The 54,326-nt window shown below is 61.9% G+C and carries 61 protein-coding genes and 2 pseudogenes (2 of these 63 cut by a window edge); 30 read left to right on the top strand and 33 right to left on the bottom strand.

The window, feature by feature from the left end:
* Positions 1-446 carry the 3' portion of a glutathione S-transferase family protein gene (locus XI09_RS34720; RefSeq protein WP_271570890.1) on the top strand. Its footprint begins 232 nt before the window's first position, so the window shows 446 of its 678 coding nt (coding positions 233-678); its start codon lies beyond the left edge, outside the window; the stop codon is at positions 444-446.
* Positions 447-478: 32 nt separating this feature from the next.
* Here XI09_RS34720 and XI09_RS34725 read toward each other — a convergent pair whose 3' ends face one another.
* Together XI09_RS34725 and XI09_RS34730 are read right to left on the bottom strand one after the other, a co-directional pair.
* Positions 479-1,678 carry a CaiB/BaiF CoA transferase family protein gene (locus tag XI09_RS34725; protein ID WP_271571000.1) on the bottom strand — a complete coding sequence of 400 codons (1,200 nt, stop codon included), beginning with the start codon at positions 1,676-1,678 and terminating at the stop codon, positions 479-481.
* 98 nt (positions 1,679-1,776) lie between these two features.
* Positions 1,777-2,409 carry a 2-hydroxychromene-2-carboxylate isomerase gene (locus XI09_RS34730; protein WP_271570891.1) on the bottom strand — a complete coding sequence of 211 codons (633 nt, stop codon included), beginning with the start codon at positions 2,407-2,409 and terminating at the stop codon, positions 1,777-1,779.
* A 241-nt stretch (positions 2,410-2,650) separates the two neighbouring features.
* On the opposite strand from XI09_RS34730, the gene XI09_RS34735 reads away from it, so the two are divergent.
* Positions 2,651-3,163 carry a winged helix-turn-helix transcriptional regulator gene (locus XI09_RS34735; RefSeq protein WP_271570892.1) on the top strand — a complete coding sequence of 171 codons (513 nt, stop codon included), beginning with the start codon at positions 2,651-2,653 and terminating at the stop codon, positions 3,161-3,163.
* Positions 3,164-3,297: 134 nt separating this feature from the next.
* On the opposite strand, the gene leuB is transcribed toward XI09_RS34735, so the two are convergent.
* From leuB to XI09_RS34750, 3 genes are all read right to left on the bottom strand, one after another.
* Entirely contained in the window at positions 3,298-4,383 is a 1,086-nt protein-coding gene (leuB, locus tag XI09_RS34740) for a 3-isopropylmalate dehydrogenase (RefSeq protein ID WP_271570893.1), read from the bottom strand.
* A 166-nt stretch (positions 4,384-4,549) separates the two neighbouring features.
* Complete coding sequence (locus XI09_RS34745) at positions 4,550-6,508, bottom strand: aconitase family protein (RefSeq protein WP_271570894.1); 1,959 nt, start codon at positions 6,506-6,508, stop codon at positions 4,550-4,552.
* Positions 6,509-6,751: 243 nt separating this feature from the next.
* The gene (locus XI09_RS34750; protein WP_271570895.1) at positions 6,752-7,639 is read right to left on the bottom strand and encodes a LysR family transcriptional regulator; all 888 of its coding nucleotides are present in this window, start codon (positions 7,637-7,639) and stop codon (positions 6,752-6,754) included.
* A 293-nt stretch (positions 7,640-7,932) separates the two neighbouring features.
* Between XI09_RS34750 and XI09_RS34755 the strand changes: the two genes are divergently transcribed.
* The 3 genes and pseudogenes from XI09_RS34755 to XI09_RS34770 all read left to right on the top strand — a co-directional run bounded on the left by XI09_RS34755 (position 7,933) and on the right by XI09_RS34770 (position 11,666).
* Entirely contained in the window at positions 7,933-8,910 is a 978-nt protein-coding gene (locus XI09_RS34755) for a hydroxymethylglutaryl-CoA lyase (RefSeq protein WP_271570896.1), read from the top strand.
* Between the two features lie 79 nt (positions 8,911-8,989).
* Positions 8,990-10,158, top strand: a pseudogene (locus XI09_RS34765) (CaiB/BaiF CoA transferase family protein).
* Positions 10,159-10,235: 77 nt separating this feature from the next.
* The gene (locus XI09_RS34770) at positions 10,236-11,666 is read left to right on the top strand and encodes an MFS transporter (protein ID WP_271570898.1); all 1,431 of its coding nucleotides are present in this window, start codon (positions 10,236-10,238) and stop codon (positions 11,664-11,666) included.
* Between the two features lie 341 nt (positions 11,667-12,007).
* On the opposite strand, the gene XI09_RS34775 is transcribed toward XI09_RS34770, so the two are convergent.
* Positions 12,008-12,436 (bottom strand): muconolactone Delta-isomerase, encoded by a 429-nt coding sequence (locus XI09_RS34775; RefSeq protein WP_442869640.1) that lies wholly within the window; start codon positions 12,434-12,436, stop codon positions 12,008-12,010.
* A 332-nt stretch (positions 12,437-12,768) separates the two neighbouring features.
* Between XI09_RS34775 and XI09_RS34780 the strand changes: the two genes are divergently transcribed.
* Entirely contained in the window at positions 12,769-13,926 is a 1,158-nt protein-coding gene (locus XI09_RS34780) for a lipase family protein (protein WP_271570899.1), read from the top strand.
* Between the two features lie 306 nt (positions 13,927-14,232).
* Complete coding sequence (locus XI09_RS34785; protein WP_271570900.1) at positions 14,233-15,873, top strand: AMP-binding protein; 1,641 nt, start codon at positions 14,233-14,235, stop codon at positions 15,871-15,873.
* A 256-nt stretch (positions 15,874-16,129) separates the two neighbouring features.
* Here XI09_RS34785 and XI09_RS34790 read toward each other — a convergent pair.
* Positions 16,130-16,504: pseudogene (locus XI09_RS34790) on the bottom strand (alpha/beta hydrolase family esterase); the annotation flags it as partial.
* Between the two features lie 82 nt (positions 16,505-16,586).
* Here XI09_RS34790 and XI09_RS34795 point away from each other — a divergent pair.
* Complete coding sequence (locus tag XI09_RS34795) at positions 16,587-17,333, top strand: ABC transporter ATP-binding protein (RefSeq protein WP_271570901.1); 747 nt, start codon at positions 16,587-16,589, stop codon at positions 17,331-17,333.
* Between the two features lie 34 nt (positions 17,334-17,367).
* On the top strand, positions 17,368-17,964 hold the full coding sequence (locus tag XI09_RS34800; RefSeq protein ID WP_271570902.1) for an SMP-30/gluconolactonase/LRE family protein: 597 nt from the start codon (positions 17,368-17,370) through the stop codon (positions 17,962-17,964).
* A 347-nt stretch (positions 17,965-18,311) separates the two neighbouring features.
* Here XI09_RS34800 and XI09_RS46250 read toward each other — a convergent pair whose 3' ends face one another.
* A complete protein-coding gene (locus XI09_RS46250) occupies positions 18,312-18,548 on the bottom strand; it encodes a helix-turn-helix domain-containing protein (protein ID WP_442869641.1) in 237 nt (78 codons plus the stop codon).
* Between the two features lie 373 nt (positions 18,549-18,921).
* Here XI09_RS46250 and XI09_RS46255 point away from each other — a divergent pair, with 373 nt between their 5' ends.
* From XI09_RS46255 to XI09_RS34845, 10 genes are all read left to right on the top strand, one after another.
* A complete protein-coding gene (locus XI09_RS46255) occupies positions 18,922-19,233 on the top strand; it encodes a DUF6634 family protein (protein WP_442869642.1) in 312 nt (103 codons plus the stop codon).
* Positions 19,234-19,321: 88 nt separating this feature from the next.
* Positions 19,322-19,762 carry a hypothetical protein gene (locus XI09_RS34805; RefSeq protein WP_271570903.1) on the top strand — a complete coding sequence of 147 codons (441 nt, stop codon included), beginning with the start codon at positions 19,322-19,324 and terminating at the stop codon, positions 19,760-19,762.
* Between the two features lie 74 nt (positions 19,763-19,836).
* Positions 19,837-20,700, top strand: a complete 864-nt coding sequence (locus tag XI09_RS34810; RefSeq protein WP_271570904.1) for a metallophosphoesterase — start codon at positions 19,837-19,839, stop codon at positions 20,698-20,700.
* A gap of 954 nt (positions 20,701-21,654) precedes the next feature.
* Positions 21,655-22,269, top strand: a complete 615-nt coding sequence (locus XI09_RS34815; RefSeq protein ID WP_271570905.1) for a TnsA endonuclease N-terminal domain-containing protein — start codon at positions 21,655-21,657, stop codon at positions 22,267-22,269.
* 14 nt (positions 22,270-22,283) lie between these two features.
* Positions 22,284-22,574 carry a hypothetical protein gene (locus XI09_RS34820; protein WP_271570906.1) on the top strand — a complete coding sequence of 97 codons (291 nt, stop codon included), beginning with the start codon at positions 22,284-22,286 and terminating at the stop codon, positions 22,572-22,574.
* A gap of 61 nt (positions 22,575-22,635) precedes the next feature.
* The gene (locus tag XI09_RS34825; RefSeq protein WP_271570907.1) at positions 22,636-22,905 is read left to right on the top strand and encodes a hypothetical protein; all 270 of its coding nucleotides are present in this window, start codon (positions 22,636-22,638) and stop codon (positions 22,903-22,905) included.
* 167 nt (positions 22,906-23,072) lie between these two features.
* On the top strand, positions 23,073-25,175 hold the full coding sequence (locus XI09_RS34830) for a Mu transposase C-terminal domain-containing protein (RefSeq protein ID WP_271570908.1): 2,103 nt from the start codon (positions 23,073-23,075) through the stop codon (positions 25,173-25,175).
* 591 nt (positions 25,176-25,766) lie between these two features.
* On the top strand, positions 25,767-26,807 hold the full coding sequence (locus XI09_RS34835) for a TniB family NTP-binding protein (protein ID WP_271570909.1): 1,041 nt from the start codon (positions 25,767-25,769) through the stop codon (positions 26,805-26,807).
* Positions 26,807-28,681 carry a TniQ family protein gene (locus XI09_RS34840; RefSeq protein ID WP_271570910.1) on the top strand — a complete coding sequence of 625 codons (1,875 nt, stop codon included), beginning with the start codon at positions 26,807-26,809 and terminating at the stop codon, positions 28,679-28,681. The genes XI09_RS34835 and XI09_RS34840 overlap by 1 nt, the downstream gene beginning before the upstream one ends.
* 342 nt (positions 28,682-29,023) lie before the next feature.
* The gene (locus tag XI09_RS34845) at positions 29,024-30,040 is read left to right on the top strand and encodes a hypothetical protein (RefSeq protein ID WP_271570911.1); all 1,017 of its coding nucleotides are present in this window, start codon (positions 29,024-29,026) and stop codon (positions 30,038-30,040) included.
* 31 nt (positions 30,041-30,071) lie between these two features.
* Here the strand turns inward: XI09_RS34845 and XI09_RS34850 are convergent, their stop codons facing one another.
* Positions 30,072-31,235: an RES family NAD+ phosphorylase gene (locus tag XI09_RS34850; RefSeq protein WP_271570912.1), complete on the bottom strand. Its 1,164-nt coding sequence runs from the start codon at positions 31,233-31,235 to the stop codon at positions 30,072-30,074.
* A 170-nt stretch (positions 31,236-31,405) separates the two neighbouring features.
* On the opposite strand from XI09_RS34850, the gene XI09_RS34855 reads away from it, so the two are divergent.
* Positions 31,406-32,050 (top strand): phasin family protein, encoded by a 645-nt coding sequence (locus XI09_RS34855; protein WP_271570913.1) that lies wholly within the window; start codon positions 31,406-31,408, stop codon positions 32,048-32,050.
* Positions 32,051-32,178: 128 nt separating this feature from the next.
* Here XI09_RS34855 and XI09_RS34860 read toward each other — a convergent pair whose 3' ends face one another.
* On the bottom strand, positions 32,179-32,598 hold the full coding sequence (locus XI09_RS34860) for a hypothetical protein (protein WP_271570914.1): 420 nt from the start codon (positions 32,596-32,598) through the stop codon (positions 32,179-32,181).
* A 104-nt stretch (positions 32,599-32,702) separates the two neighbouring features.
* On the opposite strand from XI09_RS34860, the gene XI09_RS34865 reads away from it, so the two are divergent.
* Complete coding sequence (locus XI09_RS34865; protein ID WP_271570915.1) at positions 32,703-33,500, top strand: transglycosylase SLT domain-containing protein; 798 nt, start codon at positions 32,703-32,705, stop codon at positions 33,498-33,500.
* 170 nt (positions 33,501-33,670) lie between these two features.
* On the opposite strand, the gene XI09_RS34870 is transcribed toward XI09_RS34865, so the two are convergent.
* The 4 genes from XI09_RS34870 to XI09_RS34885 form a co-directional block, all read right to left on the bottom strand.
* Positions 33,671-33,952 carry a hypothetical protein gene (locus XI09_RS34870; RefSeq protein ID WP_271570916.1) on the bottom strand — a complete coding sequence of 94 codons (282 nt, stop codon included), beginning with the start codon at positions 33,950-33,952 and terminating at the stop codon, positions 33,671-33,673.
* Positions 33,953-34,340: 388 nt separating this feature from the next.
* Entirely contained in the window at positions 34,341-34,652 is a 312-nt protein-coding gene (locus XI09_RS34875; protein WP_271570917.1) for a hypothetical protein, read from the bottom strand.
* 166 nt (positions 34,653-34,818) lie between these two features.
* Positions 34,819-35,115, bottom strand: coding sequence for a cytosolic protein (locus XI09_RS34880; RefSeq protein WP_271570918.1), 297 nt, complete (start codon positions 35,113-35,115; stop codon positions 34,819-34,821).
* A 23-nt stretch (positions 35,116-35,138) separates the two neighbouring features.
* On the bottom strand, positions 35,139-35,426 hold the full coding sequence (locus XI09_RS34885; protein WP_271570919.1) for a hypothetical protein: 288 nt from the start codon (positions 35,424-35,426) through the stop codon (positions 35,139-35,141).
* Between the two features lie 178 nt (positions 35,427-35,604).
* Here XI09_RS34885 and XI09_RS34890 point away from each other — a divergent pair, with 178 nt between their 5' ends.
* A complete protein-coding gene (locus XI09_RS34890; protein WP_271570920.1) occupies positions 35,605-36,624 on the top strand; it encodes a hypothetical protein in 1,020 nt (339 codons plus the stop codon).
* 91 nt (positions 36,625-36,715) lie between these two features.
* On the opposite strand, the gene XI09_RS34895 is transcribed toward XI09_RS34890, so the two are convergent.
* From XI09_RS34895 to XI09_RS34905, 3 genes are all read right to left on the bottom strand, one after another.
* Entirely contained in the window at positions 36,716-37,375 is a 660-nt protein-coding gene (locus XI09_RS34895) for a hypothetical protein (protein WP_271570921.1), read from the bottom strand.
* A 272-nt stretch (positions 37,376-37,647) separates the two neighbouring features.
* Positions 37,648-38,007, bottom strand: a complete 360-nt coding sequence (locus XI09_RS34900) for a c-type cytochrome (protein ID WP_271570922.1) — start codon at positions 38,005-38,007, stop codon at positions 37,648-37,650.
* Between the two features lie 69 nt (positions 38,008-38,076).
* Positions 38,077-38,562 carry a pyridoxamine 5'-phosphate oxidase family protein gene (locus XI09_RS34905; RefSeq protein ID WP_271570923.1) on the bottom strand — a complete coding sequence of 162 codons (486 nt, stop codon included), beginning with the start codon at positions 38,560-38,562 and terminating at the stop codon, positions 38,077-38,079.
* Between the two features lie 177 nt (positions 38,563-38,739).
* On the opposite strand from XI09_RS34905, the gene XI09_RS34910 reads away from it, so the two are divergent.
* Both XI09_RS34910 and XI09_RS34915 read left to right on the top strand, forming a co-directional pair.
* The gene (locus XI09_RS34910; protein WP_018644642.1) at positions 38,740-38,913 is read left to right on the top strand and encodes a hypothetical protein; all 174 of its coding nucleotides are present in this window, start codon (positions 38,740-38,742) and stop codon (positions 38,911-38,913) included.
* A 110-nt stretch (positions 38,914-39,023) separates the two neighbouring features.
* Positions 39,024-39,374 carry a zinc ribbon domain-containing protein YjdM gene (locus XI09_RS34915; protein WP_271570924.1) on the top strand — a complete coding sequence of 117 codons (351 nt, stop codon included), beginning with the start codon at positions 39,024-39,026 and terminating at the stop codon, positions 39,372-39,374.
* 2 nt (positions 39,375-39,376) lie between these two features.
* Here XI09_RS34915 and XI09_RS34920 read toward each other — a convergent pair whose 3' ends face one another.
* The 6 genes from XI09_RS34920 to XI09_RS34945 form a co-directional block, all read right to left on the bottom strand.
* A complete protein-coding gene (locus tag XI09_RS34920) occupies positions 39,377-39,778 on the bottom strand; it encodes a VOC family protein (RefSeq protein ID WP_271570925.1) in 402 nt (133 codons plus the stop codon).
* A gap of 127 nt (positions 39,779-39,905) precedes the next feature.
* The gene (locus XI09_RS34925) at positions 39,906-40,826 is read right to left on the bottom strand and encodes a DMT family transporter (protein WP_271570926.1); all 921 of its coding nucleotides are present in this window, start codon (positions 40,824-40,826) and stop codon (positions 39,906-39,908) included.
* Between the two features lie 93 nt (positions 40,827-40,919).
* Positions 40,920-41,144, bottom strand: a complete 225-nt coding sequence (locus XI09_RS34930; RefSeq protein ID WP_271570927.1) for a nuclear transport factor 2 family protein — start codon at positions 41,142-41,144, stop codon at positions 40,920-40,922.
* Positions 41,145-41,242: 98 nt separating this feature from the next.
* Complete coding sequence (locus XI09_RS34935; RefSeq protein WP_271570928.1) at positions 41,243-41,389, bottom strand: hypothetical protein; 147 nt, start codon at positions 41,387-41,389, stop codon at positions 41,243-41,245.
* 294 nt (positions 41,390-41,683) lie between these two features.
* Complete coding sequence (locus XI09_RS34940; protein ID WP_271570929.1) at positions 41,684-41,938, bottom strand: hypothetical protein; 255 nt, start codon at positions 41,936-41,938, stop codon at positions 41,684-41,686.
* A gap of 171 nt (positions 41,939-42,109) precedes the next feature.
* Positions 42,110-42,313 carry a hypothetical protein gene (locus tag XI09_RS34945; RefSeq protein ID WP_271570930.1) on the bottom strand — a complete coding sequence of 68 codons (204 nt, stop codon included), beginning with the start codon at positions 42,311-42,313 and terminating at the stop codon, positions 42,110-42,112.
* Positions 42,314-42,842: 529 nt separating this feature from the next.
* Here XI09_RS34945 and XI09_RS34950 point away from each other — a divergent pair.
* Positions 42,843-44,132 (top strand): hypothetical protein, encoded by a 1,290-nt coding sequence (locus XI09_RS34950; protein WP_271570931.1) that lies wholly within the window; start codon positions 42,843-42,845, stop codon positions 44,130-44,132.
* A 4-nt stretch (positions 44,133-44,136) separates the two neighbouring features.
* Here XI09_RS34950 and pdxY read toward each other — a convergent pair whose 3' ends face one another.
* From pdxY to XI09_RS34965, 3 genes are all read right to left on the bottom strand, one after another.
* Positions 44,137-44,949 carry a pyridoxal kinase gene (pdxY, locus tag XI09_RS34955; RefSeq protein ID WP_271570932.1) on the bottom strand — a complete coding sequence of 271 codons (813 nt, stop codon included), beginning with the start codon at positions 44,947-44,949 and terminating at the stop codon, positions 44,137-44,139.
* A gap of 77 nt (positions 44,950-45,026) precedes the next feature.
* Positions 45,027-45,668, bottom strand: coding sequence for an FMN-binding negative transcriptional regulator (locus tag XI09_RS34960; protein ID WP_271570933.1), 642 nt, complete (start codon positions 45,666-45,668; stop codon positions 45,027-45,029).
* Between the two features lie 91 nt (positions 45,669-45,759).
* Positions 45,760-46,404 carry a TetR family transcriptional regulator gene (locus XI09_RS34965; RefSeq protein WP_271570934.1) on the bottom strand — a complete coding sequence of 215 codons (645 nt, stop codon included), beginning with the start codon at positions 46,402-46,404 and terminating at the stop codon, positions 45,760-45,762.
* 97 nt (positions 46,405-46,501) lie between these two features.
* On the opposite strand from XI09_RS34965, the gene XI09_RS34970 reads away from it, so the two are divergent.
* The 3 genes from XI09_RS34970 to XI09_RS34980 all read left to right on the top strand — a co-directional run bounded on the left by XI09_RS34970 (position 46,502) and on the right by XI09_RS34980 (position 48,296).
* On the top strand, positions 46,502-47,167 hold the full coding sequence (locus XI09_RS34970) for an O-methyltransferase (RefSeq protein ID WP_271570935.1): 666 nt from the start codon (positions 46,502-46,504) through the stop codon (positions 47,165-47,167).
* A 215-nt stretch (positions 47,168-47,382) separates the two neighbouring features.
* Entirely contained in the window at positions 47,383-47,727 is a 345-nt protein-coding gene (locus XI09_RS34975; RefSeq protein ID WP_092182610.1) for a DMT family transporter, read from the top strand.
* Entirely contained in the window at positions 47,727-48,296 is a 570-nt protein-coding gene (locus XI09_RS34980; protein ID WP_271571003.1) for a TetR/AcrR family transcriptional regulator, read from the top strand. The genes XI09_RS34975 and XI09_RS34980 overlap by 1 nt, the downstream gene beginning before the upstream one ends.
* Before the next feature lie 18 nt (positions 48,297-48,314).
* On the opposite strand, the gene XI09_RS34985 is transcribed toward XI09_RS34980, so the two are convergent.
* The 5 genes from XI09_RS34985 to XI09_RS35005 all read right to left on the bottom strand — a co-directional run bounded on the left by XI09_RS34985 (position 48,315) and on the right by XI09_RS35005 (position 52,628).
* Entirely contained in the window at positions 48,315-48,635 is a 321-nt protein-coding gene (locus XI09_RS34985; protein ID WP_271571004.1) for a hypothetical protein, read from the bottom strand.
* A gap of 72 nt (positions 48,636-48,707) precedes the next feature.
* Positions 48,708-48,887, bottom strand: a complete 180-nt coding sequence (locus tag XI09_RS34990; RefSeq protein ID WP_028171193.1) for a hypothetical protein — start codon at positions 48,885-48,887, stop codon at positions 48,708-48,710.
* A 213-nt stretch (positions 48,888-49,100) separates the two neighbouring features.
* Entirely contained in the window at positions 49,101-49,379 is a 279-nt protein-coding gene (locus XI09_RS34995) for a hypothetical protein (RefSeq protein ID WP_333939158.1), read from the bottom strand.
* Positions 49,380-49,549: 170 nt separating this feature from the next.
* Positions 49,550-50,560 (bottom strand): SH3 domain-containing protein, encoded by a 1,011-nt coding sequence (locus tag XI09_RS35000; protein WP_271570937.1) that lies wholly within the window; start codon positions 50,558-50,560, stop codon positions 49,550-49,552.
* A gap of 145 nt (positions 50,561-50,705) precedes the next feature.
* Complete coding sequence (locus XI09_RS35005; protein WP_271570938.1) at positions 50,706-52,628, bottom strand: FAD-binding monooxygenase; 1,923 nt, start codon at positions 52,626-52,628, stop codon at positions 50,706-50,708.
* 103 nt (positions 52,629-52,731) lie between these two features.
* On the opposite strand from XI09_RS35005, the gene XI09_RS35010 reads away from it, so the two are divergent.
* Both XI09_RS35010 and XI09_RS35015 read left to right on the top strand, forming a co-directional pair.
* A complete protein-coding gene (locus tag XI09_RS35010) occupies positions 52,732-53,196 on the top strand; it encodes a MarR family winged helix-turn-helix transcriptional regulator (RefSeq protein ID WP_271570939.1) in 465 nt (154 codons plus the stop codon).
* A gap of 119 nt (positions 53,197-53,315) precedes the next feature.
* The gene (locus XI09_RS35015; protein WP_271570940.1) at positions 53,316-53,750 is read left to right on the top strand and encodes a COG4315 family predicted lipoprotein; all 435 of its coding nucleotides are present in this window, start codon (positions 53,316-53,318) and stop codon (positions 53,748-53,750) included.
* Positions 53,751-53,769: 19 nt separating this feature from the next.
* On the opposite strand, the gene XI09_RS35020 is transcribed toward XI09_RS35015, so the two are convergent.
* Together XI09_RS35020 and XI09_RS35025 are read right to left on the bottom strand one after the other, a co-directional pair.
* Positions 53,770-53,967 (bottom strand): hypothetical protein, encoded by a 198-nt coding sequence (locus tag XI09_RS35020; protein WP_271570941.1) that lies wholly within the window; start codon positions 53,965-53,967, stop codon positions 53,770-53,772.
* Between the two features lie 122 nt (positions 53,968-54,089).
* Positions 54,090-54,326, bottom strand: partial view of a L,D-transpeptidase gene (locus tag XI09_RS35025; protein ID WP_271570942.1) — the final stretch only. It continues 417 nt past the right edge of the window; the window shows 237 of its 654 coding nt (coding positions 418-654); the start codon falls outside the window, past its right edge; the stop codon is at positions 54,090-54,092.

The following is a 54,326-nucleotide window of genomic DNA, read 5'->3' on the forward strand; positions in this document are numbered from 1 at the left end:
CGCGAATGTACTCCACGACGGAACGCTCGCTGATTCCTGAAACCACCCGTGAGTATGCCGCGTGGCTGGAATGGTGTTTCTTTATCGTCGCGGAACTGGATTCAACCAGCCTTTACGTGATGCGCCGCCATCGCGCCGACGCGCTCGGTCCGATCTACGGCATAGCGCCCGAGGTCGTTGCCCAGGCCGGCGAGTATTTCCGTCAGCAGTTGCGCCATGTCGAAGTCGCGCTCGCAGACGGCCGGAAATTCCTGATGGGCGACCGTTTTACCAGCGCCGACATCCTGCTCACGACCTGCCTTGAGTGGGCCGTCGCCTATGGCGTCAGCATTTGCGACAACGCGCAGCCCTATCTCGAACGTATCAAGAAACGGGAGGCCTTCCAGCGTGCCGTCGCGGCAAATGCCCCGTTAGTGCCGATCACGCCGGTGCCGGCCAAGGCTTAGAAACCGGCTACCGTTCGCGCAGCGGTTCGAGGTTAGATCGCCACGCGCACGCTACGCTCGGCGACCATCTTGTCGATGGCGCTATCGTCGTAACCCAGCTCCTGCAACACATCGCGCGAGTGCTCGCCGACCCGGGGAGCAGGCCCGCCGATCGCGGCCTCATTGATCTCAAAGCGGGCTGCCGGCTTCGGCTGCCGTACCCGACCGACCTTCGGCTGCTCGAACTCTGCGATGATGCCGCGCGCGATTACCTGTTCATTGTGAATGATCTCGCCTCGCCGCAGAATCGGAGCGCAAGGGACGTCGGCGGCGTCCAGGCGCTCCAGCCATTCGGCAGTGGTGTGCTGTCCGATGTACTCCGCCATCTTGTTGATGCGTGCCGTGGCGTTGACCGAACGCGCCGATGGCGTCGCAAATCGAGGATCCTTGGCAAGCTCGGGATCGCCGGAGGCCCGGCAGAACCCCTGCCATTCGGAATCCGAGATGGTACCGGCCGTGATGTAGCCGTCGCTGGTCTTGAATACGAGATCCGGTCGATCGTTAGGATCGGCAGCGGCGGTCTCGGCTCCCACTACCGTGTACTGCATCATGCCTTCCGGCCACAGGTACGAAATCATCGCATCCAGCATTGCGACCTGAATATGATCGCCCTGCCCGGTCTTCTCGCGGGCGTAGAGCGCCGCTGCCACCGCCTGCGCGGTGAACACGGCGGTCGTCTTGTCGCATACGATGGTGCGGATCATCTGCGGACGGTTTGTGACCGGCTGCGACTGGATATCGGCAAAGCCTGACAGCGCTTGAATGATCGGATCATAGACGCGCTTCTTCACATACGGCCCGGTCTCGCCGACGCCGCTGATCGAGACATAGATCAAGCGCGGATGGCGTTGGCGCAACTCATCGACGCCAAGGCCGATGCGTTCCATGGTACCGGGCCGGAAATTCTGCACCAGGACGTCCGCCTGCGCGACCAGCTTGGCGAGGACCTCTCGGCCGGCCGCGCTCTTGACGTCGATTGATAGTGAGCGCTTGCCGCGGTTCGAAGAGATAAAAAGCGCGGAAAACTCTCCGTCCTTGTCAATGGTGGCGCGGCTGCGCCGCGTAATATCGCCGCCAATCGGCTCGATCTTCAGAACGTCAGCGCCCTGATCCGCCAGAAACATGGTCGCGTAGGGACCGGACACCACGCCTGTCAAATCCAGGACTCGAACACCGCTAAGAGGGCCAGGCATGGGCATTCTCCCTGAGGTTACTTTTTTGCTGGGCTGACTGAGTCTTCCTCATGCAAGCCCGGAACATCGGCCTGGCTCTGCAGGCCTCAATTCCCGCCTTAGGCCGTTTTCGAAACCAGCTGACTGATCTGTTCGACGATCGACTCCTCGACGTCACGGAGCTGGTCCTTGCCGAAGAACATTTCCTTTCCAACGAAGAAAGTCGGTGAGCCGAACGCTCCACGGCTAACCGCGTCGGTGGTCCGATCGATCAACCCCTTCTTGACGTCATCCTGCTGCGCACGTGCAATCAACCGGTCGATATCGATGCCTGAGGACATGAATGCGCTCCGGAAGATTTCGAGATCATCCATCTTCTTCGGCTCTTCCCACATATGATGATAGGCGGCGCGGAAATAGGGCTCGAACACGCCTTCGAACTGAGCAGCGACGGCACCGCGCATCAACATCAGCGTGTTAACCGGAAAGAACGGATTCGGACGGAATTTCGTGATTCCGTGGCGACGGATAAACCGTTGGGTCTCGAGTGCCTGGTATTCCGGCTTGTTCTTGATTCCGCGAAGCGAATCGAAGGGAGACATGTTGCCCGTCGCCTTGTAGATGCCGCCGAGCAGAACCGGGACGTACTCGAATTTTACGCCGGTACGCCGCTCGATGCCCGGAATGGCTACTTCCGCCAGATATGCGTTCGGGCTGCCGAAATCGAACTGGAATTCAATCTTCAGGGGCATGTCAGCTTCTCCCGCGCGCGCACTGGATGTTCAGGCTAGGTATTCAGCAGCCGAAATACGACCATGACCGTCTTTACAGTTCTAAAAACGAACTGTCAATTATTTACGCTATTCTGCTGATTTTGCCATATCCGTAGGGGATTGTTTGGAGCTGAGTACCTATCTAGAATGGGAGGTGAGTTGAGGTTCCCTTGGACGATTCGAGCGAATGCAGGGTGCCGGATGGATTGGAGAGCAGGAAATGCGATGGGATGCCCTTGAAGAAGAGCCGTGCTCGATGGCCCGCACGATCGGCGTGATCGGCGACCGCTGGACCCTACTTATCCTGCGCGAATGCTTTCTGCGCACGCGCCGCTTCGAAGGATTTCAGTCCGCGCTTGGGATCACTCGCCATTTGCTCGCGGAGCGGCTGAAGAAACTGGTCCGGCAAGGCGTGCTGCGCCGCATTCCCTATCAGGAGGCGCCCAAACGGCATGAATACATCCTCACCCAAAAAGGGCTCGATCTCTATCCAATCATGATGGCAATCGTACACTGGGGTGACACGCACATGGTCGACACTCGCGGGCGGCCGTTGCTGCATGAGCACCGCAAATGTGGCAAGAACTTCGATCCGGTCATGGTGTGCTCCGAATGCGGTGAGCCGCTTTCGGCCAAGGAGGTTCATACTCACCCTGGCCCCGGCGCGCGAAGCACCCCGGCGATACCGGCACCGGCGAAACCCAAGGCAAAGGCGCGCCGCAGCGCTGCTTGACGTGGCCGCTCACGCGGGGATGCATCGAACTCATGCGGGGCGCAGGGTCTCGCTTGGCTGCGGACAACAGCTAAGTCGTTACGGACCTAATAAACAAGCAAGGCCGTTGCTTTCCTGAGCTCGGGTCGGCAAGTTCAGCTCAGTGCAACGGCTTTCGCGATGGCATCACCCATTTCTTCAGTGCCGACGAGGCGCGTGCCGGGAGAATGTATTTCAGCCGTTCGCAAGCCATTTCCGAGCACCTGCAGGATCGCCCCTTCGACTCTATCCGCCAGATCGGGGCGCTCTAGTGACATGCGCAGCATGAGAACTGCCGCACGGATGCAAGCAATCGGATTGGCGACATTTCGGCCCGCGATGTCGGGCGCACTGCCATGCCCGGCTTCATAATAGCCGGGGCCGGGATCTCCGAGCATCGCTGAGGCCGTCAATCCGATCGATCCGGTCAATACGGACGCGACGTCGGACAATATGTCGCCAAACATGTTAGCCGCGAGGAGCACGTCGACGTCCGCGGGCTGCGTTACAAGCTGCATTGCGGCGTTGTCGGCGAAGGCGTGCGTCAAGTCGATGTCGGGGTAGTCCTTCGAGACTTCGATCACCGCCTTGCGCCACAGCCGCGACGTTTCGAGTACGTTGGCCTTGTCAACATTCAGTAGCCGCTTGCGGCGTCCGCGGGCCGCATTGAAGGCGATCCGAGCGATGCGAACGACCTCGCCGTACGAATAGGACATCATGTCGTATCCTTCGGAGTCGCCGGGGAAGGGCCCGTCCGTGGCCACCCGCTGCCCCCGTTGTCGCGACATGTACACGTCGCCGCCGAGCTCCCGCACGATCAACATGTCGACGCCACGCACCCGTTCGGTTCGCAACGGCGATAGCCCAGTCAAGGTTTCCGACACCGATACCTGGCGCAAGCTGGCGTAGAGGCCGAGTTTGGTGCGAAGCTCGGCGATCGCGTGGGTCGCGCGTTGGGGCGCCGGCCGATCATCGAACCGCGCGTCGCCGACGGCACCGAGCAGTACCGCGTCGGACTCAAGGGCCAGCTTCATGCTCGATGCGGGCATCGGCTCGCCGGTCGCGTCGATGGCAGAACCGCCAACGGGCGCCTCGACGGCTTCGAAGGTAAAGTCGGCGCCGCGAAGCGCTTGAAGGACTTTTCGAGCCTGTCTGATCACGTCCGGACCGATGCCGTCGCCGGGAAGCATTGCTATCTTCATGCTGGGCATCCACCGCCATCACAAGATGCCGAAGGCCTTCTTCGGTGGCTCGCGAAAGATGCTGTCGTCGAGACAATCATCTTAATTCCTCCGTCGACGCGGCTGACGGAGCGACCGTGTTTCCAGTCCATCAACGGGCTCCGGCCGGCTTTTAGGTAAGAGACTTTCACGACGGTCTAGAAGCCGGATGACGAGTCTGAAGCTCATCGAACGAAACGATCTCACCGGCGATCGCGCTCGCTGCTACGGTCGGCGGACTGGCGAGCCATACCCCGCCCGGCCCGGAACGCCCGGGAAAGTTGCGGTTGATCGCGCTGACGGTCACTTGTCCGCCGTCGGTGGACGCGCCGGGCCCGCAGTTGACGCAGGCACCGCAGGAGGGCTGCAGGATCGCCGCACCGATTCTTTCGAAGGTTTCGATATAACCCCGCTGAATGCAGTAGTCGCGCACCGCCGTGGTACCGAACTGCAGATATAACTTTACGCCGGGTTTGACATACAGACCGCGCTCCAGAGCCCAAGCGAGAACCTCATGGTACCGGTCGAAGTCCTCGCGCTTGCCTCCTGTGCACGAGCCACCATATGCGATGTCGATCTGGGGACGCTCGGACAGCGAAGCCAGCGGAACGCCGTTGCCCGGATCGCCCGGTGCGGCGACGACGGAGCCGAGGCTCGAACAGTCGATGGTGATGGTCTCGACGTATTTCGCGCCCGGATCACTGCACATCCATGTTTCGAGGGCAACGTCGATGCCTCGCCGCTCGCGAAGGAAGCGCACTGTCTCCGCGTCCGGAGCAACGATCCCCGTGAAGCCACCGAGCTCGGCTGTCATGTTAGTAAGCGTTGCGCGCTCGTCGGTGGACATCAGCTTCACCACCTCGCCAGCAAACTCGAAAACCTTGCCTACGCCTGCACCAGCCTTGATGCGGGGGGTTGCCAGCAGATGCAGGACCATATCCTTGGCGGTGACGCCTGCGGGCAAGCGACCTGCAAACTCGATACGCAGCGTCTGCGGAACGGTGATCCGCACCGCGCCGGTGACGAGCGCATTGGCCAGCTCCGTGCTGCCTACCCCGAAGGCGATACAGCCCAGCGCGCCGCTATGAGTCGTGTGAGAATCGGTGCCTACGACGATCTGGCCGGGAAGTGCGTACAGCTCCGTCAATAACGGGTGTGCAATACCCTCGCTGCCCTGACCACCTGGCAGAGCGCCATGGGTGCGCAGACCGTAGTCGGTCGCGAAGCGACGGTGCTCGGCAACCATGTGGTCCATCGCCGGAACGAGACCTCGGCCGATATGCGCCGGACTCTGGTGTATATACGACATATGGTCCTCGATCGCGAGAACACTGCACGGTTCGTACAGCTTCAAGGGAGTTCCGAAGGCTTTGTGAAGGACGTGGGCGCACATGCCTGTATAGGCCTCGTGCATGAAGCGCCAATCCGCACGGATGAAAGCACCGGTTCCGGGCTCCAGACTCGAGTTGGAATCTTCGGTTACGACCAGGTGCCGCGCGAGGATCTTCTCCGTCAAGGTGCGAGGGGTGGCGTCCGACAGCACGCTGGGGACGCTGACGTGCTGCATGCGCTCGCGGCCATAGTGAAGCAACCCGCCGTGGCGCAGGATCCCAGCGGCCATCGCGTCTCGCGAGGCCACCAGCTCTTCCAGATCGATTGGGTCGCCCTCCAGCAGGCGCTCGATCAGGCTGAAGTCGGTGGAGGTGAACAGGCCGAGATTGTCCGCATTCTGGCGGTAGATGCGCTCGAAGCTCTCGGCAATGACGAGCCGGATGCCGGCCGACCGCTCCGCGAGGGGACTGTGCTCCCGTGACGAGCCCTTTCCGTAGCGCTTGCCCGCTACCGTGACCGCGAAGCCTCCGTTCTTAACGTCGTCAATGCCGATCGGATTACGACCGCCCGCGGCGAAGCCCACGTATGGCACCCGCCCCAGACGCTCGTCCCAGACCGTCAGAGAGTGTGCGGGTGTGATCTCATCGGTCGAGACGTCGTCCCGAAGCGACCCTGCATCCACCAACGCGATGTTCTCGCCCTTGAGCTGTCGATCGATGATCTCAGGATCGTCGCTCAGGAAGAGGATACGGCCTGCGAAGTCGATGATTGCCATGAACTGATTCCTTGCGGAACAAGATCTAGTTTCGCACGGGCTGCCACGCGAGTGCTGATGCGGCACATGGCCTATCGCGATCGGAGATATCCGACGGCGCCCTCAGGCCGCTCATGCCAATTTCGCGAGGCGATGCCTCCATCTCCGCCGCTGGCCCCCTCTTGTGCCAGTTTGCGAGCAGACCAGCGAGCGCTGCGGACAGGTAGTTTCGACCACGCGGATCATCGCGGATCGGTATCCAATTCAGGCGCGCAGGGTCGCTATTAGCGCCTCCACCGCACGCAGGCGCGTCGACTTGCGCAGTGCGTAGACCCGCAGCGACCACCCCCGCCATGGCTCGTCCAGCGGGCGTCGGACGAAGCGGTTCGTGCCGGCGTACGCAGAAACCGCGCTCGACGGCATGATCGCGATGCCCAATCCGACCTCGATCATGCGGCAGCCGGCGTCGTAGCTCGTGACGCCCACGGGCTGACGGATAACGGCATGGATGCTTTCAGCCTTTTCCCGCAGCAAGTTGTCGAGTGCGCCGCCCACCGACATGCCAATCAGCGGGAATTTCAGCACGTCGGCAAAAGAGATTTTGCGCAACTTCGTCAACGGATGCTTGCGCGGCAGCACGACTATCAAAGGGTCGTCGGCCAGGTGCCAGGCCTCGACTCCGCGCGGGACATCCTTCAAGGCCGCGCCTACGCCGACATCTGCGCGGTCGTCCAGGCAAGCGCGCAGGATTTCCGCGGTGGTGCGTTCCTGCAGTGCAATCTCCACTTCGGGATATGCGGCGCGGAAGGCTTGCAGCTTTTCTGGCAGAAATCCGACGACCGAAGACGGGCTTGCGAACAGCCTGACGATGCCGGCGACATTGCCGCTCAGCGATCGCACTTCGCGCACGAAGGCTTCGAGATCTTCGTTCAGGCGTTTGCCGAGGGCGTGGGCTCTTTCGCCGGCTTCGGTCAGTTGCACGCCCTTTGACGAGCGCATCAAAAGGGGTACGCCGAGCGCGTGTTCGAGATCTGCCATGCGACGGCTCAGCGCTGACTGCGCAATGTGCTCGGATTCGGCAGCCCGCTTGATGGAACCTTCACGCACCACCGTGAGAAAGAGCTGCAGGCTAATGGGATCGACGTGATGCACGGTTCGTCTCCTTAAACGGACTTGCGCTCAACCGTTTGGGCGGCACCCGCCGGTTATTCGAAGGAAAGGGTAGTCTCTGCACGCGCTACGACGCTCTCGGGACGACCGCGGTTGGGCGGCGCGTAGCGCGTTATCCAGCATATCTCTAAACGCGATAGCCCATCCTCCCATTTAGCGCTTCTGACAGAAGCTCGCGTGGCACATAAGTCCGCAGGGACCAAAGAAACACAGGCATCGCGCGCCCTCAAGGGGTGCTTCCGTCATCGGACGCCTGCTGGCGGGAGGACGCCGAGATGACCGATCTTAAAGGGCAGCCGAGGGTCCGGGTGCGCGAGGTCGGGCCGCGCGACGGATTACAGATGGCAAAGTCGGTCATGCCGACGTGTGCCAAGCTTCGCTGGATAGCGGCCATGGTCAGCGCCGGCCTCTGGGAAATGGAAGTCGCAAGCTTCGTACCACCTGCTGCGATGCCGCAGATGGCTGATGCCGCCGAGGTCACCGAAACAGTCCGCAGGGCTCATCCTCGCCTGTTCGTGGTGGCCCTCGCACCAAACCTGCGGGGCGCCCAAAACGCTGCGGCGGCTGGTGCGCATTCGATCGTCATGCCGGTTTCGGCCAGCGAGGCTCACAGCCAGGCAAACGTCCGACGCAGCCGGGCCGAACAGGTCGCAGAGTTGGGACGTGTGGTGAATTGGGCGAGATCATTGGGACCGAGTGCGCCCCGTATCGAAGGCGGGATAGCGACGGCTTTCGGATGCTCATTGCAGGGTCTGGTGCCGGAACGCGACGTGATCTCCCTCGCGGTCGCGATGTCCGAAGCAGGCGCCGATGTCGTCGGCCTCGCTGACACGCTGGGATATGCGGGTCCGCGCCAGGTGCGCCGCCTCGTGCGCGCAGTGCGACAGGAAGTCGGAGCGGAGCGATTCGGCAACCTTCATCTTCACGATACTATGGGCACGGCGCTTGCCAATGCACTCGAGGGACTTGATCAGGGCGTGCGTGGGTTCGACGCCGCGCTAGGTGGCTTGGGGGGATGTCCGTTTGCGCCCGGCTCGGTCGGCAACGCCACGACTGAAGATCTTGTCTATTTGCTGGAGACCGAGGGGTTCAGCACGGGAATCGACCTCGCCCGGTTGATCGAAGCGCGTGCCGAACTGCGTTCAGGCCTGCCGGACGAAAAACTTCACGGTCGGGTCGCGCTGGCCGGGATTCCGCGAACTTTCAAGAAAGCCATCGTCAATGACGGAGCTTCATATGGCAGCCGCCACTGATCGCGCCCGAATGCCTAGTCCGCTTTCGGGGATTCGAGTCCTCGAATTCAGTCACATGGTCATGGGACCAGCCTGCGGGATGGTGCTTGCTGATCTTGGCGCGGACGTCATCAAGATTGAACCATCCTCGCTCGGCGACAATACGCGTCGCCTGACGGGATCGGCGAAAGGCTTTTTTCCGACCTTCAATCGAAACAAGCGAAGTCTGTGCATCGACATCAAGCGTCCGTCAGGCCTAGCGCTAGTACGGCGGCTGGCGACCGGATCGGACGTGCTGCTCGAAAATTTCCGTCCCGGCGCGATGGATAAACTCGGTCTGGGCCGCCCAGCGCTGTCTGCCATCAACCCGCGCCTCGTTTATTGTTCGTGTAAGGGCTGCCGGGCCCGTATGAGCACCGCGCGGCGCTGGACGAAGTCGTGCAGATGATGGGTGGCTTGGCATATATGACCGGTATGCCCGGCAAGCCTATGCGAGCGGGTTCGTCCGTAAACGACATCATGGGCGGCCTGTTTGCGGTAATCGCGGTGATGGCTGCTCTTCGAGAGCGGAACGTCACCGGCAAGGGCGGCCTGGTACAATCAGGCTTGTTCGAGACCAACATGGTACTGGTCGCACAGCACATGGCTCAAGCTGCGATCGATGGAAAAGATCCTCCTCCGTTTGGCGAGCCCGGCTTACCAAAGCCTTGGCCAATCTATGACGTATTCGATACGGCCACCGCGGGTGCACAAGTATTCGTGGCAGTCGTGACGGAGACCCAGTGGCGCGCGTTCTGCGATGCATTCGAGCTTTCGGAACTTCTGAATGATCCTGGTCTGGCGACCATGGTCCAGCTTGCAGGAGCCCGGTCAAGATTGGTCCCTCGAATAGCGAAGCTGTTTGGCGCGTTGTCAAAGGCCGACCTCATGAACCGGTGCGAAGCGCTCGGCCTGCCATACGCGCCGATCTCACGCCCGGCCGAGCTGTTCGAAGATCCCCATTTATTGGCATCGGGCGGCCTGCTTCCGACCGAGCTGACCAGCGCCGAACATCCCATGGGCGGAAAGTTGACCAACTATACCGGGCTGCCGGGCTTGCCGATCTCATTGCCGGATGGCCGGCCGGGCCTGCATCGACAACCGCCCAGGGCTGGGGAGCATGGAGCTGAGATTCTCGCTGAAGCAGGACTAGCTGAAGCCGAAATCGCCGCGCTCGTTGCAGAAGGCACGTTGACGATCCGGCCAAGGATTGCAGAGGCGGCGGAATAGCCCGCCGCGGACGATAAGCGCCGAACAATAAGGGCGCACCGCCGAACGCAAAGAAAATCTAGAGGGAAGGAAATGAGATGAGTGTCGCCTATGACGCTGCTATACCGATCACGCAAAATCCTGCCGCTTCATCGGCGACGCCGGCCGATATAGCAGCTCGAATAGATCGACTGCCGGCGACCAAGTCGCTTTGGAAACTTGTCGCCCTAATCGCGCTGGGAGCGTGGTTCGAAGCTTATGACCTGTTCTTCACGGGCTACATCGCGCCGGGACTGGCGAAGAGCGGGATTCTCACCGAGACCACGCAGGCATTCTTCGGATTCGCGGGGATCGGCGCGTTTGTCGCGGTTACGTTCGCCGGCTTGTTCATCGGCACGTTTTTTCTGGGATTTCTTTCCGATCGTTACGGGCGCCGTTTCGTCTTCACATACGCCCTCTTATGGTATACGGCCGCAGCCGTCATAATGGCCTGCCAGACCTCTACGGAAGGCCTGCTCGTATGGCGGTTCATTGCCGGCATCGGGATCGGCGTCGAGCTTATCACGATCGACGCGTACATCAGCGAGATGGTGCCGCGGCACATGCGCGGTAGGGCATTCGCATTTTATTCGGCGATCGCATTTTCGTCCGTTCCGATCATAGCCCTGCTTTCATGGCAATTGGTTCCGATCGCGCCATTCGATATCGAAGGTTGGCGTTGGGTGGTCGTAATTGGCTCGGTCGGGGCAATCATCGTTTGGTACATTCGCCGAGTCGTGCCGGAAAGTCCGCTGTGGCTCGCTCAGAACGGCCGCGGCGAGGAAGCGGACCGTATCGTTGCACTGCTCGAGTCCGAGGCGATCCGGGAATTCGGTCGGCCGCTGCGGGACCCCACGCCTTCCGCCGCTACCGTCAGAAAAGTGAAAGCCGGCCTATCGGAGGTCTTTCGGCCGCCTTACCGGTCGCGCCTGATCATGCTCGTTGTGTTCAACCTTTGCCAGGTGATCGGTTACTACGGCTTTGCCAATTGGGTACCAAGTCTTCTTGTGGCAAAAGGTATTGGCGTGACCAAAGGATTGGCCTATGCCGCGATAATCGCGGTAGCCAATCCTTTGGGACCGCTCTTGGGAATGACGTTTGCTGACCGCGTCGACCGCAAATGGGTCATCGTTGGCTCGGCGCTTGTTGTTGCTATAGCGGGTGCGGGCTTCTCGCAATTCACGGAGCCGGGCCTCCTTATTCTTTGTGGGGTGCTTATAACCCTGGCCAACACGATCCTGTCATACGCCTACCACGCCTATCAGGTGGAAATATTCCCCACGGCCATTCGAGCCCGCGCCGGCGGAATCGCATATTCTTCAAGCCGCTTCGGAGCAATGTGGTCGGGCTTCCTGATCGCATTCTTTCTCCGGGATTTCGGAGCAACGGGCGCATTCGGACTAATAACAGCTTGCATGCTCGGCGTTGTCTTCGTGATCGGCGTATTTGGGCCCTCAAATAAAGAAATAGACTCGGATCAGGGACGCTAATTTCGCGAGAACGCTCGACCGATTGAAGTTGATCGTGCCGATATCGCAGGACGCTTACCCAGAAGTGCGAATGATAATCTGAGACAGGGGGCATGGGAACGAACACTTCATGTGTCCCAAAACGCGGGCGGCGCGCGCCGCACCGGCGCTCGATACGGATAGTTGTTACGCCACGGCGATCTACTCCGAAAGTCACCTCGCCCTGACACAATGAGTAGGTTGACCCGGCAGGCCACAGTGAGTGAGGATCGGCGTAATATCGCTCAACTAGCAACGCGAGCCCGGCAAGAGGTTATTCTGCCAATAGCCATAGGGCTACCCTGCACAGAGGCGAGTTCTGACTATCGATCGTCGTCTCGGATCGATGATGGATGGCGGCAGAGCGACGTGACTCGGATCGTCATGAACGGGTAGAGCGGCAGATCGCATAAAATCTCATGCAATTCTTGCGCGTCGGAGACGTCGAATATGCAGAGGTTAGAATATCGCCCCGCCACGCGCCACAGATGGCGCCAGACGCCTGTCTTTTGCAATTCCTTTGCACGTTCACGCTCTACTTGCTTTAGCTCGTCGACCTTGCCAGCCGGAAAGGCATACGGAAATTGCTGCCGGACGTGCCGAGTTCGGTCGAGGCAGACTTGCTCAACTATCAGGGTCGAGACTTGGTTCGCGCTCGACGGCCCGCCAGCCATGCCGGACGGCGTCGACGCCAAGATCAACGCTGCCCTCAATGCCGTGCTGCAGGAACCCGACGCGGTCGGCCAGTTCACCAAAGTCGGCCTCGAGCCGCGTCCGACGAGCCCGGCTCAAGCCGCTGCTGCTCAAGAGGGAATCGGACAGGTGGGGAGATGTCATCCGCCGAATGGGACTACAGGTGGAGTAGCCCCCAGTCGACGGCAGTGTTCGGCGCCACAGCGAGCAACGCGACGGCGCACAAAAGGAGTGCAGCCTCACGAGCTGCGCCAAAAGGAGTAAGCAGGCAATGAAAGCACTGGCAAGAATCGGCGTCATAGCACTCGCTCTCTGCGCCTCGCCTCATTCGGGGGCGTTGTCCGCCACAGCCGGTTCACTTCCCCAAGGGCCCATCGTTGGTGACCAGGACTTGTCGGCGTTCTACCGCTGGACCGGCACTTTACCTGAGAAGCCGGGTCTCTTGCTGCGCGAAGAGCCGATGCCCGATCAGCCTGAGATCGTCGCGGCCTCGACGGCTAGAAGGATCCTTTACACTTCGACGGATGCAAGATGGCGGTCCGGCATCATTCCGGTCAGCGGCACGCTCTATCTTCCGAAGCGAGCCGCGCCGCAAGCTGGATGGCCGCTCGTCGCCTGGGCGCACGGCACGCTCGGCGTCTCCGACAGGTGCGCCCCCTCCTGGAGCAGGCATCGACCCCGTGACGGCGCATACATCAACAACTGGCTGGAACAAGGTTTTGCTGTCGTTGCAACCGACTACCAGGGCCTCGGCGGCCCCGGCCCACACCCTTATCTCAACTGGGAAGCGGAGGGACGCTCGGTGCTCGATGCGGCAAGAGCAGCGCTCGACCATTCGAAGGGGCAGATCGACAACGCCATCATCATCACAGGTCAGTCGCAAGGCTCCGGCGCCTCGCTCGGCGCGACGCGTCTGGCGTCCTCTTACGCGCCCGACCTCAAGATCAAGGCATCGATCGCAACCGGCATCGTTTCCCGGTTTCCCGCGGCAGACAAGAAGTCTTCAGGCGAGCAGACTTTTGCACGTTCGCTTCCCCCGCAAATCACCATTCTCATGATGCTCGGCGGCGCTCTCGGGGACGACGCGATAAAGCCGGACGACCTCGTTACTGAGGTGGGGAAGCCACTGCTGCAGGCCGCCCGCGAGGGATGCAATGCGGAGCTTGCACAGGTCGTTCGCAGCAACGGCCTGACCATGGCGAACAGCCTGAAAGATCCAGAGATCGCGGATCGCCTGGACGCCGTCATAGAAATGAGTCCGGTTCGAATGCCGGTACCGGTCCTTCTCGCTACAGGTCTGGCCGACAAGCTGATACCGCCGCAACGCCAATATGCTGCTGTTGCAGCACTATGCGCCGCCAACAGCAATGTGGTTTGGAAGACTTATGCCGGCGTGACCCACAACGGAACGGTGCATGCAGCCTACTCCGACGAACTTGCATTCGTTCAGGCCTCCCTGGCCGGAAGCCCGATCCAGTCCAATTGCGATTCGATTTCCGATCCGGGATCGCCAGGAGAGCCCCTACCCGGTTTCAAGTTCAACGATTGATGGCCAGCCACGGAGAAGAACGATGCGCTCATTGACACGAAGAACCATCGCCGGCTCAGGACTGGCGGCTGCTCTCTCTGTCTCGCCGTTGCTGCGGCGAGCCGAAGCGCAGACTTGCCGCTGTCTCGCAGGCTTTCTCTTACCTCTTTGAGCTAAAGCCACAGTCCTGACGAAGGCGATCGGGCGCTGCAGCGACATGTTTCATCCCTTCATTTTGGCACGATTTGTGACCATATTGGCAACAAAGAAGGTTCGTCGCGCTGTAGCGCTACCGCCTCTTGCGAAAGCAGCCGGAGGGAGGAAGAAATGGCTCAAACCGACGCTAACTCGTATGTCCGTGGTGGGGCGGATGCGCCGCTCAGCCATCTCACGATCGCGGCGTTGCTCGCTGAGACCGCCGCTCGATTCCCCGACCGTCTGGCCGTAGTATTCCGCGAGCAGGGCGTCCGCTGGAGCTGGAAAGAGTTTGCGAACGAGATCGAGGCGTTTGCCGCCGGGCTGCAGGAGCTCGGCCTTCGCAAGGGTGATCGCGTCGGGATCTGGTCGCCCAACCGCGTCGAATGGCTGGTGACGCAATTCGCGACGGCACGGCTCGGCCTCATCCTCGTCAATATCAATCCTGCCTATCGCCTTTCCGAGCTGGGTTACGCGCTTGGCGTATCGGGATGCCGGGCTGTCGTCTCCGCCCAGGAGATGAAGACTTCGAAGTACCTCGAGATGCTCGAGACGGTTCGTCCCCAATTGCCCGGGCTGGAATGGATTATTCGGATGGGCGAAGGCCGCACGCCGAACATGTTGAACTATACCGACGTTCTGGCGAAAGGGCGCAACACCACAATTCGCGAGGACTCTCTAGACTGCCACGATCCGATCAACATCCAGTTCACCAGCGGAACCACCGGCAGCCCGAAGGGCGCCACGCTCACGCATCATAATGTGGTGAACAATGCGCGTTTTATCGCGCAAGCGCTGAATTTCAGCGAGGCGGATCGGCTCTGCATCCCGGTGCCGCTCTATCATTGCTTCGGAATGGTTCTGGCGGTTCTCGCATGCGTCAGCACGGGCGCGACCATGGTGTTTCCGGGCGAAGCGTTCGATCCAGCCGCGGTTCTGGCCGCAGTTGCGGAGGAGCGATGCACGGCGCTGCATGGGGTGCCAACGATGTTCATCGCCGAACTCGCGCATCCCGATTTCAAGACCTTCGACCTGTCTTCGCTGCGGACCGGAATCATGGCTGGCTCTCCATGCCCGATCGAAACCATGCGGCAGGTGGTCTCCGAGATGAACATGAGCGAGGTGACCATCGCTTACGGCATGACGGAGACGTCGCCGGTATCATTCCAGAGCTCGACATCCGACCCGCTGGAAAGGCGGGTGGCAACGGTCGGGCGTATTCAGCCGTGTCTCGAAGCCAAGGTGATCGACAAGAACGGCCAGATCGTCCCGCGCGGAGAGACAGGTGAGTTGTGCGTGCGCGGTTATTCCGTCATGCGCGGCTATTGGGACGACCCGGTGCGGACGGCGGAAGTCATCAAGGATGGATGGATGCACTCCGGCGACCTCGCGATTATCGACGACGAGGGCTACTGCAACATCGTAGGACGCGCCAAGGACATGCTGATCCGCGGCGGCGAGAACGTGTATCCGCGCGAGATCGAAGAATTCCTGTTTCGGCATCCCAAGGTGCAGTCTGCGCAGGTCTTCGGCGTTCCGGATCAGAAATACGGCGAAGAAATATGCGCCTGGATCGTACTCAAGCCGGGCCACGATTGCACTGAAGACGACATCCGCGAGTTCTGCCGCGGCCAAATCGCCCACTACAAGGTGCCCAGATACATTCGTTTTGTCGAAGAAATGCCGATGACGGTCACCGGCAAGGCCCAGAAGTTCGTGATGCGTGATTCGATGATCAGGGAACTTGGTTTGACCGTAAGCCAGACTGCTTAAACGGTGTGTCCGACTTTACCCCACCCGACCGACCAAGCAAGAGTCGAGCGAGGAAGAAAGACGGATCGCATCGACGTTCACAAGCTGGCCGACGAGGCCCGGTTCAACGGCTCCGATCGAGGGCAAGGCCACGCTTATGACGGCGAGGCGTACTAGGGCCTCCGTCCGCCATCGCCGCGCATTGAGGGACCGGATGGCCGAGAGTGCCCCAGATGCAGATGATTGGCGGCCTGCAAGCAATGAAGAACAAGCACTCGTGGAGTGCTGACGGTTGATGTCGATAGTCACGCATGACTTGGCGAGTGATGCCCGCGATCAGCGAGGGCTCGCCTTCGTCGCGGTGCTGGTCGGCCACGCGAAACCAATTCCAGCACTTGGAAGGATTGGCGCCGCCAGGCTGTGCCGGATAGACCACCAGGCATTTCTGTTCCTCCGCGATGAAGTTCATTCTGGTGCCGGCTGCGAAATCGTCCGGCGACTGCGTGCAGCCGTGAAGCATGACGATCAGCGGGTACACTTGATCTCGTTGGTAGCCGCTGGGGATGAACAGCTTGTAGGTCCGGCTTCCGGCGTCGTTGCTGTAGGTGCCGTTGATGAACTTCGTTCCTTCCGGCACGATGTTGGTAATCGATGCAGGCGCGTGCTTGGCGCCCCTGCGCGCTCGCAAGACTCCAGAGATCGAGATCAGGAAGCGGGTCAGCGAAGCCGCCGACATGCTCGGCATCGGAAATCTCCTGCAGCGCTATCCGCGTCAGCTCTCGGGCGGACAGCGTCAGCGGGTCGCCATCGGACGCGCCATCGTCCGCAAGGCGGACCTGTTCCTCTTCGACGAACCGCTCTCGAATCTCGACGCTCAACTGCGCGACGAGATGCGGACCGAGATCAAGCGTCTGCATCACGAGATCACGACGACGATGATCTACGTCACCCACGATCAAGTCGAGGCTATGACGCTCGCCGACCGCATCGTGCTGCTCCGCGATGGAAAGATCGAGCAGCAAGGGGCCCCGCTTGAACTGTTCGAGCAGCCCCGTACGGGCTTTGTGGCTGGCTTCCTCGTGTCTCCGTCGATCAATCTCGTCCCGGCGACCCTCAAGACAAGCGGCGGCTGCGCCGCAGTTGTGTTTCAGTCCGGCGGTGCGCTGACGCTTCCGAGCGCAAGAGCCAAATTGCTAACAGGTGCGGATGGCCAAGAAGTTCTCGTCGGCATTCGACCCCAGCACTTCAGCCGGGCTGGCGGCGGACCTCTGCGCGACGGGGTGGTCGCCTATTCGGCCGTTGCCGATCTCATTCAGCCGACGGGGACCCGTACATTCACCACCATCAAGATCGGCGGCGTCGATGCGGTCGCGGAGCTCCAGGCTCATGACGTCGGCAGCCATGGCGAGCGGATCGACCTCGCCATCGACCTCAATCGCGTGGTGCTGATCGATCCGGCCAGCGGCCTGGTCATCTCGTAACGAGCGCCGGCAATCTGGAGAAAGGGAGGAAAAAATGGCGTCGAGACTGTTTGCCACCGGAACTGGAGCGCCGGAGGGGCCGGTGTGCCTGCCCGATGGATCGATGTATGTGACCGAAATGTCAGCGTCGACCCTTTGCGTCACACGGCTTGATCCTCGCGGCAATCGCAGGGTCATCCGGACGACGGGTGGGCGTCCGAACGGGTTGACGACTGATGGCCACGGCCGGATCTGGATCGCGGAGGCAGGCCTCCGGGCGCTGATCTGCATCGACGAAGGCGGAAACGAGATCCGGCGCATGCAGGGCGAAGGTACGGACCGCTTCCTATTTCCGAACGATCTTTGCTTCGGCCCGAACGGGCTGCTCTACATGACCGACTCCGGCATGGCCGCGGAGGACTTCATCAATGGTCAGGCCTTCGTCGACGGCTATATGGACCTTGATTGGGACGGCCGTGTGTATGAGATCGATCCGGCGGCCATGAAGGTGGCTTTGTCTCGGCTACAAGGCGAAACGCGCGTTGAGAGGCGCTACGAGCTAGGCGACGTGGCAACCTGTTTAGGAAAGCTTGCGATCGATCGAGCATTCCCATTGCTCGGCTCCGGCGAGGCAGGAAGGGCTCGAATCTAGGACCCGCTAAATAATCAGCGCCGGCCAAGCATCCATCGACTTTGATGAGTTTGTGTATCCTCGGAAAACGGACTTTCCGGAATATCACGTTGAGGCGTCGAAGACCGCCGTCGGCGCTCGACTGTGAGCGATCGCTTCGGAAGACAGGAGGCCGATCTGCAAGTCACTGATTCGAAGCGAAAAATACCGATCGCACAGTATTATGCCTGCATTATACTGGCGCGATAATACGCTCCCGTAGGGCAGAGTTTGATGAAATGCTGCCCTTCAGTTCCGGCAAATGACCGCGCGACGTGGAGGCGTCAGTAAGGACGATCCGCTGATTAGAAAGACCGCAGTGCTTTCGACTAGGTCGAAAGCCCGACGCCAATCCCCTCTCGAAACAAGAACCTGATACCCTTGCCCTCGTAAAATTTTCGGACGTCCCGCCGCGTCCGCTCCTGCACGGCTGAAGGATCCCGCTCAAGCCTAACTATCGTCGTTCGCGTGAGTGAGGTCTCCGCAGCCACTTCGTCTTGGCTCAAGTCGAGCCACGATCTAGCAGCGCGAAGTTGGGATCCGCTGATCTTTTCCTCGTTAACCATGCCTAACGAAGTCTTAACGAACAAATTGTCCTAAGGCGGACTTTCTGGTAAGAAGAATACACCGATTTCGCTGCAAAGGGATTAACTTGCGGCTTGATTAAACGAATCCTTGCGGCCCGTGAGGCCTGCTCTGTTCCACTCCTCAGTCCAATGTCGTGACCGCGCCGGTCGGGCGCGGACAAAACCGCATGCTTTTCTGGGAGGCGCCCCGGCGAGTTCTGGCGACGACCCGTGATCAAATCCTTGCGGGGCGACGGCGCCCGCAAGCATCATCAAGGCTGTGCCTACTTCATTGCACAACCAGTTTTCATTTCAAGCACGCCTCGTCACCTCACAACGAGGGCATCGGCTCAACCCGTCATATGGAAGCGGCATGACCAGAAATTCAACCTTTGATAGTTGTCTCGAACCAATCACACGGGATCTGGCGAGACTGAGAGATGATATCCTCAAGCTGAGAGAGGCTGATTGGCCGTCCGAAGAGTGCATCCGCCTCTGGCCTCTGCTGGCGGATTGGTCTTACGCCTCTCGCCCGGCACCGTGCTTGGTGGGAACCGTCGATGGGCATCCTCTCATTCGCCGCGGAACGCGCGTGCACACTTCCGAACTAGTGCTGGTCGATCCAGCGCTACGCTGGGCACGAACCTGGACAAAATTCTATCGTCTCGGCCAGCGAGGCCTTTAGACACATCGGCTCCGGGCATCCACAACTGAGGTCACCGGCGCCAATTCTTCCACCTGACACCCACCAATGATCGAACGGGAGTATCGCAATGCTCACGAAGCATTTGTGCGACCAATCTTACACGATTCACGAGATCTCCTCCTCAGTCGGCGCGGCGGGCCGCGCCCAGATCAGGAGCCGTTCAATCTCTCCGTTGCATTGGTGGCGAATCCGCCCGCCTCACGAAATGGATTTGCTCGACGTGCGTACCATCCGCTCGGAGCTGCTGAAGCTCGATGTTTGCGCCCATCACAGCTGGCTGAACGCTGTGTTGGGCGACGCAGCGGCAGCGATTGGCATCGCGCTTGCGGCCCTGCGAGACTGCGGGATGACCAACCCGCTAGTCGATGCCGCGATGTCGACCGTAGTCTGCTGCGCCCTCGAAGGCGACAAAGCCGGCGTCACTGTCGTCTTGTCGGCCCTGCGACGTCGGCAAAGGATTGACAACCGTTGCTGCCGGCTGGTCACGGCGTGGGCGCAGCAACAGTGACAAGAACACGCCGTCAGCTATCGCGCGTCCGAATCCACCCAACGGCCTTTCACGCAAAGCGAGGCATCACCTCAATGCGAATTCTTCCTATTTCAGACCTTCACCTTGAACGAAATGATCTTGGCAACGTGCCCGCCCTGGACCCGACTTTCGACGTACTGGTCGTCGCCGGGGATATTTGGGAGGGACAGCCTGAAAAAGCCGTCCAGAGCATCGTGAAGCTCGCCCAGGGAAAACCGGCGATCGTCGTGCTTGGCAATCATGATTATTACACGACAGGATTCGGAGACAAGCGAACTCTGATGGATATGAACCGCCTGTTTCGCGAAGAAACCCATCGCCAGAATTCATACGCCAAGAAGGACCTCGTGACGGTGCTTAGCCCGGAAAATCCGGTCTTTGAAGTCGAAGATGTGAGGTTCGTCGGCGTGACACTGTGGACCGACTGGGCGCAGAGCGGTCGGTGGGCTTCCGAGGAACTCCCTGAAACCGCAGCAGCGTCGTCTCGCTTCATTGCTGGTAATTGGCGCAATGGTGTCAAGGAGTTTGGTGCGATCCGGACGGAGCACGGCCATTTCACGCCATACGACTTTGTCGCCGAACACGCCCGCAACAAAGCCATCCTCCTCGACGAATTGACCGGACATGAACAAGGGCCGACCGTGGTCGTGACCCACCATTCTCCACTGCCGCATGCCGCGGACATCTATCGCGACTATTCGGTGCCGTGGTGGACGCCTGCATTCTACTGCTCTGACATCCTGCCGATGCTTTCGGAGAGCCTGCTTCCAGACCTCTGGATCTTCGGCCACATCCATGCGCCATTCGACGCCTACTTCGGTCGAACTCGCGTCGTCTGCAATCCATTTGAAGGCGGGCAGTTCTCGCCGAACCTGGTCCTGGAGGTTGAGGCACCTGACCAAGACGATCAAGCCTGATTGCCACCTCTTCAGTCATACCGCCAGCGACCGCAGCGCATCGAGTGTTGAGAATTGCGGTTGAGTTATTCCCCGGGCAGCCGAGCATTGGCTCGCACCCTCGCAGTGGCCGAAGTCATCAATGTTAGCGACCTAGCGGACACAAGCGAACATCGCGTGCGAGCGTGGCGAGGAGATAATCCCCGCTCCGGCCCGGCCGCTTGGTCGCGCGACGCGCGCATCGAAGGACACTATCGCAGATCGACAGTCTGGTCGCTGCTCGACAAATCACTGGTTGGGCTGCGTCTCTGAGCCAAGCACCCTAACGCAGGACGTCATCAGCGTCCGAATGAATGTCGGACGCGCAAGGACGCTGGTAACTTTTCCGTGATCATGGTCTTAAGTGGCCACGAAATCCGCCTGCTGGCAGCGGGGGGTCTGTCAACAAATTTGGCCCAGCGCTTCTTCCCGCACGGCGCCAATGAGAGTCGAGATTACTCCGCATTTATCCATCGAATCCTAACGCTTCGACCTGCTCGCATCCTCGAGACACGAGCGGGTTTTGAATCATTCTGTGAAGCCATCGGCACAACCGACTCGCAGGATTCAATTTTTTTGTTTCGAGCCCATTCCGAATTACCGATCGGCGAGTCAACTTTCGCTCATCGGCGCAGACGCCGCGGTTTCACTGGAGCTGACGATGAACAACTGACACCTCACGAAAAAGCGGACGCCCTTTAGCCGAGGGCGCCCGCTCTTGGTCGACTAGGAAAGAAGACCTGTCCTCACCGGACAATGAGAGACTCGCACGTTGCGCAGCGACACGCAAGCCTGCTCGCTTTCCTGGTTGGTCCATCCACTCCATCCGTTTCTTTGAGAGCAGCCGCTCCGGCATCGAGCCGGAGAACGCTCCCCTTTTGCCTGGAGGCCAACTTGGACTTTTCTGAACCCACTCAACCCAGCCGCGCCTCGCGAATGCCGGCGCTGAAAAGCCGCGGCAGCTGTCGCGGATTCGCGATCCACCAGAATCGCACCGTCGTGTTCGAGTCCCACCTCGAGCTCATGGTCATGTTCCTGTTCGCCATCCGACCGGACGTGGCTGAGATCATCGACCAGCCGGCGTCTGTCAGCTTCATTGATCGCGATGGGAAGCTGCGGAGGCACACGTTCGACTTCCTGATAATCCTCGCTGGCGGGCTGAAGATCTTCATCGCCGTCAAACCGGAAAAGAGGGTCGCGCAGTCCGGCATCCGCCAGACGATCAGCCTCATTGCGGAGCAGCTCGCGCCCGGCATCGCCGATCAGATCGCCTTGATCACGGATCGAGACTTCACCCGGGCTGATCGGTTCAACGCGCAGCAGGCTTTTGAGTGCGCGCGCTTCCCGATCCCTGAGCACGACGACCTCATTGATCGCATGACGGAGAACATGATCGGCTCGGCCAAGATCGCCGACCTGGTGGACACCTCCGGACTCGGCGGCATGGGCTTCCGCGCCGTCGTGCGCCTCTTGGCGAGGCGTGTGCTCGCGCCCACCCAGCCGAGCCGCCGCATCACCCCCGACAGCTACGTCGTTCGCCGCACCAGCTAAACGGAGCAACCCCAATGAACAACCTCGTCACCAAACTCGCTGACATCTTCACCGAACGGTTCTCGAAGCTCCTTGAGGAGCAGCTCGCATCAAACATGTCCATTCCGGAATTCAAAGATGGCGCCGTCGAATGGACGACGTTCGTTATCGGGCAGCTCGCATGCGCGTATGCGTTTCGGTGGACGTTGCTCAAGATGCACTTCAAGGCCATCGCCTCGCGCAAGTGCAGCGCGTGGCTGCGCTTCATCGGAGCTAGAACCTGGGAGGACGACGACATCGTCGGCTACGTGACGGATGACGAATAGGTACTGCCATCACATTCGTTTTCAAACCCAACACACTGCTGCGTTCAAACAGAGACTTGACATGAAATACCTGAACTATTCACCGCTGCGCCCGTGCTACCGAGACCCAGCCGAGGGGTTAGAGCCGTTCATCCCGACGGCCGTCGCTGAACGGCACGAGTTCATGCGCCGGATGGCGGAGACGCTTCGCCTGAACGGCGGGTCCCCACCGGCTCCTGGATCGGACCATTGGAACAGCTTCGTCGCCGGAGTGGAGGCTGCATTCACCGCCATCTATTTCGATACCCACGCCCGCATGTTCTCGCGGGCCGTGAACGGCTCCATCCAATAGCAGGAGCCGCCGATGACGCTTCTCCTGAATCGACCCAGCATGCCCGCGACGGATCTGATCGCCGAACCGTAGCTGCGCTCCGCTCGGCCTTAGCTTCAAATTCTTCGACTCATCGCGCAACTCGTGGCGCCACAGCCACGCTCGCCCAAAAACAAGGAACTCCGAAAATGACCCGTATCAATCTCGGCCCGAATGACCGCGTCTCCGACAGCCATGGCGAATACCGCTTGGTGACCTCCGATCGGAATGGGTACGTCCTGGCGCGCATCGGCGCCGCGTCGACGACGCTCAATCAAACACTCACGCATCAGCAGCTCAAGGATGCTCTTAAAGCCAACATGATCCGCGTCGACCGCGGATGGTTCCAAGAGGGACGCGCTCGCGCCCGGCTGATGGCGGGCGTTTCGAGCCTGTCTGAGCTCCCCCTCAGGGAGGCTAACGAATTGCTTCGCGAGCAGTTCTACTGCGACGAATTCTTGAGGCGGGAGGCAAGAGATCCGCAAGTCAAGCGCACCGACGAGAGCATCAAACGGACCCTTCAAGTCATCGACGCCGAGCGGCCGACAGAGGGGCAGCGCTGTGACCGCATGCTAGTAACCAAGCCCAGGCCATCAGCTCGCACGTTCCGCCGCTGGCTTAGGAAGTATGAAGACGGCGCCTTCGACGTCCTTGCTCTCCGCGGCAACCATCGCGACTCGGGCAATCGCATGTCGCCGGTCCACCCCGAGGCTGAGCACGTCATGCACAAGTTCGTCGTGGGCTACTGCGATGAGCGGCGCAAGACAAAGAGAGCGCTGTATGGCGAAATGCGAGCCGAATTCGAGACGATCAACGAAGAGCGAAAGGCGCGCGGCCTGGAGCCCCTGAGCTGTCCGGCGAAGTCGACGCTCTCTTCGCGGATCGACGACCTGAACGCCTTTGAGGTGTACGCCAGCAGGTACGGCATCGCAAGAGCGCGGGCGAAATTCGCCATCGTGGGCAGCGGCCTCGATGTGGCCCGCCCTCTTCAGCATGTTCAAATTGATGAGTGGCATGTGCAGCTTCAAACGGTAGCCGACAAGCTCGGAATCGGCGACATCCTGACCGAAGCCGATCGAAAGGCGCTCCAGAAGGAGCGGCTCTACTACTCCGCGGTCGTTGACGTCGCGACCCGTTGTGCCCTCGCAATAGGTTTCGCGCGAAAGAACAACCGCGACGAAACCGCCATCAACACGCTCGCGATGGTCGGCATGGACAAGTCAGCAATTGCGAAGGCGGCAGGCTGTCTTTCGGACTGGCCGATGTCCGGCGCGTTTGGCCTGATCTCCCCGGATGCCGGATCCGCCTACATCAGCGAACGATTCCGGGCGTGCGTCGCGGACCTCAAGGCCGTGTACGAGAACGCCCCGGCGGGTCTGTCCCACCTCCGCGGCCACATTGAGCGATCTCTGGGATCGACCCATACGATGTTGATGGGCAATTTCCCAGGTCGCAGCTTCTCTAACGTCGTCGACTTGGCGGAATATAAAGCCGAAGAGCGGGCTGCAGTCTTCTCCGAGCTCGTTCCGAAGATCTTCACCCGGTTCATCGTCGATTGGTACCACCACACCCCGCATGCTGGGCTCGCCGGCGAAACCCCTTATCAGGCCTGGGAACGCCTCACAGAAAAGTATGGCGTCGATGCGCCCCCGAACGGTCACCAAAGGCGTGAGATATTTGGCGTAGACCTGGAGCGGAGCCTGGACACGCGCGGCGTCTGCGTCGCTGGCGTCTACTACCAGTCCCCGGAGCTCCAGGAGTGGCGCAGACAGGTCGGCGATACCAAGGTACGTCTCCGGTTCGATCACTTTGATCTCGGCCACGTCTCCGTGTGGATCGGCAAGCGCTGGATGACTGTTCCGTCAGTCCGCGAGATGTTCCGTGGTCTCAGCCTGGAGACTTGGCTGGAGAGCGTCAGAGATCTCCGTCGTCGTCACGCGAAAAATGCCAAGCTGACCGAGCACATCGTGTTCGCCGCGATCCGGGCCATCAGCCAGATGGCTGATGACGCGATGCGACGCGTCAGCATCGACCTTACGCGCCCGACGGCGGAATCGCTCAGGCACGAAGAAAACAACCTCTTGCTTGGCTTCGAGATTGTCGACGAGGGCGCTCTCGGAGATCAGCCATTCCAGCCGAAGGCAGACATCCTCGACGGAGCGGTCCCGGTCGGTAGCGCAAGACCGCCCGCAACGTCGCCGGCGCCGCCACACCGGACCGCGGATGACGGCGACTACGGTCTTGAGGACTGATTTCTCCGGCTCGCGTTCGCGGCGCTGATTGCCGCAAGACCTCCCTCCAATCTGAAAGGTTTCTACCATGCCCAACGCCTCCATTTTGAATCCCAACGCCCACCCGACTGGTCGCGGACTTATCGTCGTCGGCAGCCGCGCTCAAGCCGATGCCGCCATCGAACGTGCCATTGAAAGTGCGGCTTTCCCAAGGTGCATCGTACTAAGAGTGCATGTCCCCGCTCCCGGCACTGTCCGATCCCTTCTCCGCTCCATCTGTCAACTGACCGGCTTCCGGACAAACATCAACAAACCGCTGTCTTGGATGACGGAACACGTACTCGCCGTACTCCGAAACGAGGAGATCAGCATACTTCATGTCGTCGGCCTAGAGCCGGAGGCCGCTAGTCAGTCTCACATTGACACGGACCATTGCTACGAATTCTTGTGCGTTGTCATGCGACGGGGTGTCAACGTGATCGTCAATGCGCCGCACGTTCCATCTCCGCTTACGCGATCGGCCGGTCTACGCCGCTATTTTTACTTCCTCACGGCTTGCGACGTCGCCGCCGGAGAGGCGCAGCACGTGTTCCGGCGCATGCGGGTGGACCGATGAGCGACTCGTTTCCGGATCCGGTGGCGGCCCTGCATGCCAGCATGGCCGCCGACAGCAGCTTCAACGTCATGGAGCGCATCAGGTCGCAGTACGCCAAGTCTCCGCGCGACAAGATGTTGGCAGAGGCCGTCGACGCCCTCCTGGAGGCTGCAGTGCAGCGCGCGGACCCGGGGTCTCCGCCAGGGTTCAACAATCGGGCTCGCGGGTCCGGATTAGTCTTGCTCGGACCAACAGGGGTCGGCAAGAGCCGAGCGTTGGAGAGATACTTCAAGAAGCACCCGATCTTGCGGGGCTACGATGATCCAACGTCAGCCTCACCGCTCCTCAGCGTGGCCGCGCCTAGTCCGTGCACAAGCATGCAGCTCGCACGCATGATCTTGCGCGATAGCGGCTATCCTATCGAGCGCGATTTGCCGGCGCACCGCTTGTGGGAAATGGTTTGGGAGCGCATGGACCTGCTCAAGCGGTTCATTCTTCACATTGATGAATTGCAGCACGTTACGCAGCACATGAGCGAGAAAGACAGACAGGAAGTGGCGAACCTACTCAAGCATGGGATGTATGGCCGTCGCATCTCGCTCATCGTGTCAGGCGTGAATGCACTAGTCCCCTTCCTCGAGTTCGACCCCCAGCTCCTGCGGCGTCTGACCATTAAGCATTTCAAACCGCTCGATGCGGAGACGATTCCTGACCTCAGGCGCGCGGTGGAAGACTATGCGAGCGCCGCCGGCCTCGTCCTTGACACGCAAGATCAGACCGAGCGCCCAGACTTCTACGCGCGGCTCGCCCACGCGGGTCTCCACGCGTTCGGCTACTCGATCGTGCTGACGCAACTGGCGATCGACCATGCCCTCAAGCTCGGTACCCAAGAGCTCAATCGCGAACACTTCATAACCATCTTCGCGGAAAAGTCCGGTTTCACGCTCGATCGAAACGTATTTCGCGCCGACCGATGGCACGAAATCGATTGCAACATCCTGTTTCCGAAGAAGGAAGTCCCACCTCCGCCCGCTCCCGCAAGCAGAAGGAAAAAGTGATGAACGAACTCAAACCGTTGGCTCTGCGGGTTCCGCATCAGCCCGACGAACCGCCACCCTATTATGCGGCACGCCTCGCTGCCCGGAACAACCGGCCAGCCAGGATGTTCGCGCGCGACTTAGGTTTGGAGCTCCAGCGCCTCGCTGATGGCCATGAAGCAGACGTGCGCAAGCTTGCAGATCTCAGTGGTGCCAACTATCAAGCCCTGATGAGCTGCGCTTTCCGCAAGAGTGAAGGCAAGTTTGAGCTGAAAGGGCAGGAACTGAGAAAGGCAGGCCTTCGCAGAGTGAGAGCGCAAATCTGCCCGAAATGTCTGCAGGAGGACATCGATAGCTCGGACCTTCCACCCCATCTCGCGATCCACGGCAGAGCCAATTGGCTGCTTTCTGCAATCCAGACCTGCCCGGCGCATGAGATCGCCCTTGTAGAGGTTGCGCGCAACATTCCGATCCACGATGCGCATGATTGGACTGCGAACATCGCGCCTGTCGTGCCGCGACTGCCAGAGCTTGCAAACTCTGCTGCATGCCGGCCTCCCTCGGCTTTGGAAGGATATCTTCTCGACCGGCTACAAGGACTTGCGAAATCCTCCTGGCTGGACGAATTTCCGTTCTTCGCGGCTGTGCACGTCACTGAATTGATCGGAGCTGTCGCCGCTTTCGGAACACGCGTCAATTTCGACATCCTGAATGAAGATCAGCGATACGAGGCTAGGCATGCAGGCGCCAAACTCGCGCATCCCAGCCCCGATGAACTGCTAAAACTTATGGACAATCTCATGAAGGAGCACCTCTCGAAAGATACCGGCTCCACCAAAAGTCCAGCAGCCATATTCGGAAAGTTGTATACGACGCCAGCCCAAGGTCTGCCCGATCCAGCTTTCGATCCGCTTCGGACGGTCATGGGGGCGTTCATTTTGAAGAGGTTCGCACTCGGGCCCGGCGATAGGCTGTTCGGTCAGCCCGTCACCGAGCGGCGGCTCCACTCAATCCGTTCCGCAAGCCTCGAATACAAACTTCACCCAAAGAGGCTCCGGAAGATCCTTCTAGCGGAAGGCCTCATTTCGACTCCAAAAGGGCGAGATCGAGACGTCGATTTCGCTGTGCAGCATGCCGAAAGAATATTCAGACGTGAGCACGATTCCCTGGCCATGCATGAAGTCGCTCGCTATCTGAGCGCTACCCGCGCGCAGACCGAGGCGCTTCTCAGCGCTGGCGTCCTTAAACGCCACAAAGCCGTCGGCGGAATGAAGGAGTACGTCCTCCGCCCAGAACTCGACCACTTTCTGTCCCGCCTGCTGTCCCGTGCGGTTGCCGTTAAAGTGAAACCTGATCGGGCGGTCGGAATCGCCGAAGCGCGCAGATGTGCGCGCTGCACGACAGTCGAAATCGTGCGAGGAATCCTGGATGGTAAGTTGGCCTGGGTCGGCAGCTTGGCCGGCTTCGAGGGCCTCGCCTCGGTGCTTCTCGACATCAAGCAGGTCAAGGCCGCTACAAAGCTGGGGGACATGCCAGGCTTAACACCCGCTGTGGTTGGTCGTGAGATCCTGAAGACACACTCGATTAAACAGCTTATCAGGTCGGGCATCATCAAGACTGTCGACGCCGTCAATCCCTTGAATAGGCATCCGACAAAGATCATCGAGTTCGCCGAGATAGAACGGTTCCGGAAAGAATACGTTAGCCTATATCTCCTCGCCCAAGCGCAAGGGCAGTGCATGGCAACTTTCAAAAAAGCACTCCGTGCGAAGGGGATTTCTCCAGTCGCTTTTGACGGCGTAGAAGCGACTTTCTATCGCCGTGCGGATGTCGAGCTGATGATCGCGCCAAAGCCTTCAACTCGAGGGAGTACCGCGTACGATACCATAAAATAACCGGTAGTGTCGCGACAATGCTGCACCAGAGCTCCCTTCGGGGAGCTCTTTTTTTGCCATACATCACCGTGACCATCATCGCGAATGGTCAAGGTAAGCCGCTCCTGATGGCCATGAATCGGCTCATGCGAATTGGGAAACGCAACAAATACAGGTGTTTTTACATTTTCGATGGACAACTTTTAGAGTGCCTCACATCGCGACGACAGCGAACGTCATGCCCGGGCTTGTCCCGGCAGTTACAATGGGCGGCCGAGAGGCCGCCCATTTGTTAACGAATAGCGTTCCCGAGTAGACCCGGCTTGCCGGTCACTGTCGAGCTTAGACAAAGTCGGAGATCCCTTGCCCAACCCAGATAGAATGACGTTCCACCTACGAAGTAGTGGCGGAAACTATGGAGGAGCAGAGTGGATTGCCGCCGATGGTGTAATCACCTCTGAAACGGCGCGCGATCTCGAGAATTTCTTGAAAGGCCACGGCTACAATGAGAATCCAGGTGGCTGGAGCGTCCGGTTCAACTCGCCCGGCGGAGATTTAGCCGGAGGCATCCAACTCGGGAATGCTATTCGGAGGATGAAACTCGATACCGAGGTTGGAAGTACAGAGCCCGACGGGCACGTTTGGAAGCGAGCGCTAGGACGTTGTGCCTCGGCAGCATCATTTGCGTTTCTCGGGGGGATAACCCGAAGCGTTGACGCTGGCGAACTCGGAGTACACCAATTCTATCACGAGATTTCTCTAAGAGATCCCGCCGCAAAGATTTTCAGCTCTCTCGACTTCTCAAATCAGCAATTGGTATCAGCGTTGCTTATCGACTACGCGTTCCAAATGGGGGTCGATCCTAGATTCGTATCTATGGCCGCCGGTACGCCGCCTAACGAAATGCTGTTTCTCGGTGACCGCGAACTCAATGAACTGAATGTGCGATGGTTTCCAAAGGAACTTGGGGGCTGGCTCATCGAACCAAGCGGAACTGGCGTGATTGCAGTTACTACAAGCAAGGACGCCACCCGAACGGTTACATTTGCATACTTGGGGGGCCACCACTCAAGATTGACGGTTGAAGACCGAGCCTCTGATATCGAACCGTCATGGTTGAACAGTGCGCTAGATGCTGTCGAAGGAGTAGTTGCGTTCGATCGGCGTCTTCCGAAGGATGCACTCAAGGCCAGCGTTCTAAATAACGTCCTGAAAGTCGAATTTGCGCTTCCGGATGTCGATGGCAAAACAATAGCGGCATCTCGATGGTCCGGCGTCACCGTTAATGGTCCCCGCTATATGTGGGGAGCATTTACCTATGAAATACCCAGAGAGAACGCTGAGAGAGCAATTGGCGTTAGCATGAGAAATCCGATGTAGCTGCTTGGGCCTGAAATACCACGCCTTCGAATCACAAATTCTCGCTTCCCGTCTCCGTCCATTGATAGCCAACCGGACCAAAGCGGACATCGTATTCTACACGGGCTAGTATCAACCGATTGATGCTCTTGATTTCCACCTTTTCCTCGCTAAGTGGACGCCCAAAAATCGCGATGTTTGGAACTATTTTCGCCTTCTCGCGATCAGAAAATTTTGGAATTCGCCTATGCGAAATCCCTGTCAGGGTTTCAAATGGTATCCCCCCTGAACGGAGCATGCTGAAGTAGGAGGGATAAAGCACCCCATCGAATCCTACCCGTTGCGCAGCAAGAGCAACTTCTCGAGCGATCTGATAAGAATGTTTGCCAGCAAGAAAGAGCATGTGAACAGCCATATCGAGGCTCTTGAATTCGGTTGCGTGCTCCTCGACGAGCAACTCTGTCAGATCTAGTAGTTTCAGATCTTTCTTGGGCGCCAGCGTAGCCACGAATAGATCATCGTCTGCGGTCACACGACATTCGTGTATACACACTTGAAGGTCCTGCGACCCGTACATAACCCGGAGGTCTAGGGAATCAAGCCTTCCGGGATTGTCAGACGGCTTGGGTGGGCTATCGTATTCACCAGCGTTTTCGGGGACCGACGGTGCGACGCGGATACGATAAAATAGGTTGTCCGGCTTCAACGTCTTGGTGGGATACTCCTTCAATATTCTCTCAAGCACGCCCTTCCGTGTCTCTTCGCTTTCGAGAGCCTTGAGCGGTTCTACTTCTCCAACCATCCATAGACGGGGACCGTAATAGAAAAAGCCGACTTTGATCGTTCGCTCGATGAGACGAAGGTCAGCCTCGAACCACTTGGAGAGGTTGATGTCTGTAGTCTGCGTATGATTGAACTGCACAATTGGTGCAGCACCGTAATCGCATCTGTAGAAGGTACCGAGTACAAAGAAGCGATGCGCAAGCGTGGCTATCAGCTTGTTATCTAGCTTACGCCCCGATGCAAAGCCGCAATTCGCGCAGACGGATTGATCCGCGATTCCTATCTGTTCAGCATCAAGCCTGAGCCCCTGGCTCTCGAAGCAACAGGAACAGAGCGGGTATTTTGGTCCACTTCCTCGAAAAAGCTTGGAAACGGAAGTGCGTATCGCGGCCCCCGTCTTATCCGACTTGAAGAAAGGGATATAATTTCCCATGCAGCCCCCGATGAACTATCCTCAAATTGGGAAATGGACATTTAGCACGCTCTGCGCGAAGCGAAATTGTCTTCGATCTTAACCGGATATCGCTTCGAGCATGGTTTCGCGCGCAGGACGGTCAAGACCCGGCCGGATGGCCTTGCCGATGCCCGGCAAAATCTCACCACATGGCCGCCACGCAAGCGACAACCCCCAATCGCGATTTCAGCGCAAACACGACGGAGGCTTGCGGTTTCAGCGATATTCAGGAGCCATTTGCAATGTTGAGTGCGATCGAGAATAAGCCAACGGGAAAATCCGGCCGGCGCGGCGGGAAGAAGAAGGCCGGGCAACGAACCGCGGCCGGCGAGCAACACGCAACTGCGGCCCATCAATTGCCGGATGCCTCGGCGGAGGTCAGCCAAGAGATAAGGCAAGAGACGAGCCGAGAGATAAGTGCGCAGGTACCCTCGGCTGCAGCCTTGCCGGGCGAGGCTTCCGGGATGGAGATCGCTGCAAGCGCGCCCGTCGCACCGGTGGAACCGTCCCAGGCCAGCACGCAGGCGATTGCCGATGCCTATAGCGACTACACGAGGACGTCGCTTGAGCACGCCTGGACCTTCCTGGGAAAGCTCGCGGCGGCGCGCTCACCTGTCGAGGCCTTTGAGCTTCAGATGGAGTACGCGAAACAGGTGTGCGAATCGTTGATCGCTGAATCCCAGAAGATCGCCGAGTTGCATGAACAATTGACCAGACAAAGGGTCATGCATTTTGAGGCGTTCGTAGCCAGGCTCACCCAGACGACGCTCGAAATCCGCGCGACACGTCACTAACGACAGCAGCGTATTCCTGATTACGGTGACAGTGCACTTAACCAGCCTACCAATGTAGATTGAATGCACTGTCACCGCCACCAAGCCCGGCTCAACCGGTTACTCGGTGGCCGCTGCGCCAAGACCGGCTAGTAGCAAGGGGGGTAAGGTTCGTAGCCGCAGCGGCGATAGCCTCCGTAGGCGCCGTAAGCCCCGTAAGCAGCAGCACCAACCGCAGCAGCTCCGACGCCCACGGCAACTCCACGGCGCACGGCTGCACCACGATAGACGCCACCGCGATAGACACCGCCGTGATAAACACCCGCGCGACCAACCCCAACGCCTCTTCGATAAGCGAAGGCATCAGTCGAAACAGTCACGATGCAGGCGATGCCAATGATGGCGGATGCGGTAAGTGAAGCGATGGTTCGGCGCGACATGACCACTCTCCTTCCTGGACTGGAACGGTTCGTCAGCGTAATTCGCCAATGCGCGGGTTTGTTGATGTAGAACAATGCGGGCCCTGCGATCTCGCTGCCGAGTTCATGACGGGACAGTGAAGCTGTCACGCTTACCTACATAGGCGTCAGCGGGAGCCACACCGATTTCGGCTATGTACCTGACGTGCGCGACGCAAGGCTCAACCCCGTACTACCCGCTCCCCACAAGACCCATGCCAAGAAAAAGCAAGCCCCTCCTCCCCCGCCTTCGCAGCGTCCGGCGGGGCGCTCGGTGGGTACGAAGGACGTTCGCGCGAGCACCGCGGATGGTTCGGATCGCCGCCGGCATGGCGATCCTGCTTGTAGCCGTCGCCCTCCTGAACATCGCCTACCACGTAATCCGCAAGCCGACCGAGCTGTTCGTCCTTGTCGGCAACGCCCTCGACAAGGACCCCGCCGAGACCTGGCGGCAATACGGGCCGCTGTTCCGCAAGCACTCCACCGCGACGATCACGCCGGAATTGCTGGCCGCGCTGGCGCAGGTCGAGAGTTCGGGGAATCCTGTCGCGCGCACCTATTGGCGCTGGCGATGGAGCTTCAATCCGCTCGCGATCTACCGGCCCGCCTCCAGCGCCGTCGGCCTCTTCCAGATGACCGATCCGGCCTACACTGAAGCCGCGCGGTTCTGTGTCCGCGGCAATGCGGTCACGGAGAGCGGCTGCGGGTTGACCTTCCTCTACATCCGCGCGATCCCGAGCCACGCCATCGAGCTGGCGTCGGTGTATCTGGATCGCCAGGTGGCCATGGTTCTCGGCCTCGCGGGCGATGTGAAGGCCAGCGCGCAGCAGAAGCAGGATCTGGCCGCCTTCATCCATCTCTGCGGCGCAGGTCCCGCCACGGCCTATGCGCGGCGCAAGTTTCAGATGATATCAGGGGAGCGCTGCGGCGATCATCTCGTCGCGGGCTATGTCGCCAGGGTCAACGCGATGAAGCGGCAGTTTCTGCGGCTGGCGGCGGGTGTCGGCGATTAGTCCGTAGGGTGGGTTAGCCCTGCAGATGCGCGAAGCGCGCCTGCTGGCGTAACCCACCACCTCTCCACACGCCGAGATCAAAGTGGTGGGTTACGCTTCGCGAACTGCGCCTCGCGCAGTCGCTACGCTAACCCACCCTACACACCGATCAATGCCGCGTCGGGTGGCCTTCACCACCAGTATGGCCACCGCCAGCCCTCATAGCGAACATATGACGGCACCAGCGGCGGACCGTAGGGATCGACCCGGTCGTCTTCAGGGCGATAGCGATAGCGGGGAACAATATTGTAGTCCCACGGCGTTGGCCTCAGCACCGGTGCCGTGACGACAAGCCTCTCCTGTGGTGCACGGACGACTTGCGCCTTCCGCGGCCGGGCTTCAGCACCTGATATCCCGAGGTTGCACAGCACCAGCGCCGTTCCGAGAGCGCACGCGAGCGTCATTTTCTTCATGCGTTGGGCCTCCTTGCGAAGAGAGTGCAAAAGGACTCAAGGCAAGGCAAGCTAATTCGCTCCCGAGTTGCATGAATGACGCTCTCGGCCCTGGCGGACTTCGGCTGCCGCTCACAACACCTGAACAGGTCGATTTCGCAACCTGCAGCGCCTGGCAGGTTACGAAACCAACCGCGCTCCACCGCCAGCCCGACCAGCGCAGCCGGACTTGTCTCGCCGAAGCTCGGCCCAGCGCGCGAAGGCGGACTTGTCCCGCCGAAGCTCAACGAGCGAAGGCGGAAGCGATACCCATCATTCGGCATGACGGGTTTCGCCCGGGGCCAACCTATCCCACGTTCGACGTGCCGTTGGGTCCCGTCAGTGCCTGGACTTCAGTCCCCTCTGGACTTCAGTACCTTGTGCCCGAGCCGGTGGTTGGCTTTGTGCTCGTGCCGGTAGTTGGCCTCGTGCTCGCGCCGGTCGTCTGACCTGGAGCGACGTTCGACGCGCCGGGGGTGGTGGTCTTCGAGGCCTTCGCGTGGCGCATCGCGTGATGCTTCTTATGTCCAGGAGCGTAGCTGGAAGCGCCCGGCTCGCCTTTCTTGGAACCCATTTGCTGCATCTCCTGACCTGGCGCCTTGCTCGACACACCCTGAGCAAACACGGCTGGTGCTGTCGCCAAGAGAGCGGCAGCAGAGAGCGCAATGATCTTTGTCTTCATGTCGTCCTCCTCTCGATATGCCCTCCAATGCAACGAAATGAGCCAACGCCCGTTCCCCTGAACGATCGTTCATAGTGAGAGCGGCCCTGCTCAACCGATCCCCTTTCGCCGCCGCAACGGGATGATGGGTCTTTCGAAGCGGATCATGCCGCGAGACAAAACCGGATCACGAGGGTTCTATCAGCATCGGTGAACCGAGCTCTTCGAAATGAAAGAGCTGAAAGACCCGCTGGCCGTTGAAGTCGAGCACTCTCAGATCATCGGTCTCGTGCAGATTGCTTTCGACCGCGTGAAAGTGCCCGCCGTAGCGCTCCCTGGCGAGCGACAAGGGAACCTCGAACGCGACGAACTTGCCGATACCTTTTTGCCTGAGCACCCCAAGGAGCTTTTCGTCGTTCAGGGACTGGTGCGAGGTGAGAATGAGCAGCGGGCCACTCGCCGTGAGCAGCAGAAGCGATTTCATCGGATCCTCCTTTGCGCCCCGCCCTACCTGATTTTCGCCAGGCACTCCTTCAGGCGCTCCAGCTCCGTACGAACCTGCGCCTCCATGGCGTCTTGCAATGCGAGTATGCCCCTGCTGGACAATTCTGCGGAGGCCTTTTTGTCCAAATTCTGCTTCCAATCCCGGATGGCCTGCCTGGTCGCCCTTTGAGCCTCCGACGTCGTCTTAACGTACTCCTTCATGCAGGCGTCGGCCATTGAGCATGTCTGGCACTCCTGGGCGGCGGCCGGACTTGAAAGAAGCAGGGCGAGTAGCGCGGCAGGAACCCTCATGGCGCTTCCTCCCACGATAGCATAGCACGTCGCAGGGATGCCTGGGGGAGCAGCGCCCGGCTGTTTCAGCAGCCGTAGCCCGCCATAATTTCTCCTTCGCACGCGCGTTGTGTTGGACAAATGTGAGGCCTATCCTTCCGACGATCGGACTGCCGCACTCCCATTGACGCCCGACTGGATGGAGCGCGCATCGGTGCCTGAAGCGAACGACCCGAAGCCTGATACCCAAAAGCCTGATACCCACACGCCTGATGCCCACAAGCCGGGCGAGGTGCGCGCCGATGGCGGGCTGGCGCGGGCCTACGACCAGATCAAGAGCGCAGAGGAAGACCTGGCGCGGCTGGACCGGCTCGTTTCCGGAATGGAACGCGGCGGCGAGGCCCCGCGGACCTCGCAAGCCAGCGCAGGTGCGACGGCAGCCGAGCCTCCCAGGGACAAGGTGCCTTATAGCAAGGTTCGCGATCAAGGCCTGAGGGGAGATCGGACCATGCTGCGCGCTTTGGTTGGCCTCGTGCTGGCGATCGGCATTCTCGGTGCCGCCTTCGCTTCGCAATATCGCGATGAGGCCAAGTCGATCAGCAAGTCGATCATGGCGCGATGGGCTCCGCCGGCCAGTCAGCCCCCGCAAGCGTCCGCGGTTGCAAGTCCGGCGCAGCCGCCAGCACTGCACCTGGCTGCCGCGGATGAGCCAAGGCCGGTGCCCACACCGCCGCCCGGCAAGGAAGCGCAAAGCGCCCCAACACCTGGCGCTCCAGGTTCTGGCGCTCCAAGTCCTGCCGCTTCAACACCTGGCGCCACACCGCCTGACCAGTCATCGTCTGATCTTGCACAATCGCTCAAGACCATCACGAGCGAGCTTGCGAGCATCAACGGAAAGCTCGAGCAACTGAAAAGCCGCAACGAGCAGACGCTGCGCGAGCAGGCCGACACCATCCAACAGCTCAAGACGGCGCAGGAGAAGGATGCGGCGGACAATGCGCGCCTCACCGCGCAGGTCCAGGCGCTGCAAACGCAGCTGACGGCTTCATCCGCGCCTGCATCCGCGAAACCCGTCGTGCGGAGCGTGACGAACAACGATACGGCTGCGCCTGCCCGGCCGCACGTGCAAGCGGCCGCACCCCGGCGGCCCAGGCCGCCGCGAGGACCCTGGATGCCGCCGCCCTATATGGGCGACCCCTACGGGGATCCGGATTGGTAGCCGTTAGCGAGCTTGGATTTGAAGCCCGGCTCGCAGGATGGGGGGAGCGCAAGCGCTCAACCCATCCTGCGAACGACGTTCTACTCCCGCCTCACCGGACCTCGCACACCGACACCTTGGCTGCGATTCCGGTCAGCTCGTGCTCTTGCGTCGCAAGCTCCTGGTGGGGGGACTCGCCGACCGAGACGTCCTTCATTCGACGCTGGACCTCTTCGCAAGTCTTGCGGACGTCTTCCGTGAAGAGCGCGCATTCCTCGATGCGCTTGAAGATCTTCCGTCCCTCTTCACGATACCCCGCCGCCGTTTCGCGCATGAAGGCGATGGCATCATGGACCTGGGCTGTCAGCGCCTCGCATTTTTGCGCGGCGTCGATCAACTCGGCGCCCATGGCCTCGATCTCCTTCGCAGCGGACTCATAGTCGCGAACGACCGCCTCCGCACTGAGCGCGCCGACGCGCGTGACCCCCTCGGTGTGCTCGACGTAATCAGGAAGAGCAATTGAAGCGATCGAGCTTCCCGAGCGGACCGATGCAATGTCCGCCTCGAGTTGGACCAGGTTCACCCCTTCCCGTCTGCGCAATTGTTCAACACTTGCCATGATCGTCCCTCCCAATACATGACCCCGAACCCCAAACGGCGCCCAGTGTATTCCGTGGGTAAGCGGCGTCCTAACCCGATATGCCGTTGACAGCCTCAGCTCTGCCATTTTCTCCCAATTGCCGGCGCGGCACGCAGCGATGACGGATGTCATCAGCGCTCAACCTTCCCTGGAGGCCGATCCGCGCGGAAATCGGCGAGAGCAAAGGCAGCTCGATCCGGGTCTCGGGGACGGCGCGCTTCATGGATGCGTGAATGGGTCGAAGCGGGCTACGAGCCCTTAGCCGTCGCACCTGCCCATCGTGCCATCATACCCCTGTCTTGCCCGACGGGTCAAATTGGATTCGGTATTTCAGAACCCTTGAAATCCCTGGCGATTTCTACTGTGCATGGGGTTGTTTTCGCCATTTTTTGCCGGGCGTGCGCTCAATCGCCTCTCAGGCTCAGGATGTAGCTCGACAGCGCTTCCGCCTGATCGGGCGAAATCACCAGATTGGGCATGTTCTGGTGGCTGGTCCGCCAGAACACCTTGAGCGACAGCGCGGTGGTTCCGTGGCGGTCGGCGATGGCCTGGAAGCTCGGGGCCAGGTCGAAGAATCCGGCCATGTGCGGCTCGATGGCGTGGCACGTCTGGCACCACGCCTGCGCCAGGCGATATCCCTCCGCCACCGTGCGCGAGGCAGGCCTCGATGCCCCAGCGGCGGTGTGGACGACGCTGAAGAGAAACAGCACCGACAACGCGATCAGGAGGCCGAGGCCGATATAGATTCGAACGCTGCGCGACATGGTTTCACCTCGCCAATGCTGCGTGGCTTGAAAGCGTAGGCCGGCGCGAGCAGACCAGGTTGACCTGCATCAAGAAATCGGATCCCGGCAGAGCAACGCCGTCAGCAGACCACGAGGTCGGTGTGACCAAATCCCTTGGAATAGTCGAGCAGCGAGATCACGGTTGGGGTCAGCGCGATCAGGCGAACCTCGGATGGTTTTGGCACGGACAGACCGGTGGCCTTCTGTTCCGGATAGCGTGCCATCAGCAGGCCGATCGCCTTCTCGGCTTCGGCCGGATCGGTCAGGGTTCGCGACCCGCGCCGCCATGGACAGGCCGGTGATCTCCATCACCTGCGCCGGGTCGTCATCGATCGCAAGCGAGACCCGATCGTCCCGCGACAGGTTCTGCGCCTTCTGGCTGTCGATGCCGCACAGGAAATAGATGGTGAAGCCTTCGTTCGCGTAGCCGACGGTCGTCACCTGCGGCCAGCCGTCCGGCCGCAGCGTCGCGATCCGCATGGTGCGGTGCTGATCCAGCAAGGTCTGGATCTTTTGTCTGATCAGATCGTCCATCGCGCGCCTCCGCATATCTTCCTCGAAAAGGATAGCGAGCAGCTCGCGCGATGGGGTTGATGCATCTCAAGTCTCGACGGACGGCGTTGACCGAATGATGGACTGAAGCGATGCCCATCGCGGAGATGACGGACATCGCATACGCTTGGGCCGATTCCACGATCAGGAGACATCACCATGAACGGCAACCGCTATTACGGCGTCCGCGTCGAGGGCGCGAAATACGGCGTCGGCTTCGGCTCGGCGCTCGCCATCGCGATCTCCTATACCAACAACCATTCGATCCTGTGGGCGATCATCCACGGCATCCTGGGCTGGCTCTACGTCATCTTCGTCGCGCTGTTTCGGTGACATCGCACCGGCAGGCCACCGCCGGCCCGCGCAAGACCCAGCTTTCCCTTGCATTCCCCTGCTCTGCCCCTAGGGTGCGCCGCGCAACGCCACCCGAGACGAGACCTCCCATGCCCGACGCCATGAAATGCCCGAACTGCCAGTCGGAGCACGCCTATCAGGACCGCAATCTCTGGGTCTGCCCGGAATGCGCCCATGAATGGAGCGCTGCGGCCGGAGCGGCGGCGGATGCGCCGCAGGACGCGAGCGTGCGCGATGCCCATGGCAATGTGCTGACTGACGGCGACAGCGTCATCGTGATGAAGGACCTCAAGGTCAAGGGCTCGTCCTCGGTCGTCAAGGGCGGCACCAAGGTCCGCAACATCCGCCTCCAGGACGCCACCGACGGCCACAACATCGCCTGCAAGATCGACGGCATCGGCGCAATGAACTTGAAGTCGGAGTTCGTGAAGAAGGCGTAGCGCTATGCGCCCATCAACGCGTCATACCCCTCCGCGCTGAACGCCAGCAGACAAAACCCGTGCCCGAACGGATCAGCCAGCATCGCGATCCGCCCATACGGCGCATCGCGCGCGGGCGCTTCGAGCACGGCACCGGCGCGCAGCGCGCGCTCGACGGCGGCATCGACATCGTCAACGACGACGTCGACATGCAACGGCGTCCAGTGCCGGTCGTAGCGGCGGCGGTCGTCGCCGGCACCTCGCGTGCCCGCCTGCTTGGTCAGCAGATAAACCGGCGCCGGCCAGCCCAAGAGCTCGACGAAGTCGCTGCCGAAGCGGCGGCCGACCGTCAGACCGAACGCGGCGGTGTAGAAGACCGTGGCGGCGGCGACGTCGGGGACGTCGATGTTGAGGAGGAAGGTCATTGCGGGCTCGTCAAGTTGCGGCGTGCTCGGGAGCGTAGCCCGGATGGGGCGCAAGCGTAATCCGGGTTAGTGCCGCACATCCAGCCCCGGATTTCGCCAGCACTCCATCCGGGCTAGGCAGACGCGTTCACCGCTGCCGCTGCGCCAGATAAAACCCGCACAGCACCGTCACGAGGCCTGCCGTCTGCAGCATCGTCGGCGGCTCGCCGAGCAGCAGCCAGCCGGTGAGCAGCGTCAGCGCCGGCACGCAAGCGGGGAATACTGCGGCGCGCGCGACGCCGAGGCGCTGGACGGAAACGGCAAAGAGATAGAGCGCGGCGGGACCTGCGAGCACGCCCTGCGCCAGCGCCTGGATCGCATTCTCGCTCACGCCGATCGCAGCGACGCGGGCGGGCCCGCCGGTCAAGAGATAGACCGGCAGCAACAGCAGCGACAGCACGTTGATGACGAGCGCGGCCGAGACGGCGGAGACGCGCCAGTGACGCAGCAGCGCGCCAAAACCTGCGAACATCAATCCGGTCAGCACGAAGATCAGATCGCCCTGCACGCCGTCGGCGCCGATATGACCGATCGATTCGGCGCCGATCACGCCGAGGCCGCCGACGATGACGAAGGCACCGGCAAGGCGCGAGGCGGAGATGTTCTCCTTGAGGAACATTGCGGCGAGCAGCAGGCCGCCGAGCGTCGCGGAGGACGGCTGGATCACGCTGCCATGGCCGAGCGGCACGAACAGGAAGCCGGTGTAGGAGATCAGCGACATCACGGGCCCGCCAAGCACCATCAGCGCAAGACCCCTGCCCCAGCCGATACCGCAGAGATCGGAGATACCGGCGCGGGCTACCAGCGGCAGGAACACGATGCCCGACCAGACGTAGCGATGCACCAGCAGATCAACCGGCGTGAAGCCGACCTTCAGTCCGTGCCGCGTGCCGGCAAAGCCGAGCGCCCAGAACAGCGCCGCCGACAGGCCGCAGACGACGCCGAGAAGCGCCGGCGCCGCATCGTTCTTCTGAATGAGAGCGTCAGCGCCGCTCGTCCGCTGATCCATCGGCAAGCCTTATGTCAGCGCGCTCATCCACTCAACCCACGCCGCCGCAGGTCTGGCACGCGGCGGAGAGCCGAAGATTCCTGTAGCAACGCATCATGCTTCCTCGCCGAACACCATGCGCCATCCCTTGCGCGTGTCCATGTATTCCCGCACCTCGCGGATCCGATCCCCCGCCACCGCGAACACCAAGCAATAGTCGTTCTCGTACGGCTTGCCACCGGGGAGCGTGGCCCGCATCCGCTCCTCCACGATGACGACGTCGCCGTCGGCGTAGATGCCGCGGAAGGCGATATCGATGTTCGAAAACAGCCTGTGCATGTCCTGCGCGATGAAGCGCGCGATTTGCGCGCCCCGACCATGTGATCCGTGTGATCGAGCGCAACCGCGGTGGCGCGGAGACTCTCGTAGTCCGGCTATCAGAAAAACCCGGGGCTGAGATCGAGGCCGTAGGTCAGGCTCAGCACGAACACGAACAACGCGGCGGCCGCGAACAGCGCGAGATGCCTGAGAATGAACGCGCGCGGCGAGGTGCTGGCAACAATGACTTTTTGCGCGACGGGCATGAAACGGCCTCCAGTATGATTGCAGAACTGGCCGCTCAATATGCGGCGCGCGCATCAGGCGCCGCGATCTCCGAAACAAGTATTAAGGAGATCACACTCGTCTTGAACGGCCGTACACAATGAAGCCATCGCGCGATTCTTTTTCGTCGCCCGCTTCTCGATCCGCGCAAGCACGACGAAATCGCGCGGTTCCCGCGAGCAAAAGAAAAACCGCGCTCCTGTCAGGAACGCGGTTTCAATGTTTATGCAGGCGAAGCGGCACGGCGCCTGCGCGCCGTGCCTGCCGCGTGAAGCTTAGCGGGCGCTGCCCGTGGTCACGGTCGCAGTCTTCACCTTGCGCGGCGACAGAACGCTGGCCTGAAGCGCCGTCACGCTGGCGGCGGGCGCCGAGGCCCGCTGCTCGACCTGCGCGGCACCGAGCACGCGAACCTGCAACGGGGAGACCGGGAAACCGTTGGCCTCATAGGCCGGCAGCTCGGCGGCGAAGGTGGCAGTCGAGCCAGCAAGAGTGAGGGCGGCGATCGCGATCGACAGGGTCTTCTTGTTCATTGGTGACGCTCCAGAAGGAAGTTTCGGAGCACATCTAAGCCTGATTTGCTGCAATGCGACATGCGTTGTTGCATTGCAACAACGCGCCCGGCGCATGGCGATATGTTTAATGCGTACAAGGCCTTGGCCGAATCGCCGCCGGCCGCGACATGACGCGTTTATAGGCGCTGCTCAGCCACCCAGCACGTTGCCCCAGCCGTCGAAGACATAGGCCTTCCAGGCCACGGTCCCATCGTCGCGTGCCCGGCTGGCCCGCCGATAATCATCGGCCTGATCGGCGGTCCAGGTGATGATCCTATCGGAGAGGAGATCGTGGAGGATGGCGGGCTCGGTGGGATCGAAGGCGTCCATGGGACGAAGCGAGGAATGCGTCATGGCCGACCAACGCGCAAGCCGCGACAAGGTTGCAGGGGGGCGTCGAGACGGATGCGCTGGAATATTCCTCGTTGCCGAATTTCGGATTTATCGCGCAACCGAGACAAGAGGCGACGAGACGCCGGTCAAAACTCGGGCGAAACGCGCCGCGAGGACGCGGAGGTGAGTCTCCCCTCGCGTGCCCCGGACGCAGCGCAACGCTCCTTCAGCGATGCGATGCAGAGCCGGGGCCGATGTTGCCCGCGAGTCCGAACCCTTCGCGGCATGGGTCCCGGCTCAGCGCAGAAACGCTAAATGGCGTTGCAGCGCGTCCGGGACACCAGGAGCCTTTTTCCCTCCGCTCAAGCCCCCTGAACCGCGATGGAACCCGCGTTGCATCTTCGCAACACCTGCCTGAAAAGCCTGTTTTCGCCGAATTGCGCCATTGCGCCGCCACACCGTCCTCCGAACAATCGAGGTGCTGCGTGCCTTTCTGTGCAAGACTGTTCGACAAGACGGGTTCGAACAGAACCGTTTGGAGGCAGGGATCATGAACGATCGGCGGTCTCTTCTGGTGGCAGTCGCGTGCCCCTCGGCCGTCATGGCCGGCTGGCTGGTACTCTCCTTGTCCGCCTATGCCCCTGCTCTCATCGAAAACAGCGGCGCCAATGCAGCCACCCTCTCGCGCGCGAAGGATCTCGGCCGCCTCGACCTCGCCGACGTCCCGCGCGCTGCGACCATCGAGGATGGCATCGCCCTGACCGCCGACATCGCGGCCTCGGTGGCTCAGGCTCCCGAGCCGGCAAGCGCTGAAGCAGCAGCGCCCGAGGTGCCCGCCCCCGCCATCAAGCTCGCCTCGGCCGATCCCGCGCTGATCCTGCCGAGCGAACCGCCTGCGCCGCAGATCCTGCCCGAGCCGGCGCCCGTCGTCAGCGAGGCCGCACCGGTGCAGGAGCCCGTCAAGCTCGCATCCGCCGATCCCACCGAGATCGTGACGACAGACGCGCTGTCGCCCGCGGCGATCGCGACCGGGCCGGCCGCAACCGAGAGCAAGGCGTCGCCGTCCGCCGACACCATCGCCGTGCTCGACGAATGCTTCGTGATGGACGCCTGCATCGACCGCTATCTCTGGGCGCTCTACCAGCGCACGCCCAAGGAAGACTCGATCAAGGTCGAGGAGCGCCGAGCCGTCACCGTCAAGCGCAAGGGCAAGACGGTCACGGTGATGCGCAGCTTCACGAAGCTGGTCGACGAGGATTTCGGCTGGAAGGATCCGAAGGCGGCCGAGCACGCCGGCATGTCGATGATGGATTACGTCATCGGCGGCATGGACAAGAGCTTCAAGCGGAAGCTGTTCCGCACGCTGCTCGCGGCGGAAGCCGCCGGCCTCTCGCCGGGCATCACCAGCGCGTTCCGCGACGACTATCGCCAGTCGATCGCGAGCGGCCTGAAGGCCGCCTCCGACCGCTCCTATCACGGCGGCAGCACGCGCGGCGGCTACGGTCACGGCATGGCCGCCGACATCGTCAGCACCAAGGGCGACAACCGCGCACAGCGCTGGGTCTCGACCGAAGTGCTGTGGAAATGGGTCGATGCCAACGGCAAGGCGCTCGGCATCGGCAGGCCCTATCTCGGCCGCGATCCGCCGCACGTCGGCCCAATCGACGGCGCGGAATATGTCTCGAAGCGTGGCACGGCGGACCGCAGGGAAGCCGCCAACACCAGGCCGAAGAAGACCCGGGCCGTGGCCAGCGCCAGGTCGCCAAAGGCACAGGCCGCGCGCGAGCAGAAGGGCAAGCCGCAGAAGTCGGCGCAATCGGCCGGCAAGCGCGCGACCTGAACCGTTACGGCTTCCGCGTCGGCAGCGGCACAAGGCGCATCTCGGCGGACCCTGCCTCTTGCGTACGCACCAGCACAGCAAAGATGGTCTCGACCGCGAGCCGTACCGCCGCCTCCATCGCCTTGCCCTTGGCCAGATGCGCCGCGATCAGGCCGGTGAGGAGATCACCGGTGCCATAGGGGCGGATCGGCAGGCGCGGTGTCGCAAAGCGCGACAATTGCCCGTCGGCGCAGAGGATCGTCTCCACCTGCCCGTCAGGCGTATCCGTGAGCGTGCAGCCGGTGGCGACGACGTCGATGCGGCCGGTCCCCGCCAGCGCCGCGCACGCCGCACGCAAATCCTGCGCGTCCGCGATCGTGATGCCCGAGAGCAGCTCGAGCTCGAACTGGTTCGGCGTCGTCAGGTTCGCGGCCGGCAGCAGGCGGTGCCGCAGCACGTCCAGAATGCCGTCGGCGACATAGACGCGGCCGTCGTCCCCGATCACGGGATCGCAGAGATAGACGAGCCTGGAATTGCGGTTCAAGGCACGCTCGACGAAATCGGCGACGACAGCGGCGTTGCCGGGCGAGCCGAGATAGCCGGTGACGAGCACCGCGGCCTCGTCGACGAGATCGCGCTCCTCCACGCCCCTCAGAAGATCGGCGACGAGCTCGGTCTCCAGCACCCGCCCGCGCAGGCTCGGATAGCGCGGATGGTTCGACAGCAGCGTCGTCGGCACCGCCGCGACGTTCACGCCCTCCGCCTGCATGGCATAGGCCGCCGCGCTGTTGCCGACGTGGCCGTGGACCACCTGGCTTTGAATGGAGATGACGAGCATGCAGAGGTCCGTAAGGTCAATCGTTGCGCGACGCAAGCGTAGCCCGGATGGCGCGCGGCGTAACCCGGGCTACAAGTCTAGGGCGTCTCATACCCAAGCCCAGGCCGCAGCGCCTGCATCTTCCGCGCCAGCCGGCGGTGGCCGCTCTCCTCCGACCGTGCCAGGTAGCCGGCGACCGCGACATGGTCCGCATCGCTCTTGTGCTGGTTGAGCTTGGCCTGCCCCTCGATTTGATCGACCACGAGATCGATAACGCGGATCGCAGCCAACATGCTCTCGCGCTTGTCCGGCTCCATCTGCGCGAGGCCCCAGGGCTGCTTCGGCAGCCGTGCCTCTGCGACCGCGAGCAACGCATCGCCGTGCCCGCGATTCTCGTCGAGCCCGCGCAGATGTGCCACACCCGACAGGTGCACCGCCTCATAGAGCCAGGTCGAGACGTTGTCGCGCGAAGAATACCAGTCGTTGGAGATGTAGGCATCGTCGCCGGCAACGATCAGCAGGAAACGCCTGGTGCCGTCCGCGAGCGGCACGAGCGGATTCCTGGCCGTGAGATGGATCTGCACGACGGCTCGCCCGTCGCGCTGATCGAGCACGAACGGCACGTGCGAGGCACGCGGGCCGCGCTCATCCGCCGCCACGATCACGCCGAAGCCGCGCTGCCTTGCGAATTCCAGCGCGCGCTGCTCCTCGATGCGGAATTGGGGACGAAGGACATGCATGGCGCGGCGCTCGATGGCTGGATGAGGACGGCGCGAGGCTATCCCATGATCCGGCGAAGTCCGAAACGATATTGGGCCGCGAATACAGATGTCAGGAATGATCCCGGCGTCGTGAGAGCTCACCGAGATAGGCGCAGAACATGTCGGCGAGCCCGTCGGCATGGCGCGCGATCTCCGCCTCGCTGCGCGGCGCCTCCGAGAAGCGCTTGCCGACCTCGCTCAGCGTCGTCGTGATCAGCTCGCCGGCGAGAGCGCGCGCCGCATCTGAGGCCTTTGGCAGCGCCTCCCGCATGAACGCCGCGACGATGCCCTTGCCGGCGGCGCGCGCGTCGTGTGCCTCGGGCGCATCGCGATAAAGCGGCGCGGCGTCGCTGAGCGCCGTGCGGATCGCAGCCTCCTCGCACTCGGAGCGGATGAAGGCGTGCACCAGCGCGCGCAGCCGCGCCGGTGGCGGCTTCGTCCGGTCCGCGAGGATGCCGCGCAAGAGTTCGCTCGTGCGCCGCCACTCGTCGCTCTGGAGGCGGAACAGGATCGCCGTCTTGTTCGGAAAATATTGATAGAGCGATCCGACGCTCACCCCGGCCCGCTCGGCCACCCGCGCCGTGGTGAAACGCTGCGCGCCCTCCTTTGCGAGGACCTGAACAGCCGCATCCAGAATGGCCGCCACCAGCCCCGTGGAGCGGGCCTGTTGCGGCTGTTTTCGTGAGGAAATTGAACGACTTCGACGATCGGCCATGGCTCCCAGGGGGAATGCGAATAGGAAATGCGACGAATTAGTCGTATTTCAGCTGCCGCGCAAGCACGCGCTTTCTCGCGAACCCTGGAGACCACGAATGACCACCCCAACCATCACATCGCTTGCGCCGCTGCTGGATCGCCTGTTCCTCGAGGCCGAGGCAACAAGGGGCGCAATGCTCGCAGCCGTCGCCGATCTGTCCGACGCCGACAGGGCGCGGATGATGCGGAGCAAGACCGATTACGCCGACCTCTACGGACGCCTGAAGGACGTCCCGCTCGCGGTCTCCCGCGAGACCGGCGTGCTGCTCTACATGCTGGCGCGCAGCTCCCGCGCCAGGACGATCGTCGAGTTCGGCACCTCGTTCGGCATCTCGACCCTGCACCTTGCCGCAGGCTTGCGCGACAATGGCGGCGGGCGCCTCATCACCAGCGAGTTCGAGCCGTCCAAGGCGGCGCGGGCACGCGACAACCTCTCGGCCGGCGGGCTGCTCGATCTCGTCGAAATCCGCGAAGGGGATGCGCTGAAGACGCTCAGCGCCAATCTGCCCGATACGATCGACCTCGTGCTGCTCGACGGCGCCAAGGCGCTCTACCCTGAGATCCTGGAGCTGGTCGAAGGCCATCTCAAGCCGGGCGCGATCATCGTCGCCGACAACGCCGACGACAGCCCCGACTATCTGGCGCGCGTGCGCATGCCCGGCAGCGGCTACATGTCCACGGCCTTTGCCGAGGACGTCGAACTCTCCGTGCGGATCAACTGACGCCACATCGAACTGCCACGATACCACGGAGCCGTCGCACGATTCTTCGCGCGGCGGCTTTGCGTTGTCGGCGACAGACCGCGGAACATCAGGTCCGCGCCCGTGTCGCAACCTCGTCACTCACACGTGATAGCTCCTCCCGGCAAAAGCCATGTTTCCCATGCTAAACATACCTACCGCGCGGTATCTTTCATCGCACTACGCCCGAGCCCGCCATGACCTCCGCCTTCAATGCCTACACCGCGCTTGCCCTCGCCATCGTCTTCGAGGTCATCGCATCCGCCTTCCTGCAGCAGTCCGCGCAGTTCACGCGGCCGTGGCCGACGCTGGCCATGGTGCTGTTCTACGTCGCCTCGTTCTACGCGCTGTCGGTCGCGATCCGGGTGATCCCCCTGAGCATCGCCTATGCGATCTGGGGCGGGGTCGGCATCATCCTGACCGCCACGGTCTCTTTCGTGCTGTTCCGCCAGATGCTGGACGCCGCGGCCTTCGTCGGCATCGCGCTGATCGTGTCCGGGGTCGTCATCATCAACCTGTTCTCGGAGACGACGGTGCATTGATGCCGGCCAGCGCCTATAGCCGCGCCAAGCAGCCCGAGCAGGTGCGCCGCGCCCTGCTCGACCACGCTGCGGCGATTGCCATGGACCATGGCGTCTCCGGCATTACGGTGCAGGCGGTGGCGGCGGCAGCCGGCGTCACCAAGGGCGGCCTGTTTCATCACTTCGGCAGCAAGCAGGCGTTGATCGAGGGCCTGTTCGCCGATCTGCTCGCCCGCGTCGATGCCGAGATCGACGCCGCAATCGAAGCTGATCCCAAACCGCGCGGCAGCTTTACGCGCGCCTATGTCAACGCGGTGTTCACCGGCAAGGCGTTCGGCTTTACCACGCCCTGGGCGGCGCTGAGCATGGTCGTCGTCACCGATCCGTCACTGCGCCGGCTCTGGAACGACTGGATGAAGGCACGCCTGAAGCGCCACCGCGCAACCGACGGCACGCCCGAGCTCCATGTCGTGCGCCTCGCCGCCGACGGCGCCTGGCTGTCCTATGTCACGACGGGACAGACGCGCATGAATGCCGAGCTGCGCGCCGTGCGCGGCCGGCTGATCGCGCAGACCTATCGGCACGGATAGCGACCTTGTTCGCGCTGACTACTGGCTTGTCGCCGGCTTTGGCGGACGCGGCGCGGACCGGGATGATTTTGCGCCGGGCTTGGCCGCGGCCCGCGGCGGCGGCCCATCGACCGACACCAGATACGCGGCGAGCGCCTTGGCGGAGTCGGAACTGGTCGCGTAATGGTCCTTCAGGAACCAGGACAGCGTCAGGCTGAAGCGCCCCTTGGCAAGACCGCGCGGGCTCCGATGGCAGGTCGCGCAACCATCGGCAAACAGCCTTTCGGGCGACTTGCCGGCATCGAGATTTTGCGCGAACGCGACCGTCGCCGTCAGTGCGACGGCGGCTGCGAGAGTCATCAGGGGCGCGATCAGGTCGCGCCCCGGCCGAAAGTGCGAAGTCAAATGTCGTCCCCTAGCCCCGTCTTGCGGTCACGCCGCCAGCAATTGATCGAATTCGGGCGGCGCGTAGGCCTTGCCGTCCTGGTCGGTGATGACGACCCGCCACCCCTCGCTCGCCCACACCCTTGCCTTCGCCACGATGAGCAAACGGCTCTCGCGGGCGAAACTGTACTTCTCATTGTCGCGTTCTGCGATCATTTTGTAGGCCAATGCGCATCCCCTAGCGTTGCCCCTGCACCCGCTCCCCTCGTGGCAGCGGGCTTTGGCGGCAATTCGCCGGGAGCGTGGCAATTTGGTGCCATCCGCAGCATCACGCCCGCACACCCGCAGCCGGGTGACCGGGATCGAGCGCGCCGCATTCGGCAGCTGGGGGCCGGCCCGTCGCATCAGCAACGGAACCGATCGCGCCCTGTCCGAGCTCCGCTAATGCACGCGGATGATGTGCGGACGGCCGAGATCGATCAGCCCTTGCACCGCCGACAGGCGATCGTCCAGGGCCGCGATCGTGAGCAGCAGATTGTTGCGCCGTTCGTCGAGAGCACCCATCTCGGCGCCGGACAGTTTGACGTTCGCCCGCTGCTTGCGGATGCCTTCGAGCGACTCGCGCAGTGCGGCGATCAAGCCGGTCAACTGCTTGACCTCTTTTGTCATCGACCGTTTCGCGACATTTTGGCGGCGCGTCTCCGCCTGACTCTGTCTCATCGTCATCCTCCCGTGCCCCGCTGCCCCGAGTGGATGCTTACAGCTTTGGATAGACATATTACGATCGATGAAATCTGCCCGCGAAGAACTTTCTTAAATTGTACGCGCACGGAACCCGGGCCGCCGCGAAAAGAAAGCCCGGCACAAGGGCCGGGCTTTCGCAATGACGTTTAGCGCTTCTCGTGACCGCCGCCGGGACCACCGGCCGGCGCGCCACCACGCGGAGCGGCGTTGATGTGCGGAGCACCGCCGCCCGGATGCGGCGTGGCAGGTGCTGCCGCGCGCTGCGCCGGCATCTGCGCACGGGCATTCATCGGCGAGCCGTGGCTGACGTTCGGCTGCGCCACATGCGGCGTCGCGGGCCGGGCCGCAGGCGCGGCCGACACGCGCGGAGCTTCATGAGCACGCGCCATCGGCTGAGCACGCGCCATCGGCTGCGCATGCGTTGCGGCGCGGCTCGCCGCACGCTCGTGCACCATGCGCGCCTGCGCATCGCGCGGGTTGCGGTTCTGCTGCACGCTCGTCCGCGTGTTCACCAGGCGATCGCTTCGCCCGGCGCGAGTCCGGTCCGCCGCAACCGCAGCGTCGCGCTTTGCGATCGCAGCGTCGCGCTTTGCAATGCCCGCGTCATGCCGTGCCGTCGTCGCATCACGGCCGGAGATCGCGGGAGCGACCTTTGCGTTCGCGCCGCCGCGTCCCAGTGCGATGGCCGCGTCGCGCGTCGCCGCACGCCCGATACGGGCCGCGCGCGGATCGATCGTCATCCGCGTCGCGAAGCGCTCGTGCGAGGTCCAGTAATCATTCCAGTAGGCATGGCGGCGATACCAGGGCCGCCCCTGATAATAGCTCGACCAGTACGAGCTCAGCACGAAGGGCGCGACGGGCACGTCGATCTGGTCGACATAGTCGGGGAGATAGACGTAGTGATTGCGGTAGAGATATTCGAGATATTGCGACGACACCCAGCCGCGATCGTCGGAGAAGCTCACATCGCACCAGGCATTGCCGCGCAGGCAGCCATGGATGTTGACGCGGGCGCCCCCGGGGATGCGATCGACCACGGGGAATCCCGAACCCGGCCCGGCGCGCAAGCCGGTCGAGACGGTGACGATGCCCGGCGCGGCCAGCGCGGCCGTCGGGGCGAGCAGTAATGCTACAACCAAAATGCTTCTGAGTCTCATGGCGTGTTCCTCCTCTGCAAGTTGGAACGCGCAGGAGGAACGAGCGTTCCTCCCAAAGCGGCCGCATCAGCCGAAAGACTGAATGCGCGCGGAGTTCAATATTCATTCGCTGTTCATCGGCACGACGAGCGCAACGCAGCGAACGTCAGTTCACCCGCAGCATGAATCCGTCGAAGAACGACGCCAGCCCGGCAAAGTCGTCGAGCGGCAGCACGTTCGCGACGTATTGGTCCGGCCGCACCACGACCATGCAGCCGGCCTTCCGATCGATGCCGCGCATCGTGAAAACGTCGTGGCCGTTCTTGAGGTCCGGACAGAACATCTTTTCGTAGTCGAGCAGACCGTAGCGGCCTTTGCGTGGGAGCAGCAGCGACGGCATCGCCTCGACGGCGAGCTGGCGATGATCCTGCTGGAAGACTGCCCGCAGGTCGATCATGGCGTCGATGTCGGCCCCTCCGGGGGTATATCGCCTCACCGGCGATTCCCTGGCCTCGGTGAGAAAGTTGCACAGCGCGCGAATGGCAGAGCCGGCCGCCGCCGGATTCTCCGCACCGGAAAATGCATAGATGCGGAAGCGTCCGTCGGCCTGGGCGGCGTGGCCGAGATGAACCGGCTTGGCGTCCGCCAGCCGGATCACCGGCGCGGAATGGAAGCGCTTGCCGATCACGAGGCCTTCCGCGAGATGCTGATGGGACGCAGCCCCCGTGAGGATCGACGCCTTGTAATGCGTCGCGGTGCCGGCCGTATAGCGGCCGTGCCGGACGAAATAATCCTGCGTCCTGGCGGCATCGGCGCCACCGGCCTTGGCGGCAGAGGCCAGAATCCCCGCCCATTCGCGGTCGAAGTCGATCAGCTCTTTCGCAACGGCCTGGCGCTCCGCCGAATAGGAATGCAGCAGGCTTGGCGCACTCCGCTTGCGGAGCACGGCGGCGAGCTTCCAGCCGAGATTGAAGGCATCCTGCATCGAGACGTTCATGCCCTGCCCCGCCTTCGGGCTGTGGGTATGGCAGGCATCGCCGGCGATGAAGATGCGCGGCAGGCGGGTCGCGATCTCGGCCTCCGGCACGTCGTCGAACTTGTCGGTCAGGCGCTGGCCGATCTCGTAGACCGACCACCAGGCGATCTCCTTCACCTCCAGCGTATGCGGCTTCAGGATCCGCTGCGCCTTGGCGATCACGTCATCGGCGGTGATGTTGCGGCTCGCGACGCGCTCGCCGACGTCGAGCTTGGCGAGCTCGACATAGATTCGCACCATGTAGCCGCCTTCGCGCGGAATGATCAGCAGGCTGCCGTCTTTTGCCGACTGGATCAGGGCCTTGAAGCGGATGTCCGGAAAATCGGTCACCGCCAGCACGTCCATCACGCCCCAGGCGTGGTTGGCGGAATCGCCATGCAGCTCGCGGCCGATCGATTTGCGCACCGTGCTGCGCGCGCCGTCGCAGCCGACGACATAGCGTGCCCTGATCGTCTCGACCTTGCCCTCGCTTCCGGCATCGACGCGTTCGAGGCGCACGGTCACGGCATGGTCGGCAGGCCCCGCGGCCGGATCGACCTGGAGGTCGAGCAGGCGGCGGCTGTAATAGGGCTCGAGCTTGGCCGGCGATTTGCGCATGAGGTCGAGAAAGCCGTCATGGATGCGTGCCTGGTTGAGGATGACGTGCGGGAATTCCGACAGCCCGTCCTCGACGTCCTGCACCCGGCCGCTGCGGACGATGGTCTCGGGCCGCCGTTCGTCCGGCTTCCAGAACGTCGTCTCGTTGACCCAATAGGCCTCCTTCAGCACGCGCTCGCTGAAGCCATAGGCATGGAACATCTCCATGGTGCGGCAGGCGACGCCGTCGGCCTGGCCGACCGACAGCCGGCCCGGCTTCTGCTCGACGATGCAGGTCTTGATGTCGGGAAATTGCGCAAGCTGGGCCGCGAGCGTCAGGCCCGCGGGCCCGCAGCCGACGATGAGGACGTCGACCTCCTCGGGCACGTCGCCCGCCGCGCCGGGGGCCTGAACGCGTTCGGCGGGATCGGCGATTTCAGGATCGCCCGGCTGAAATCCATTGAGATGGAATTGCATGAGCACCTCTCCCGTCAACGTCTTCTTCGATATTGCTCAGTATGCTGACTATCAGTATACCTGTCAACGTTCCCGCACCGTTGCTGCGGCCGAGGAGAATTCGGTGAAAGACAACAACGACATGCCCGGTCATCTGGCGCGCCGGTTCCAGCAGATCGCGGTCGCGGTCTTCCTGGCCGAGGTCGGGGATGCCGGCTTCGACCTCACGCCGGTGCAATACGCCGCGCTCGCGACCATCAAGGCCAATCCGGGGCTCGACCAGGTGACGCTCGCGGGATTGATCGCCTATGACCGCACCACCATCACCGGCGTGATCGACCGCCTCGTGCAGAAGGGGCTGGCGGAGCGCCGCGCCTCGAGCCGCGACCGCCGCGCCCGCGAACTCGAGATCACCGACGAGGGCCGGCGCACGCTGCGCAAGATCACGCCGGCGGTCGAGTCCGCACAGCGCATCATGCTCCGCGGCCTCAGCGCCAAGGAAGGCGAGGAGCTGATGCGTCTGCTGCGCAAGGCCATCGCTGCCGGCAACGAGCTCAGCCGCGCCCCGCTCCGCGATGTGCAGGCTTAGGCCGCATCCATGTCCGTAATTGCCGCAGTGCCGCGAAACCAGGAACTAACCTTCGGCTGCTACCGTCGGCCCCATTCGGCGCTTAACGCGCGATTAACTTTGCGGCCCGGGAGTTTCGGATGTTCAGGTTCCTCATTGCGGCCGCGGCCATCGCGCTCTCGACCGGTCATGCGCTCGCAAACGGCCATGGCGGCGGCGATGCCGCTCCTCCGCCGAAGCCCGAGGCGACGACCGCGCCGGCGAAGGTGGTCATCACCAGGCAGGGTCCCAAGCTCGTCGATCTCAAGGGCATGACGCTCTACTATTACGAGCGCGACACCACCGGCAAGACGTCGAACTGCAACGGCAAGTGTGTCGAAAGCTGGGTTCCGCTCGCCGCAACGGCCGACGCCAAGGCCGTCGGCGACTTCACCGTGATCAGCCGCAACGACGGCAGCAAGATGTGGGCATATCGCTATCGCCCGCTCTACACGTCACCCGCCGACAAGGTGCCGGGCGATGCCAACGGCAACGCCACGACGCTGCAGTGGCGCATCGCACGGCCTGGAGAGTAGGACCCGAGCGGCAGTCCGATCAGTGCCGTGATGCGCTCGTCACCTTCGCATGGGTGGTTGGACCGGCCGAGGCATAATTCACCTCCGGATTCCAATGCAGAGCCATGTACACGGCCATTCCGGCCAGGATCGATCCATAAAAGCCAACGGTGACCAGCCGCCACCTGCGGACAACCCGGCGATCGCTTTCGGTCAATTGATCAATGAATTTTTGCATGATGCCTCCAATGGCAACCGGCCATCGAGGCATAGCGCAAGGCGAGCGGATCGCCTGTGAACCAGTTCACCCTTGCGGAAGCGCAGATCCCGCGCGCATTCACGCGTGAGTGAGCGCCCACCTCACCCGCGCCAGTTCCTGGCCGTCTCGGCCTGCGCGTTCTGCCCGGGCGGCAGCACCACGACCATCGAATTGAGCTTCACCCGGTCGTAGAGATCGATCACGTCCTCGTTGCGCATCCGGATGCAGCCCGACGAGATCGCCTGCCCGATATATTCGGGCTGGTTGGTGCCGTGGATGCGGTAGAGCGTGTCCTTGTTGCCGACAAAGAGATAGATGCCGCGCGCGCCCAGCGGATT

This window comes from Bradyrhizobium sp. CCBAU 11386 (assembly GCF_028128955.1).
In the GTDB taxonomy this organism is placed as follows: domain Bacteria; phylum Pseudomonadota; class Alphaproteobacteria; order Rhizobiales; family Xanthobacteraceae; genus Bradyrhizobium.

Coding starts and splice junctions, on each gene's coding strand:
- XI09_RS34725 (WP_271571000.1), bottom strand. CDS start 1,678: ATGCCTGGCCCTCTTAGCGGTGTTCGAGTCCTGGATTTGACAGGCGTG.
- XI09_RS34730 (WP_271570891.1), bottom strand. CDS start 2,409: ATGCCCCTGAAGATTGAATTCCAGTTCGATTTCGGCAGCCCGAACGCA.
- XI09_RS34735 (WP_271570892.1), top strand. CDS start 2,651: ATGCGATGGGATGCCCTTGAAGAAGAGCCGTGCTCGATGGCCCGCACG.
- leuB (WP_271570893.1), bottom strand. CDS start 4,383: ATGAAGATAGCAATGCTTCCCGGCGACGGCATCGGTCCGGACGTGATC.
- XI09_RS34745 (WP_271570894.1), bottom strand. CDS start 6,508: ATGGCAATCATCGACTTCGCAGGCCGTATCCTCTTCCTGAGCGACGAT.
- XI09_RS34755 (WP_271570896.1), top strand. CDS start 7,933: ATGACCGATCTTAAAGGGCAGCCGAGGGTCCGGGTGCGCGAGGTCGGG.
- XI09_RS34770 (WP_271570898.1), top strand. CDS start 10,236: ATGAGTGTCGCCTATGACGCTGCTATACCGATCACGCAAAATCCTGCC.
- XI09_RS34785 (WP_271570900.1), top strand. CDS start 14,233: ATGGCTCAAACCGACGCTAACTCGTATGTCCGTGGTGGGGCGGATGCG.
- XI09_RS34795 (WP_271570901.1), top strand. CDS start 16,587: ATGCTCGGCATCGGAAATCTCCTGCAGCGCTATCCGCGTCAGCTCTCG.
- XI09_RS34800 (WP_271570902.1), top strand. CDS start 17,368: ATGGCGTCGAGACTGTTTGCCACCGGAACTGGAGCGCCGGAGGGGCCG.
- XI09_RS46250 (WP_442869641.1), bottom strand. CDS start 18,548: ATGGTTAACGAGGAAAAGATCAGCGGATCCCAACTTCGCGCTGCTAGA.
- XI09_RS46255 (WP_442869642.1), top strand. CDS start 18,922: ATGACCAGAAATTCAACCTTTGATAGTTGTCTCGAACCAATCACACGG.
- XI09_RS34805 (WP_271570903.1), top strand. CDS start 19,322: ATGCTCACGAAGCATTTGTGCGACCAATCTTACACGATTCACGAGATC.
- XI09_RS34810 (WP_271570904.1), top strand. CDS start 19,837: ATGCGAATTCTTCCTATTTCAGACCTTCACCTTGAACGAAATGATCTT.
- XI09_RS34815 (WP_271570905.1), top strand. CDS start 21,655: ATGCCGGCGCTGAAAAGCCGCGGCAGCTGTCGCGGATTCGCGATCCAC.
- XI09_RS34820 (WP_271570906.1), top strand. CDS start 22,284: ATGAACAACCTCGTCACCAAACTCGCTGACATCTTCACCGAACGGTTC.
- XI09_RS34825 (WP_271570907.1), top strand. CDS start 22,636: ATGAAATACCTGAACTATTCACCGCTGCGCCCGTGCTACCGAGACCCA.
- XI09_RS34830 (WP_271570908.1), top strand. CDS start 23,073: ATGACCCGTATCAATCTCGGCCCGAATGACCGCGTCTCCGACAGCCAT.
- XI09_RS34835 (WP_271570909.1), top strand. CDS start 25,767: ATGAGCGACTCGTTTCCGGATCCGGTGGCGGCCCTGCATGCCAGCATG.
- XI09_RS34840 (WP_271570910.1), top strand. CDS start 26,807: ATGAACGAACTCAAACCGTTGGCTCTGCGGGTTCCGCATCAGCCCGAC.
- XI09_RS34850 (WP_271570912.1), bottom strand. CDS start 31,235: ATGGGAAATTATATCCCTTTCTTCAAGTCGGATAAGACGGGGGCCGCG.
- XI09_RS34855 (WP_271570913.1), top strand. CDS start 31,406: ATGGCCGCCACGCAAGCGACAACCCCCAATCGCGATTTCAGCGCAAAC.
- XI09_RS34865 (WP_271570915.1), top strand. CDS start 32,703: ATGCCAAGAAAAAGCAAGCCCCTCCTCCCCCGCCTTCGCAGCGTCCGG.
- XI09_RS34870 (WP_271570916.1), bottom strand. CDS start 33,952: ATGAAGAAAATGACGCTCGCGTGCGCTCTCGGAACGGCGCTGGTGCTG.
- XI09_RS34875 (WP_271570917.1), bottom strand. CDS start 34,652: ATGAAGACAAAGATCATTGCGCTCTCTGCTGCCGCTCTCTTGGCGACA.
- XI09_RS34880 (WP_271570918.1), bottom strand. CDS start 35,115: ATGAAATCGCTTCTGCTGCTCACGGCGAGTGGCCCGCTGCTCATTCTC.
- XI09_RS34885 (WP_271570919.1), bottom strand. CDS start 35,426: ATGAGGGTTCCTGCCGCGCTACTCGCCCTGCTTCTTTCAAGTCCGGCC.
- XI09_RS34890 (WP_271570920.1), top strand. CDS start 35,605: ATGGAGCGCGCATCGGTGCCTGAAGCGAACGACCCGAAGCCTGATACC.
- XI09_RS34895 (WP_271570921.1), bottom strand. CDS start 37,375: ATGACATCCGTCATCGCTGCGTGCCGCGCCGGCAATTGGGAGAAAATG.
- XI09_RS34900 (WP_271570922.1), bottom strand. CDS start 38,007: ATGTCGCGCAGCGTTCGAATCTATATCGGCCTCGGCCTCCTGATCGCG.
- XI09_RS34905 (WP_271570923.1), bottom strand. CDS start 38,562: ATGGACGATCTGATCAGACAAAAGATCCAGACCTTGCTGGATCAGCAC.
- XI09_RS34910 (WP_018644642.1), top strand. CDS start 38,740: ATGAACGGCAACCGCTATTACGGCGTCCGCGTCGAGGGCGCGAAATAC.
- XI09_RS34915 (WP_271570924.1), top strand. CDS start 39,024: ATGCCCGACGCCATGAAATGCCCGAACTGCCAGTCGGAGCACGCCTAT.
- XI09_RS34920 (WP_271570925.1), bottom strand. CDS start 39,778: ATGACCTTCCTCCTCAACATCGACGTCCCCGACGTCGCCGCCGCCACG.
- XI09_RS34925 (WP_271570926.1), bottom strand. CDS start 40,826: ATGGATCAGCGGACGAGCGGCGCTGACGCTCTCATTCAGAAGAACGAT.
- XI09_RS34930 (WP_271570927.1), bottom strand. CDS start 41,144: ATGCACAGGCTGTTTTCGAACATCGATATCGCCTTCCGCGGCATCTAC.
- XI09_RS34935 (WP_271570928.1), bottom strand. CDS start 41,389: ATGCCCGTCGCGCAAAAAGTCATTGTTGCCAGCACCTCGCCGCGCGCG.
- XI09_RS34940 (WP_271570929.1), bottom strand. CDS start 41,938: ATGAACAAGAAGACCCTGTCGATCGCGATCGCCGCCCTCACTCTTGCT.
- XI09_RS34945 (WP_271570930.1), bottom strand. CDS start 42,313: ATGACGCATTCCTCGCTTCGTCCCATGGACGCCTTCGATCCCACCGAG.
- XI09_RS34950 (WP_271570931.1), top strand. CDS start 42,843: ATGAACGATCGGCGGTCTCTTCTGGTGGCAGTCGCGTGCCCCTCGGCC.
- pdxY (WP_271570932.1), bottom strand. CDS start 44,949: ATGCTCGTCATCTCCATTCAAAGCCAGGTGGTCCACGGCCACGTCGGC.
- XI09_RS34960 (WP_271570933.1), bottom strand. CDS start 45,668: ATGCATGTCCTTCGTCCCCAATTCCGCATCGAGGAGCAGCGCGCGCTG.
- XI09_RS34965 (WP_271570934.1), bottom strand. CDS start 46,404: ATGGCCGATCGTCGAAGTCGTTCAATTTCCTCACGAAAACAGCCGCAA.
- XI09_RS34970 (WP_271570935.1), top strand. CDS start 46,502: ATGACCACCCCAACCATCACATCGCTTGCGCCGCTGCTGGATCGCCTG.
- XI09_RS34975 (WP_092182610.1), top strand. CDS start 47,383: ATGACCTCCGCCTTCAATGCCTACACCGCGCTTGCCCTCGCCATCGTC.
- XI09_RS34980 (WP_271571003.1), top strand. CDS start 47,727: ATGCCGGCCAGCGCCTATAGCCGCGCCAAGCAGCCCGAGCAGGTGCGC.
- XI09_RS34985 (WP_271571004.1), bottom strand. CDS start 48,635: ATGACTCTCGCAGCCGCCGTCGCACTGACGGCGACGGTCGCGTTCGCG.
- XI09_RS34995 (WP_333939158.1), bottom strand. CDS start 49,379: ATGAGACAGAGTCAGGCGGAGACGCGCCGCCAAAATGTCGCGAAACGG.
- XI09_RS35000 (WP_271570937.1), bottom strand. CDS start 50,560: ATGAGACTCAGAAGCATTTTGGTTGTAGCATTACTGCTCGCCCCGACG.
- XI09_RS35005 (WP_271570938.1), bottom strand. CDS start 52,628: ATGCAATTCCATCTCAATGGATTTCAGCCGGGCGATCCTGAAATCGCC.
- XI09_RS35015 (WP_271570940.1), top strand. CDS start 53,316: ATGTTCAGGTTCCTCATTGCGGCCGCGGCCATCGCGCTCTCGACCGGT.
- XI09_RS35020 (WP_271570941.1), bottom strand. CDS start 53,967: ATGCAAAAATTCATTGATCAATTGACCGAAAGCGATCGCCGGGTTGTC.